General features: G+C 35.5%; 43 protein-coding genes, 1 pseudogene and 1 riboswitch (2 of these 45 only partly in view). Of the genes and pseudogenes, 18 read left to right on the forward strand and 26 right to left on the reverse strand.

Going from position 1 to position 49,337, the window contains the following annotated elements:
• Nucleotides 1–237, forward strand: partial view of a peptide MFS transporter gene (locus EKL99_RS08750; RefSeq protein WP_126452919.1) — the final stretch only. Its footprint begins 1,569 nt before the window's first position; only the last 237 of its 1,806 coding nucleotides appear in the window; its start codon lies off the left edge, out of view; the stop codon is at nucleotides 235–237.
• A gap of 46 nt (nucleotides 238–283) precedes the next feature.
• Nucleotides 284–742: a thioredoxin family protein gene (locus EKL99_RS08755; RefSeq protein WP_126576790.1), complete on the forward strand. Its 459-nt coding sequence runs from the start codon at nucleotides 284–286 to the stop codon at nucleotides 740–742.
• A gap of 4 nt (nucleotides 743–746) precedes the next feature.
• Here EKL99_RS08755 and EKL99_RS08760 read toward each other — a convergent pair whose 3' ends face one another.
• From EKL99_RS08760 to surE, 5 genes are all read right to left on the reverse strand, one after another.
• Nucleotides 747–2,783: a ComEC/Rec2 family competence protein gene (locus EKL99_RS08760; RefSeq protein ID WP_126576791.1), complete on the reverse strand. Its 2,037-nt coding sequence runs from the start codon at nucleotides 2,781–2,783 to the stop codon at nucleotides 747–749.
• 95 nt (nucleotides 2,784–2,878) lie between these two features.
• Nucleotides 2,879–3,397 (reverse strand): C40 family peptidase, encoded by a 519-nt coding sequence (locus tag EKL99_RS08765; protein WP_126457469.1) that lies wholly within the window; start codon nucleotides 3,395–3,397, stop codon nucleotides 2,879–2,881.
• 49 nt (nucleotides 3,398–3,446) lie between these two features.
• Entirely contained in the window at nucleotides 3,447–4,559 is a 1,113-nt protein-coding gene (gene lpxB / locus EKL99_RS08770) for a lipid-A-disaccharide synthase (protein WP_126457468.1), read from the reverse strand.
• A 101-nt stretch (nucleotides 4,560–4,660) separates the two neighbouring features.
• Nucleotides 4,661–4,933, reverse strand: coding sequence for a hypothetical protein (locus EKL99_RS08775; protein ID WP_126453152.1), 273 nt, complete (start codon nucleotides 4,931–4,933; stop codon nucleotides 4,661–4,663).
• Complete coding sequence (gene surE / locus EKL99_RS08780) at nucleotides 4,926–5,705, reverse strand: 5'/3'-nucleotidase SurE (protein ID WP_126457467.1); 780 nt, start codon at nucleotides 5,703–5,705, stop codon at nucleotides 4,926–4,928. Before surE ends, EKL99_RS08775 begins: the two co-directional genes overlap by 8 nt.
• A 206-nt stretch (nucleotides 5,706–5,911) precedes the next feature.
• Here surE and EKL99_RS08785 point away from each other — a divergent pair, with 206 nt between their 5' ends.
• Nucleotides 5,912–8,170, forward strand: coding sequence for a carboxy terminal-processing peptidase (locus tag EKL99_RS08785; RefSeq protein WP_126554939.1), 2,259 nt, complete (start codon nucleotides 5,912–5,914; stop codon nucleotides 8,168–8,170).
• A 356-nt stretch (nucleotides 8,171–8,526) separates the two neighbouring features.
• Here the strand turns inward: EKL99_RS08785 and rodA are convergent, their stop codons facing one another.
• The 6 genes from rodA to purH form a co-directional block, all read right to left on the reverse strand.
• Nucleotides 8,527–9,762, reverse strand: coding sequence for a rod shape-determining protein RodA (gene rodA / locus EKL99_RS08790; protein ID WP_126457465.1), 1,236 nt, complete (start codon nucleotides 9,760–9,762; stop codon nucleotides 8,527–8,529).
• Nucleotides 9,763–9,767: 5 nt separating this feature from the next.
• On the reverse strand, nucleotides 9,768–11,717 hold the full coding sequence (gene mrdA / locus EKL99_RS08795) for a penicillin-binding protein 2 (RefSeq protein WP_126554942.1): 1,950 nt from the start codon (nucleotides 11,715–11,717) through the stop codon (nucleotides 9,768–9,770).
• Complete coding sequence (locus tag EKL99_RS08800) at nucleotides 11,714–12,220, reverse strand: rod shape-determining protein MreD (protein WP_126457463.1); 507 nt, start codon at nucleotides 12,218–12,220, stop codon at nucleotides 11,714–11,716. Before EKL99_RS08800 ends, mrdA begins: the two co-directional genes overlap by 4 nt.
• Nucleotides 12,213–13,037 carry a rod shape-determining protein MreC gene (gene mreC, locus EKL99_RS08805; protein WP_126457462.1) on the reverse strand — a complete coding sequence of 275 codons (825 nt, stop codon included), beginning with the start codon at nucleotides 13,035–13,037 and terminating at the stop codon, nucleotides 12,213–12,215. Before mreC ends, EKL99_RS08800 begins: the two co-directional genes overlap by 8 nt.
• 106 nt (nucleotides 13,038–13,143) lie before the next feature.
• Nucleotides 13,144–14,172 (reverse strand): rod shape-determining protein, encoded by a 1,029-nt coding sequence (locus EKL99_RS08810; RefSeq protein ID WP_126452939.1) that lies wholly within the window; start codon nucleotides 14,170–14,172, stop codon nucleotides 13,144–13,146.
• Nucleotides 14,173–14,225: 53 nt separating this feature from the next.
• On the reverse strand, nucleotides 14,226–15,752 hold the full coding sequence (purH, locus tag EKL99_RS08815; RefSeq protein ID WP_126457461.1) for a bifunctional phosphoribosylaminoimidazolecarboxamide formyltransferase/IMP cyclohydrolase: 1,527 nt from the start codon (nucleotides 15,750–15,752) through the stop codon (nucleotides 14,226–14,228).
• A gap of 197 nt (nucleotides 15,753–15,949) precedes the next feature.
• On the opposite strand from purH, the gene EKL99_RS08820 reads away from it, so the two are divergent.
• A complete protein-coding gene (locus tag EKL99_RS08820; protein WP_126554946.1) occupies nucleotides 15,950–17,200 on the forward strand; it encodes an ABC transporter permease in 1,251 nt (416 codons plus the stop codon).
• 155 nt (nucleotides 17,201–17,355) lie between these two features.
• Here EKL99_RS08820 and accD read toward each other — a convergent pair whose 3' ends face one another.
• From accD to EKL99_RS08835, 3 genes are all read right to left on the reverse strand, one after another.
• The gene (gene accD / locus EKL99_RS08825) at nucleotides 17,356–18,210 is read right to left on the reverse strand and encodes an acetyl-CoA carboxylase, carboxyltransferase subunit beta (protein ID WP_126457459.1); all 855 of its coding nucleotides are present in this window, start codon (nucleotides 18,208–18,210) and stop codon (nucleotides 17,356–17,358) included.
• Nucleotides 18,211–18,317: 107 nt separating this feature from the next.
• Nucleotides 18,318–19,385, reverse strand: coding sequence for a class II fructose-bisphosphate aldolase (gene fbaA, locus EKL99_RS08830; RefSeq protein WP_126562105.1), 1,068 nt, complete (start codon nucleotides 19,383–19,385; stop codon nucleotides 18,318–18,320).
• A 59-nt stretch (nucleotides 19,386–19,444) separates the two neighbouring features.
• The gene (locus tag EKL99_RS08835) at nucleotides 19,445–22,012 is read right to left on the reverse strand and encodes a BamA/TamA family outer membrane protein (RefSeq protein WP_126554950.1); all 2,568 of its coding nucleotides are present in this window, start codon (nucleotides 22,010–22,012) and stop codon (nucleotides 19,445–19,447) included.
• Nucleotides 22,013–22,049: 37 nt separating this feature from the next.
• On the opposite strand from EKL99_RS08835, the gene EKL99_RS08840 reads away from it, so the two are divergent.
• Entirely contained in the window at nucleotides 22,050–22,775 is a 726-nt protein-coding gene (locus EKL99_RS08840; protein ID WP_126576792.1) for an RNA methyltransferase, read from the forward strand.
• Nucleotides 22,776–22,828: 53 nt separating this feature from the next.
• Here the strand turns inward: EKL99_RS08840 and EKL99_RS08845 are convergent, their stop codons facing one another.
• The 4 genes from EKL99_RS08845 to EKL99_RS08865 all read right to left on the reverse strand — a co-directional run bounded on the left by EKL99_RS08845 (nucleotide 22,829) and on the right by EKL99_RS08865 (nucleotide 25,681).
• Nucleotides 22,829–23,533, reverse strand: coding sequence for a porin family protein (locus EKL99_RS08845; RefSeq protein ID WP_126457455.1), 705 nt, complete (start codon nucleotides 23,531–23,533; stop codon nucleotides 22,829–22,831).
• A gap of 1 nt (nucleotide 23,534) precedes the next feature.
• Nucleotides 23,535–24,266, reverse strand: a complete 732-nt coding sequence (ubiE, locus tag EKL99_RS08850) for a bifunctional demethylmenaquinone methyltransferase/2-methoxy-6-polyprenyl-1,4-benzoquinol methylase UbiE (RefSeq protein ID WP_126457454.1) — start codon at nucleotides 24,264–24,266, stop codon at nucleotides 23,535–23,537.
• 597 nt (nucleotides 24,267–24,863) lie between these two features.
• Nucleotides 24,864–25,346 (reverse strand): dihydrofolate reductase, encoded by a 483-nt coding sequence (locus EKL99_RS08860; protein ID WP_126576793.1) that lies wholly within the window; start codon nucleotides 25,344–25,346, stop codon nucleotides 24,864–24,866.
• 2 nt (nucleotides 25,347–25,348) lie between these two features.
• On the reverse strand, nucleotides 25,349–25,681 hold the full coding sequence (locus tag EKL99_RS08865; RefSeq protein WP_126576794.1) for a 2TM domain-containing protein: 333 nt from the start codon (nucleotides 25,679–25,681) through the stop codon (nucleotides 25,349–25,351).
• A gap of 238 nt (nucleotides 25,682–25,919) precedes the next feature.
• On the opposite strand from EKL99_RS08865, the gene EKL99_RS08870 reads away from it, so the two are divergent.
• A complete protein-coding gene (locus EKL99_RS08870) occupies nucleotides 25,920–26,216 on the forward strand; it encodes an isoamylase early set domain-containing protein (RefSeq protein ID WP_126562104.1) in 297 nt (98 codons plus the stop codon).
• 22 nt (nucleotides 26,217–26,238) lie between these two features.
• On the opposite strand, the gene EKL99_RS08875 is transcribed toward EKL99_RS08870, so the two are convergent.
• From EKL99_RS08875 to EKL99_RS08895, 5 genes are all read right to left on the reverse strand, one after another.
• Entirely contained in the window at nucleotides 26,239–27,063 is an 825-nt protein-coding gene (locus EKL99_RS08875; RefSeq protein WP_126576795.1) for a thymidylate synthase, read from the reverse strand.
• A 12-nt stretch (nucleotides 27,064–27,075) separates the two neighbouring features.
• Nucleotides 27,076–28,380: an amidohydrolase family protein gene (locus EKL99_RS08880; RefSeq protein ID WP_126576796.1), complete on the reverse strand. Its 1,305-nt coding sequence runs from the start codon at nucleotides 28,378–28,380 to the stop codon at nucleotides 27,076–27,078.
• A gap of 153 nt (nucleotides 28,381–28,533) precedes the next feature.
• Nucleotides 28,534–29,163 carry a bifunctional nuclease family protein gene (locus tag EKL99_RS08885; RefSeq protein ID WP_126452972.1) on the reverse strand — a complete coding sequence of 210 codons (630 nt, stop codon included), beginning with the start codon at nucleotides 29,161–29,163 and terminating at the stop codon, nucleotides 28,534–28,536.
• A 138-nt stretch (nucleotides 29,164–29,301) separates the two neighbouring features.
• Nucleotides 29,302–30,282, reverse strand: a complete 981-nt coding sequence (locus EKL99_RS08890) for an electron transfer flavoprotein subunit alpha/FixB family protein (protein WP_126576797.1) — start codon at nucleotides 30,280–30,282, stop codon at nucleotides 29,302–29,304.
• Between the two features lie 110 nt (nucleotides 30,283–30,392).
• On the reverse strand, nucleotides 30,393–31,139 hold the full coding sequence (locus EKL99_RS08895; protein WP_126452978.1) for an electron transfer flavoprotein subunit beta/FixA family protein: 747 nt from the start codon (nucleotides 31,137–31,139) through the stop codon (nucleotides 30,393–30,395).
• A gap of 310 nt (nucleotides 31,140–31,449) precedes the next feature.
• On the opposite strand from EKL99_RS08895, the gene EKL99_RS08900 reads away from it, so the two are divergent.
• The 5 genes from EKL99_RS08900 to EKL99_RS08920 all read left to right on the forward strand — a co-directional run bounded on the left by EKL99_RS08900 (nucleotide 31,450) and on the right by EKL99_RS08920 (nucleotide 39,050).
• On the forward strand, nucleotides 31,450–32,430 hold the full coding sequence (locus tag EKL99_RS08900; RefSeq protein WP_091255586.1) for a pyruvate dehydrogenase complex E1 component subunit beta: 981 nt from the start codon (nucleotides 31,450–31,452) through the stop codon (nucleotides 32,428–32,430).
• 221 nt (nucleotides 32,431–32,651) lie between these two features.
• Entirely contained in the window at nucleotides 32,652–35,138 is a 2,487-nt protein-coding gene (locus EKL99_RS08905) for a DUF5686 and carboxypeptidase-like regulatory domain-containing protein (RefSeq protein ID WP_126562102.1), read from the forward strand.
• Nucleotides 35,139–35,237: 99 nt separating this feature from the next.
• A complete protein-coding gene (locus tag EKL99_RS08910; RefSeq protein WP_126568711.1) occupies nucleotides 35,238–35,840 on the forward strand; it encodes a DNA-3-methyladenine glycosylase in 603 nt (200 codons plus the stop codon).
• 107 nt (nucleotides 35,841–35,947) lie between these two features.
• Nucleotides 35,948–36,478: an inorganic diphosphatase gene (locus tag EKL99_RS08915; protein ID WP_126452987.1), complete on the forward strand. Its 531-nt coding sequence runs from the start codon at nucleotides 35,948–35,950 to the stop codon at nucleotides 36,476–36,478.
• A 112-nt stretch (nucleotides 36,479–36,590) separates the two neighbouring features.
• Nucleotides 36,591–39,050 (forward strand): sodium-translocating pyrophosphatase, encoded by a 2,460-nt coding sequence (locus EKL99_RS08920; RefSeq protein WP_126576798.1) that lies wholly within the window; start codon nucleotides 36,591–36,593, stop codon nucleotides 39,048–39,050.
• 113 nt (nucleotides 39,051–39,163) lie between these two features.
• Here the strand turns inward: EKL99_RS08920 and EKL99_RS08925 are convergent, their stop codons facing one another.
• Together EKL99_RS08925 and EKL99_RS08930 are read right to left on the reverse strand one after the other, a co-directional pair.
• On the reverse strand, nucleotides 39,164–39,778 hold the full coding sequence (locus tag EKL99_RS08925) for a deoxynucleoside kinase (RefSeq protein ID WP_126452993.1): 615 nt from the start codon (nucleotides 39,776–39,778) through the stop codon (nucleotides 39,164–39,166).
• Entirely contained in the window at nucleotides 39,778–40,569 is a 792-nt protein-coding gene (locus tag EKL99_RS08930; RefSeq protein WP_126576799.1) for a hypothetical protein, read from the reverse strand. The genes EKL99_RS08925 and EKL99_RS08930 overlap by 1 nt, the downstream gene beginning before the upstream one ends.
• A gap of 114 nt (nucleotides 40,570–40,683) precedes the next feature.
• Here EKL99_RS08930 and EKL99_RS08935 point away from each other — a divergent pair, with 114 nt between their 5' ends.
• A complete protein-coding gene (locus EKL99_RS08935; protein WP_304984214.1) occupies nucleotides 40,684–41,010 on the forward strand; it encodes a hypothetical protein in 327 nt (108 codons plus the stop codon).
• A 217-nt stretch (nucleotides 41,011–41,227) separates the two neighbouring features.
• Here the strand turns inward: EKL99_RS08935 and metK are convergent, their stop codons facing one another.
• Nucleotides 41,228–42,478, reverse strand: coding sequence for a methionine adenosyltransferase (metK, locus tag EKL99_RS08940; RefSeq protein ID WP_126568709.1), 1,251 nt, complete (start codon nucleotides 42,476–42,478; stop codon nucleotides 41,228–41,230).
• A gap of 748 nt (nucleotides 42,479–43,226) precedes the next feature.
• Here metK and EKL99_RS08945 point away from each other — a divergent pair.
• The 6 genes and pseudogenes from EKL99_RS08945 to EKL99_RS08970 all read left to right on the forward strand — a co-directional run.
• Complete coding sequence (locus EKL99_RS08945; protein ID WP_126554980.1) at nucleotides 43,227–43,436, forward strand: hypothetical protein; 210 nt, start codon at nucleotides 43,227–43,229, stop codon at nucleotides 43,434–43,436.
• 232 nt (nucleotides 43,437–43,668) lie between these two features.
• Nucleotides 43,669–43,776: riboswitch (SAM riboswitch) on the forward strand.
• A gap of 78 nt (nucleotides 43,777–43,854) precedes the next feature.
• A complete protein-coding gene (locus EKL99_RS08950) occupies nucleotides 43,855–44,817 on the forward strand; it encodes an alpha/beta fold hydrolase (protein ID WP_231507413.1) in 963 nt (320 codons plus the stop codon).
• Nucleotides 44,818–44,835: 18 nt separating this feature from the next.
• Entirely contained in the window at nucleotides 44,836–47,250 is a 2,415-nt protein-coding gene (gene thrA, locus EKL99_RS08955) for a bifunctional aspartate kinase/homoserine dehydrogenase I (RefSeq protein WP_126554984.1), read from the forward strand.
• Nucleotides 47,251–47,443: 193 nt separating this feature from the next.
• Nucleotides 47,444–47,872, forward strand: coding sequence for an OsmC family protein (locus EKL99_RS08960; protein WP_126457437.1), 429 nt, complete (start codon nucleotides 47,444–47,446; stop codon nucleotides 47,870–47,872).
• A gap of 142 nt (nucleotides 47,873–48,014) precedes the next feature.
• A complete protein-coding gene (locus tag EKL99_RS08965; protein WP_126457436.1) occupies nucleotides 48,015–49,187 on the forward strand; it encodes a PLP-dependent aspartate aminotransferase family protein in 1,173 nt (390 codons plus the stop codon).
• 66 nt (nucleotides 49,188–49,253) lie between these two features.
• Nucleotides 49,254–49,337 (forward strand): annotated as a pseudogene (locus EKL99_RS08970) (PLP-dependent transferase) (its annotated part continues 105 nt past the right edge of the window); the annotation flags it as partial.

Below are 49,337 nucleotides of genomic sequence, written 5' to 3' on the forward strand. Positions count from 1 at the left end.
TATGTAAGTAAATTAGTTCCTGCCCGTATGATTGCCTTTATGTTTGGAGTTTGGTACTTAGCAGTAGCAATTGGTATGAAAGGTGCAGGTATGTTTGGTGAAAATATAGATAAAATCGCCAATGAACACGGATTGAGTTACTTCTTTTGGATGTTGACTATTATCTCTATTGTAGTTGCTTTGTTCTCTGTTTTGATGACTCCAATAATTAAGAAATTAATGCATGGTGTTCGATAAATTTTAGGCATCATTTTTGATTTGTCCACCGTAAAAAAAAATAGATATGAAGAAAGGTATAATAACGTTGTTATTGTTAGTTGGTTCGTTTGCTGCTGAAGCACAAGAATTAGTGTGGGAGACTAATGTCAATAAGGCTCTTGAAGTTTCAGCCTTAACTAAAAAACCATTATTAATGTTTTTTACCGGAAGCGATTGGTGTGGTTGGTGCATCCGGTTACAAAAAGAGGTCTTGAAGACTCCTGAATTTGCAACCTGGGCAAAAGAAAATGTCGTTTTGGTCGAATTAGATTATCCAAGACGAGTACCACAGACTGAAGAGGTAAAAAAGCAGAATAATGAATTACAACAAATTTTTGGCATACAAGGATTTCCAACTATTATACTCGCAAAAGGTACTACAAAAGAAGGGAAAGTCAATTTTGAAGGTATTGGCAGTACGGGGTATGTAGCCGGCGGACCAGCAGCCTGGTTAGCAGTTGCAAATGGTTTTTTGAAAAAATAAAATATTAATTCAATTTATAAAATCCCTTTTCGCCTGTTGCGTGAAAAGGGATTTTCTGTTTCTCGCAACTGGCTTTCCATTGTTTTTGTATGGATTTAAAGTTGGACGCATCAGCCACAACTAATTTTGGCTTCATTATTTGGAGTAGGCGGTCCATATTTATTTTAGAGGATTGTGTCAATACAATAACATCCGGATTGATGTTTTTGGGATACACTCCGGAATGGTCTACAATAAATATTTTTTCTCCTTTAAAATACAGGAAATTTCGGAGTTCTTTTTTCTGTCGTAAAGTGCTCAGGTTTCCAATGCAATAGGATTTTATAAGACTGTTTTCTTGTGCCGTTTTTAAAAGACTGTCATTGGCGTAAACAATGATATTTGCTCCATTTCGTTCAGTGATCAAGGTATTCTTTCGGCTGTTGAAAACAATAAATTCCTGCTCGTTTTGCACGTTCCAATGGGTTGTAAAACAAGAAAATTGCACAACTATAATACAAGTTAAAGCGATTGCTAATTTGTGGAAAGTAGGTTTTTTAAACCAAATGATAAGGCTTATTAGAGCTAAATAACTACTGAGTAACAGGTATAAATTAAGCGGAATATCTTGAATTATAAACTGTTCTATCGAAGCTATTGCGTTGATAATCTTGTTTAAATAGTAAATACTGGTTTCCAGCAGGTGGGAGAGAAAAACCGGAATAAGGTCAAATGCGGCCAAAATCATTACCAAAACGCCTACTATCATTATGAAACTCAGTACTGGAATAATGATTAGATTGGTCACAAAAAATAAACCCGGAAACTGATGAAAATAATAAATACTCAGGGGTAAAGTACCTATTTGCGCCGCCAAGGAAACGGTGAGAATGTTCCAGACGTATTTTGAAGCTTTGTTTTCTGGTTGCCACACAGAGGCCAAAAGTGGTTGCAGCCAAATAATGAAAAACAAAGCAATGTAACTCAACTGAAAACCAACGTCAAATAGAAACGAAGGCTCAAAAAACAAAATCAATAACACAGAAACTAATAAAGTATGGTAAATATTGACGCTTCTGCGCAGATGATTCCCAATAGCCACAAAGGAAAACATAGTCACCGAGCGAACTACTGATGGTGCTAAACCTGCAATTATACCAAAAACAGACAAAGATGCCAGAATAAGGAGTAGTTTAAGGAACGAGCCCTTTTTTGTATTTGGAATCGGCTTTAGAATATAAGTTACAAAAAGCAAAATGAAGCCAATATGCAGTCCTGAAACGGATAAAATATGTACGGCTCCCGCATACTGGTAATCCCGTATGATATCAGGTGAAATATCTTGTTGTTGCCCCATGATCAGAGCAATGGCAACATTCAATTCCGTTTTATTGAAGTTGTTTTTTTCTAAATTCCGAATAATTCGCGTTCTCAATTTTGAAGAATAGTACCAGATATTTTTCGCTGTTTTATTTCCAATTTTTATTTCATCACCAGCAGCAAACAGTTGTGCATAGATTTGTTTGTTTTCAAGGTATTTGCCGTAGTCAAATTGATTCGGATTCATAGGTTGTTTATTCCTTGACAACGTGCCTTTGATTAGCAAAGGGGTTCCTGCTGCAAATACGGGGTTTAAATGATTTTTTTGAACGTTAAGGAGCAATCGGCCAGACTGTTCTTTTTCATTAATATGGTTGACAAGGACTATATAACGGTCGCTAAATAAGGAGCTTTTCAGCTTTTCTCTAACAACAACAGAAATAGAATGAGGCTGCTGAAAAGCATTTGTATTGTGGGTGTAGTTGTCCTTTTGAAAATAATCCGTGTGGGTTACTTGTGTAGTGGTTCCAATGATAAAAGACAAAAAATAAGTGGCAATACCAAAATAAGCGGTACGGGTGTTGCTTTTTTTGGATAAAAAAAACAACACCCCAAAGAGACTCATAGCGGTTAAAAGTATAACAATGACTGCTGCTAATGGAGGATGCAGGTAAAAAGCGAAAAGAAGTCCTGAAACAAACCCAATTGTTATTCTTGCCAAAGGAAATTGTAGTACTTTCATGACTCTAAAGTACATATTTTTAGTACGTAACGAATTTATTTTTTTTGAAAATAGGTTGAAATAGAAACACAGGGATTAGTAATGAAGAACTCGAGCTATAAAACCCTGTTGAGTTGAGCAAATCTGGTTTTGTAATACACTTCTTTTGTGGAGGAAATCATAACGCCTCTTGAGGTCGACGCATGAATGAATTTTATCTCGTCTTCATTGACTTCAATGACTATTCCTACGTGGTTTATTTGTCGGTTTCTATTGGTTTTAAAGAATATCAGATCCCCTTTTTTAGCTTTTTCTTGTTCATGATCTAAAATAATACCGTGTTTTGATTGTTGAATCGAGGTGCGAGGCAGACTTATTTCATTTGAATCAAAGATGTTGACCATCAAGCCGGAACAGTCAAAACCTGATTTTGTTGTCCCGCCATACCTGTATTTCACACCAATATTTTCAGCAGCAGCATCGATTAATTGTTCGACCAGACGTTGTGCTTTCCTTTTTTCGGATTGAATGGATTGCTCTTTTGGGTCTGCTTTTTTCGAGTTGGTTATCGGGGAAGTTGATTTACAAGCCGTAAAAAAGGTAAGAACCAATACAAGAAATAGAAAATGTTTCAAAAGAGTGTAATTTTTTTGTAAAGGGAGCTATTTATAAATAAGAGATAATCTACAGTAAATCAGACACGATGAGTTTTGCTGTTTTTTCACTAGCGCCAATGCCACCTAATTGCTGTTCTAATAACGCATATTTTTCTAAAAGAGTATTGCGGTGGTTGATTTCTAATATTTTTTTGAGTTCTTCTCGAATGCGTTTTGGATTGCATTGCTCTTGAATTAGTTCGGTCACCACCTCCTCATCCATAATCAAGTTGACTAATGAGATGTATTTCAGGGTAATAATTCGTTTAGCAATTTGGTAGGAAGCCCAGCTGCCTTTGTAGCAAACTACTTCCGGCACTTTGAAAAGCGCTGTTTCCAGTGTTGCCGTTCCTGAGGTTACTAATGCAGCTGTTGCATTACGCAGTAAATCATAGGTTTTATTAGAAATGAATTTAATGTTTTCTTGAGTGATGAATTCTTTATAGAAAGAAAATTCCTGACTTGGCGCCCCTGCAATCACGAACTGATAGTCTGGAAAATCATTTGCCACACTGAGCATAACTGATAACATTTTAGTTATTTCCTGTTTTCGGCTACCGGGTAAAATTGCAATTATCGGTTTGTCGTTTAATTGGTTTTCTGTTCTAAAAAGGATTGAATCAACTTCGGGTTGGTTGTGGATGGCATCAATCAGTGGATGCCCGACAAATTCTACCGGAAAATGGTGTTTGTCTTCATAGAATTTTTTTTCGAAAGGCAAAATCACATACATTTTATCAATATCACGCTTGATAGCTGTAATTCTGCTTTCTTTCCAAGCCCAAATTTGTGGAGAAATGTAGTAGTGCGTTTTCATTCCTAACGCTTTTGCCCATTTTGCAATCCGTAAATTAAAACCAGGATAATCAATGAAAATAAGAATGTCCGGCTGAAATTCAAGAATGTCTTTTTTGCAGACTTTGATGTTGCTTAAAATAGTTTTCAAATTAAAAATTACCTCAATAAAGCCCATAAAAGCTAATTCTCGGTAATGTTTTACTAAGGTTCCGCCTGTTGTATTCATTAAATCGCCTCCCCAAAACCGAATGTCAGCTTTAGGATCTTTTTTATAAAGTGCTTTCATTAAATTGGAACCATGCAAATCGCCTGAAGCTTCCCCTGCTATAATGTAGTATTTCATGTTTGTTGGATTAGAAAGGTATAAATTCAGCATTTAAATTTATAAATTCAGGTCTGTTATAAATGGTATGTCAATTTACAAAGGTAAACTAATAAGCCTTCTTAAATAAACAAAGTGAGTACTGTCATTAGTATGATGGCCAATACGACACCACGCGCCATCATTTCTTTATTCATTTTTAGCAGAATGCCAAAGGCTATCAACGTAAGGATGGATCCCAGTGTGATGATTTTTCCTAAATTTCCCTGCGCTTTTATGATCTGAATTCCAATGATAAACTGGAAGTCAGTAAAAAAGGTAATAAAGAGATAGCAGCCAACTAGTGTAGTGAGAAATCCTACCAAAATCCCCCAGACTAAATCGTTCTTATTCATTCCATTTCCAGGTATTAAGTTGCTGTATGGCATGATGTGCTGTCAAGTCAAATTGAACTGGAACAACTGATATGTATCCATTTTCGAGCGCCCATTCGTCTGTGTCTTCGCCTTTGTCCTGATTGACAAATTCTCCTGCCAGCCAATAGTAATCCCTTCCTTGCGGTGTTTTTCTTTTATCAAATTTTTCTACCCAAAGTGCTTTGGCTTGGCGACAAATACGAATTCCTTTGATGTCCTTTTCGTTTAATTTTGGGAAATTAACATTTAAAACGACCCCTTCTGGAAGTCCATTTTCTAAAACTTCTAAAGAGATTTTGCGTATAAAAGTTTTGATCGTTTCAAAATTGGCGTTCCAGTCATAATCTAAAAGAGAGAAGCCTATAGCTGGAATTCCCTCTATTCCTGCCTCGACTGCCGCACTCATGGTTCCGGAGTAAATTACATTTATGGATGAATTTGAACCATGATTGACACCGGAAACACATAAATCTGGTTTTCTTTTTAGGATTTCATTTACAGCCAGTTTCACACAGTCCACTGGAGTTCCGGAGCAGCTGTACTCTAAAAATGGATCACTATCTTTAGAGATTTTATTCAAATACAACATGCTGTTTATGGTAATGGCATGCCCCATGGCACTTTGTGGATTGTCAGGCGCAACCACGACGATTTCGCCTATTTCTGCCATAACGGCAATTAAGGCTCGAAGTCCCGGTGCCGAAATTCCGTCGTCATTCGTTATTAGAATTAAAGGTCTTGTTTTTTTCATTATACCTGTTTGTAAAAAGATTGATTATTTTTGATTTTCGGAGTATATGTAATCCCCCTGAATGAAATCACTAAACAAAATATAAAAATAGGTTATGTTGGTTGATTTAACTTAAAATAATAAAAACAATTTATATCTTTAACAAAAATTTATGGGGCTACTGCTGCGGTTGGCATAGTTTTTACCATAATTTAGATTAAAAATTCATGAATACAATTCTTAGCTTTATGAAAAGAAATTATAAAATCATACTTGTTGTTGTATGCCTTTCGTTAACATTGTTTGCTTTTAAATATAATGCATCAAAAGAGAACGACCCAGAAAAAGATAAATTACTCCTAGAGTTGTTGACTTTTGTAATCCAGAAAGGACATTACAATCCTGCCGATATTAACGATACTTTTTCAAAAGGAATCTATAAAGATTATATTGAGGCTTTAGATCCATCTAAACGTTTTTTCCTGCAATCCGATATCGATGAATTTTCGAAATTTGAGTTGTTGTTAGACGATCAGTTGTTGAATAAAGACTTGTCTTTTTTTAATCTTACCTATGATCGTTTGATGAAAAGAATGGAAGAGAGTAAAAAGATTTATAAGGATGTCTTGAGTGAGCCTTTTGATTATTCTGTCGATGAAAGCTTTAATATAGATTATGAAAAGGCTCCCTATGCTAAGAGTGCAAATGAATTAAAGGATAAATGGCGCAAGCAAATTAAATTATCAACTCTTTCTTCTCTAGTAGATCGTTTGGCTTTACAAGAAAACAAGACTAATGAGGCAAAACTGGATGCTGCAATACTGAAAAAAGAGGAAAAATTAAAAGAAGAACTTTCTAAAGAAACAGCAAAGGACAGCACGGTAACCCCAGATAAACCAAAGACTTTTGAAGAATTAGAAAAAGAAACCAGAAGAAATTCTGGAAAATCATTAGATGAATATTTTGGGTTTATAAAAGATTTGGATAGAAATGATTGGTTTTCTGTGTATATAAATTCTATTACGGCTCGTTTTGATCCGCACACGAATTATTTTGCTGCCGAAGAAAAAGAACGATTTGATGTAAGTATAAGCGGAAAGTTAGAGGGAATTGGTGCCCGTCTCCAAAAGAAAAATGATTTAACTGAGATTTCGGAACTTATTTCCGGTGGTCCCGCATGGAGAGGGAAACAACTGGAAGCAGGAGATTTAATAATGAAAGTAGGGCAGGGCTCCGGAGTTTCAGTTGATGTTGTTGGGATGCGGCTTGATGATGTGGTAAAGAAAATTAAAGGACCAAAAGGTTCGGAAGTCCGACTTACAGTTAAAAAAGTAGACGGAACAATCAAGATTATTTCTATTATCAGAGATATTGTTGAAATTGAGGAAACGTACGCCAAGTCAAGTATCGTGAATAAAAACGGGATGAAATATGGGATAATTTATTTGCCTAAATTCTATATTGATTTTGAAAATAAAGACGGTAGAGATGCCGGTAAAGATGTTGCTATTGAAGTCGAGCGACTGAAACAATCCGGTGTTGATGGAATTGTTCTTGATGTTCGTGATGACGGAGGCGGATCATTATCCACGGTTGTAGATATTGCAGGCTTATTTATTGAGCAGGGTCCCATTGTTCAAATTAAATCAGCAGGAAGAAAAAAAGAAGTGTTGTACGATCGAGATAAAAAAATAGAATGGGATGGCCCTTTAGTAATTATGGTGAATAGTTTTTCTGCCTCAGCTTCTGAGATCTTAGCCGCTGCAATTCAAGATTACAAAAGAGGAATTATAATTGGGAGCAAACAAACGTACGGTAAAGGAACCGTTCAAAATGTGATTGACCTGAACCAGTTTGTGCGCAGTAGCTCCGTTGGGGATTTAGGTGCTATTAAGACCACCACACAAAAATTTTATAGAATCAACGGTGGTTCTACTCAACTAGATGGTGTACGAAGTGATATCGTTATGCCGGATCGTTATGCCTACTTGAAAATGGGAGAGCGCGATATGGATAATGCAATGCCTTGGGACAAAATTGATCGGGCTGACTACAGTGTTTGGACTAATAATGACAACTTTAATCAGGCGATAACAAATAGCAAAAACCGTATTAGTAAAAATGCACAGTTTCAATTAATTGAAGAGAATGCGAAGTGGATTGATAGTAGAAGCGAGGAGAATGTGTATAGTTTGAATATTGATACATTTAAAATCGCACAATCTGAAATTGAAGAAAAAGCTAAAAAATACAAACCAATTGTAGATTACAAAAATCTACTTACGTTTACTTCACTGCCTCATGAAGCAGATGCAATTAATAAAGACGCTTCTTTAAAAGAAAAAAGAGAAAGATGGCATGAAGCTTTAGCAAAAGATATTTATGTTGAGGAAGCACTGAATGTATTAGAAGATTTGCAATCAAAAGCAATTTCTAAAAAAAGCATTCCTGTTAAAATTAAAAAAGATAAATTAGCGAAATCTTAGGTATTTTTTTAACAAGTTTCAGTCAATAATAATAGAAAAACCCTGTACATTCTTAAGAACGTACAGGGTTTTTCTATTTGGGTAATTGTTTTTTCGAGTTTTGTAACTCAGTGAAGGAGACTAGATAAGTAAATCAATGCTGTTTATCTATCAATTTAGTGTGCTAAAATGTTACTGAAAAAGACCGGATTTATTGCAAATTACCATCTGAATTTTGGTATTAACGTATAACTTTAGGATTCAATTCAATGTAACAATAAGATAAATATATTTATTGTTTAGGTCTTTGATTCAAAAACAAAGAGTAATAATCCATAGTGAGGTTCGTGGATTACTTTTGTCTTAAATTTGTCAAATTACCATTCATTTACTTTATTGGCATCCATTTTTATAAATATAAAAAGCAATATTGTAAATCCCCAAAGACCGGAACCTCCGTAGGAAAAGAAAGGCAAGGGTACGCCAATGGTGGGGAAAATACCGGCTACCATGGCTATGTTTACAAAGAAATGAGTAAAAAGTACGCCTGCAACACAGTAACCATATACTCTGCTAAACTTTGTTTTTTGTCTTTCGGCAAGGTATATTATTCGAAGAAGTAAACAGGCAAAAAGGGCGATTACAGCCAGAGAACCCAGAAATCCCCATTCTTCGCCTACAGTTGTGAAGATGTAATCCGTGTGTTGTTCCGGTACAAAACCACCTTTGGTTTGTGTTCCTTCTAGGAATCCCTTTCCAAACCAGCCTCCAGATCCTATGGCTATTTCGGATTGATTGGTGTTGTATCCAATTCCTTTGAGGTCAACAGTTTTTCCTAAAAGAATATTAAAACGATCTCGGTGATGTTGTTTGAACAGGTTGTCAAATACATAATCTACAGATAGCACAAATCCAGAAATCAGGGCAAAGATAATACTGCTCAAAACAATATTTCGGTCTGCCAGTCTTGATTTGAAATGAACCAATATTATAATTGCTAATCCAATAAGTATTACATATTCTGGTTCTAATAATAAGGTAAACACAAATAAAAGAATTGTAATAAATCCAGTCCAAACATACCAAGCCGGAAGTCCTTCACGATACAAAACAATGATGAATATGCTGTATATCAATGCGCTTCCAGGGTCTGGCTGAGGCAAAATGAGTAGCACAGGTAGGAAGATTATGGCAAGAGCCTGTATTTGTCTATTGACTTCTTTTAAATTAATTTGTGTGTCACTCAAATATTTGGCTAATGCTAATGAAGTGGCTGCTTTTGCAAATTCAGAAGGCTGGATCGTGAAGCTTCCAATAGCATACCAGCAACGTTGACCAGCAATTGTTTTGCCAAATAAAAACAGCCCGGCTAATGTGAGTAGTGATACTCCAAAGATGATACTCGCATATTTCTCATAAAATTTCCCGTCAACCGAGAGTATTATGAATATTAATGGAATGGTCAATACGATGAAGATCAGTTGTTTTTCATAGGTGTCTTGCATCGAAGACATAGAGGAGGAATAGATATTTAACCAGCCCAAAATAACTAATACCGCATAGATGATTATGCTTATCCAATCAATATTATTTGTGATACTTTGGTTTTTCATTACATTTAAATAACTTGTTTTTTTACTTTTGAGGTATCTGTTTTAATCCTTACGGCAGGAATTGTTCTTTTATTTAAAAGCGAGTCGCTAATGCGTAATTGCAATTTGACTGCGTCAGAAAGTCCACCTAATTTGGCATATTGACTTTGTAAGCTGGTTGCAAGTATTCTTTTTTCCAGATCTATCCTTGTGATTTTTTGTCTTAGGTATTTTTCAATCATCAAACTGGCAATTGGTCCCGCTATTGTTGATCCAAAGCCCCCATTTTCAACCATGATAGCAATGGCAATTTTCGGATTGTCTTTTGGTGCAAAAGCTACAAATATGGAATGATCTTTAAGTTGAATTCTTTTGCCTCCAATTTTAGCAAAATTTTCAGCTGTACCGGTTTTACCACAAATATCTATTCCTTCGACTTTAAGTGCGCTAGCAGTCCCCATGTTGTACACATCAAACAAACCGCTAATTATGGGTTTGAAGTGTTTTTTGTCGATGGTAGTGGTGTGTTTTGTCGTGAATTTTTTATCAATTTTGTGGCCTTCAATTTTTTTGATGATGTGAGGGGTGTAATAATAACCTTCATTTGCAACAGTTGCCATCATGTTAGCAAGTTGTATGGGTGTCATTAGAACTTCGCCCTGTCCTATTGAATTAGAAACGATCGTGGTACTTCTCCACCCTCCATTTGGATAGATGCGTTTGTATGTTTTAGAATCCGGAATATTTCCTCTTTTACCTGTTGGTAAGTCATATCCCATAAATTGTCCCAGTCCAAAGCTTTTTATGTGGTTGCTCCAAACATCAACAGCTGTGGCCGGTTTTGTATATTTGTTTATTGTCTTCATATACGCTGTGGCAAAATAGGAATTGCAAGATTCATATATACCTCTGTGCAGCTGAAGAGAACCTCCTCTACAATGGCATCTCATAAATCGACCTCTTGCATAACTAAAACCATTATTGCAGGATACGCTTGTGTTTTCATCTATTACACCTTCTTGTAGAGCAACTAAGCCAGTTAAAATTTTAAACGGTGATCCTGGCGGATATTCAGCTAGTAATCCTCTGTCATACAGTGGCTTTGCTATTGAATCATGGTATAGTTGGGTGTAGTTTTTAGAGCGTTGTCTTCCTACCAATATTCCTGGATCATAAGAAGGAGCGGTTACCAGTGCTAGTATTTCGCCAGTGCGAGGTTCTATAGCAACAATTCCGCCTCTTTTATTAATCATCAATTCCTCTCCGTATTTTTGAAGTTCGGCGTCAATAGTAAGATTTATATCTTCTCCTTGCACGGCTATAGTGTCGTATTTCCCTTCTTTATAGGAGCCAATTTCCCTATTGTATTTGTCTTTTTGAATGTATTTAACCCCTTTTACCCCGCGTAAAAGATCTTCATAGCTTTCTTCAACTCCCTGTCTTCCAATTAAATCACCGCTATTGTAATATGGATTTTTGGCTACTAGTTTTTCATTTACCTGAGTGATGCCCCCAAAAACATTGGCTCCAAAATTTACTTCATAATCACGAAGGGAACGTTTTTGAAAATAAAAACCTTCATATTTTCTTATTTTTTCTTGAAAAGCTGCAAATTCACTTTTATTCAATTGTGATAAAAAAACAGAGGGTAACCGCGGACTATATATTCTAGCTTTTTCAATTCTTTTAATGAAATCTTCTTTTGAAATTTTCAACAATTGACAAAGTTCTAAAGTATCTGTGTTTTTTAATTCTCTAGGAATGACCATAATGTCATAAGATGCTTGGTTCGCAACCATTAATACGCCTTTACGGTCATAGATGTAGCCTCTTTCAGGATATTCATATTTTTTTTTAATTGCGTTATTTTCAGATTTTAACTTTAAGGTGTCATCCACTATTTGCAAATAAAAAATACGCAATATTAGTAAAGAAGTAGCAAGAATGATTAGGGAAGGCAATAGTGCTTTTCTCATCTTTTATTAGGCTTAATAAGGTATATTATAATTATGCAAATAAGGAGTGTGAATATGGTACTCAATAAAGTTCGTAATACGACATCTAAAATAAAGCTAAATTGAAAAGCTTCCAGCAAAAACATCGTAAAATGATGAATGGTAACCGATAGTAATAAAAAAGAAAATCTTTCTGGGGTTAATACATCATTCAGTTTTATAGTTTGGTATTCATAACTTAACCCAAAGGAGAACTTAAAAACAGAAGGTCTAAAGTAGGCTAATACTAAGCAAGCGGTCGCATGTGTTCCTCCAGAATTACTGAACATATCCATGATAAGGCCTAGTAAAAAACTAGCAATTAGTAGTCCTGATTTATTTCCATTTACGGGATAAAGTATGATAAATAACACATAAGGAAATGGGCTTATATACCCAAAAAAATTCATGTTATTAAATATGATAATCTGAATTGCTAATAACAAAAGGAATCGGGAAATATTGACTAATAGTGCGCTATTCATCCTTATTTCTTTTTTCTAAATTAATAATTTCTTCACGATCTTTACGCGTTATAATATAAACGTGACCTAGATTTGTCATATCGTTAAATAATTTAACATTTATGGTGTAATAATTAGTCTGATTGTCTATTTCTATTTTGTCAATAGTTCCTATGTTGATGTTTTCTGGAAATATTACAGATTGCCCCCCTGTTACAATGGTATCTCCTTTTCTAATAGCGGCTAATCTAGGAACATCTATCAATTGTACAAAGCCAGTACTTTTTCCGTTCCATATCAAAGATCCAAAATGATTGGATTTTTTGATTTTAGCATTAATTTGAAATTTCTTATTTAAAATGCTGATTACAGTGGCATAATTAGGTGAGGTATTTTCTATGATTCCTATAATTCCTAAGCTGTTTATAACACCCATGTCTGGTTTCACACCTTCTAGTTCTCCTGAATTTAAGGTTAAATAATTTTCGTGAGTACTATAAGAATTGTGTATTACCTTAGATACTAATATATCTCCTGATTCGATCCCTTTTAGACTGTCTAGTTTTTTTATTGCAGTGGTATCTTTTTTGTTAAATATAAGACTCTTTAATTTTGCGTTTTCAAGCGCGAGTGCTTCATTTTCAGTTTTTAAATTCAAATATTCATTAAGGTTGTTTACCTTTTCATAGACACCTCCGCTTAGAAAATTTGCAGAACTAATTATTTTACTTCTGTGAAAGGAGTGGGATTGAATGGTAAGGGATAATGAAATACCCAAAAGCAGCAAAAACAGTAACCGATTACTGTTTTTAAAAATAAAATTAAATATTTGCTGCATTTTCTAACGGTATAATATAAATAGCTGTCTGTTTTATTTTGGAATCTAATAGTTGTTGCTGGATGCTATCTCAGTCCTGTAAATTGACAAGAGTAGCTATAACAAATTACTTGATTAAAATACTTTTAAATTTAGCAATGTTTTTTAGTGCCATTCCTGTCCCTCTTACTACAGCTCTTAACGGATCTTCTGCAATGTAAACTGGTAAATCAGTTTTTTGTGAAATTCGCTTGTCAAGACCTCTTAACATGGAGCCTCCACCGGCAAGGTAGATTCCTGTGTTGTATATATCGGCAGCTAGTTCTGGGGGAGTTTGTGATAACGTTTCCATAACGGCATCTTCAATTCTTTGAATTGATTTGTCTAATGCTTTTGCAATTTCTCGGTACGATACTTCTACCTGTTTTGGTTTACCAGTAAGTAAATCTCTACCTTGAACGGACATGTCTTCAGGAGGTGTTTCTAAATCTTCTATTGCTGCGCCAATTTGAATTTTTATTTTTTCAGCTGTACTTTCTCCAACAAAAAGATTGTGTTGGGTACGCATATAATATACGATATCATTTGTGAATACATCGCCAGCTATTTTTACTGATTTGTCACAAACAATACCACCTAAGGCGATTACGGCAATTTCAGTTGTTCCACCACCTATATCTACAATCATGTTTCCTTTTGGTTGCATAATATCAATACCAATACCTATTGCTGCTGCCATAGGTTCGTGTATTAGGTATACTTCTTTACCGTTTACTCTTTCACAAGACTCTTTTACGGCTCTCATCTCCACTTCGGTAATGCCAGAGGGAATACAAACGACCATTCTTAACGCAGGAGTAAACATTCTTTTCTTTAGCGCGGGTATGCTTTTGATAAACATACTTATCATTTTTTCTGAAGCATCAAAATCAGCAATTACACCATCTTTCAAAGGGCGTATTGTCTTAATGTTTTCATGTGTTTTACCTTGCATCAAGTTGGCTTCTTTGCCCACAGCAATGATTTTACCAGAAACTCTGTCTCTGGCAACAATTGATGGACTGTCTATTACAACTTTATCATTATGTATGATTAAAGTATTAGCGGTACCAAGGTCTATCGCGATATCCTCAGTCATGAAATCAAAAAATCCCATAAATTTTTTGGGGTTAAAATGTTATAAATTTGAAACGCACAAAGTTAAACAAATTAATGTTTAAAATGACGCGTTCCCGTAAATACCATTGCAAGTTTATTTTCATTGCAATAGTCAATGCTCAAATTGTCTTTGATGGATCCGCCTGGCTGAATTACCGCAGTAATACCTGCTTTTTTAGCTATTTCAACACAGTCTGGGAAAGGGAAAAATGCATCACTTGCCATTGAGGCTCCATGTAAGTCAAATCCAAAATTTTTAGCTTTTTCTATCGCCTGTACTAAGGCATCAACTCTGGATGTTTGTCCTGTACCGGATGCAATAAGTGTTCCGTTTTTAGCAAAAACAATCGTGTTTGATTTGGTGTTTTTACAAATTTTGGAAGCGAAAATTAAATCCTGAATTTCCTGTTCAGTAGGAGCTGTTATGGTAACGGTTTTTAAGGCTTCTTTATTGTCAGTTACCGTATTTCTTTCTTGAATTAAAAGTCCGTTCAAGCAGGTTCGTGCCGTTTTTTGGGGTAACGCAACCTCGTTCTGAACTAATAGGATTCGGTTTTTCTTTTCTTGTAAAATAGTCAGGGCCTCAGTATCATATTCGGGGGCAATGACCACCTCACAAAATAATTTGTTTATCTCTGTTGCAGTCGCTGCATCAATTTTAGTATTGGAAATTAAAACACCTCCAAATGCAGATGTCGGGTCACAAGCTAATGCGGCTAAATAGGCCTCAGTAATAGTTGTTCGTGTCGCTAAACCACAAGCGTTGTTGTGTTTTAATATGGCAAATGTAGGGCCGTCATTGTTGAATTCAGCTATCAAATTTACAGCCGCATCTACATCCAACAAATTATTGTATGATAATTCTTTTCCGTGCACTTTGTTGAACATGGCCTCAAAATCTCCAAAGAAAAATCCTTTTTGATGTGGGTTTTCACCGTATCTCAGCACTTGACCGTTAGGAATACTTTCTTTGTAAATGGTTTCGTCAGTATTAAAATAATTGAAAATTGCAGTGTCATAATGCGATGAAACATGAAATGCTTTTGTTGCCAATAATTTTCGGTCTTCCAATGTTGTGGCGCCATTTTGATCGATAATTAAATCTAAAAGCAAGCCGTATTGATCTACCGAAGCCACAATTACGGTATCCTTGAAGTTTTTTGCAGCAGCACGAATTAAAGAAATACCACCAATATCTATTTTTTCAATGATGTCTGCTTCACTTGCTCCTGAAGCAACCGTTTTTTCAAAAGGATATAAGTCAACAATGACTAAGTCAATTTGTGGAATGTTGAATTCTAGCATTTGTTGTGCATCACTCTCATTATCTTGGCGATTTAGTATTCCACCAAAGACTTTTGGGTGTAATGTTTTTACTCTTCCACCCAAAATAGAAGGGTAAGAGGTCACATCTTCAACGGGTATTACGGGAATTCCTAAATTTTTTATAAAATCCTCAGTCCCTCCAGTAGAATAAAGTGTAACATTTTGACTGTTTAGTTGTCTTACTATAGGTTCTAATCCTTCTTTTGAAAAGACGGAGATTAATGCAGATTGAATTGTTTTAGTTGTGCTCATTATGTAGTTATAGTTATAAAATGCAAAAATAGTTTTTTAATGTCAAAATTAAGCCATTTGAAATTGAGATAATTGTAATTTTTACGGCTATTGCAACGGGAAACATAAAAATAGCGCTTTCACAATGTAACGAAACGATTTTTCATTAGGTTTCTGATTAATATTTATAGAATTTTACTTAACACTAAATAGATTGTATGTTAGTTTACCTTCGATTATTAAAAGAGAGTTTTAGCTTTGCGATGAATGCATTGCGCAACAATAAGTTACGAACGCTGCTTTCTTTGTTAGGCGTTACTATTGGAATTTTTTCTATTATAGCGGTACTCGCTGCTGTAGATTCTTTGGACAGAAAAATCACTAAAGATTTGAGTAGTTTAGATAAAAATACGATTTATTTGATGAAATTTTCTTTCGGACCTTCGGAAATTCCACAATGGAAAAGAGAACAGTTTCCTAATGTGAAGTATGATGAATACACCTATATGAAAGGTGCAATGACTAACACGGATCAAATGGCCTATCAAATATTTATTAGAAGAGAATCTATTAAATTTGATTCAAAAACAGTTAGTGATGTCAATATAGTTCCTGTTTCTCAGGAATTTATAGATATTCAGGGCCTTGAGTTTGAAAGCGGACGATTTTACAATGAATCCGAAGCCAATTCCGGAGCTACAGTTGTTGTTTTGGGGAATGAAATTGCAAAATCACTTTTTGATGATGCAGAACCCATTGGAAAAAACGTGCGGTTGTATGGAAATCGTTTTACGGTCATTGGGGTTTTGAAGAAACAAGGAGCGGGTTTATTTGGGGATAGTAATGACACCTCAGCTTATATTCCAGTCAATTTTGTGCGACAACTATACGGGGATAATAATACTGCTTTGACAAATGTTATTATTTTTAAACCTGAAAATGGAGCTGACATGGCAGCTTATAAAGAAGAAATAGCACAAAAATTAAGAAGCTTTAGGGGATTGAAAGCAGGTGAAATAGATAATTTTTTCATTAATGTTTTTTCTGGATTTACTGACCTTATTGATGGTATCCTTGGGCAAATGAATCTTGTAGGATGGGTTATCAGTGGCTTTTCTCTGCTTGTAGGTGGTTTTGGAATTGCTAATATTATGTTTGTTTCTGTAAAAGAGCGTACGAATTTGATTGGGATCCAAAAATCATTGGGAGCCAAAAACAAGTTTATATTGTTTCAGTTTTTATTTGAAGCGATAATATTATCAGTTATTGGTGGTTTGATAGGATTGCTCTTAGTTTGGATTATTACTCTTATTGTAACAAAAGCCTTAGACTTCGAGTTTGTCTTAAGTATGGGTAATATTGTCCTAGGAACAGGATTAGCGGCTATAATTGGTCTAATATCCGGAATTCTACCTGCAATTGCAGCTTCTAAATTAGATCCGGTGGAGGCTATTCGTACCGGGATATAAAAAACTCAGGTTTGTGTAGTCCTCTTTTGTAAACACTTAATTTTAAATATAATGGCATAACAAAAAACAGCTTCCAATATTTTTTTGGAAGCTGTTTTGTTTGGTATAAAGAGAATGTAGCGCAAATATAAAATCCCAATTGCTTGGGATTTTATTTATCGAATATCATTGTTCTGAATCAAATCAATGTACAAGTTGATCTTGTCTTTCAATTCTTTTCTTGGTGTGATAAAGTCTAAGAAGCCATGTTCGAGTAAAAACTCAGCAGTCTGAAAACCTTCTGGTAAATCTTTACCAGTTGTGTCTCGTACTACCCTTGGGCCAGCAAATCCTATTAATGCGCCTGGTTCAGATATGTTGATGTCACCTAGCATCGCGTATGAAGCAGTTGTTCCTCCAGTTGTAGGATCTGTACATAACGAAATATAAGGCAGTTTTGCTTCGGCAAGTTGTGCTAACTTAACAGATGTTTTGGCTAATTGCATTAAAGAATAGGCAGCTTCCATCATTCTGGCTCCACCTGATTTTGAAATCATGACAAAGGGCATGTTGTTTTTGATGGCGTGATCAATTCCTCTCGCAATTTTTTCACCTACAACTGCACCCATAGAACCACCAATGAAGGCAAAATCCATACAGCAAATAACTAAATCTTTACCTTTTGATTTTCCAACTCCCGTGCGTACTGCATCCTTGAGTTTGGTTTTTTCCATTACATCTTTCAAACGATCTGCATATTTCTTGGTATCAACAAAGTGCAAAGGATCTTTAGAAGTCATATTCTTGTCTAATTCAACAAATTCATTGTTGTCAAATAAGATTTGAAAATATTCAGCACTTCCAATTCTGACATGAAAACCATCTTCTGGACTCACAAATAAGTTGCGAGCTAGTTCATCGGCATCAATGATTTTTCCGGTTGGAGATTTGTACCAAAGTCCTTTTGGAATATCCATTTTGTCTTCGGTAGCGGTAGTAATCCCTTTTTCTTTTCTTTTAAACCAAGCCATTTCTTTAGTATTCAGTGTTCAGTAATCAGGTATTCAGTGTTTTGTAATCAGTTTTAGTATTCCATTATCAGCATTTGAGATCTGAACACTAAAAACGGACCACTATTTTATAATGTATTCACATTGTTCAAGTCAGCAAATGCTTGCTCAAGTCTTGTGTTGAAAGTAACTTCACTTTCACGCAACCATTTTCTTGGGTCGTAATGTTTTTTGTTTGGAACATCAGCGCCTTCTGGGTTTCCAATTTGAGTTTTCAAATAGTCAATATTTTTAACCATGTAATCACGAATTCCTTCTGTAAATGCAAATTGCAAATCAGTATCGATATTCATTTTTATTACCCCGTAGCTGATCCCTTCTCTTATTTCTTCTAATGTAGAACCAGAACCACCGTGGAAAACGAAATCTACTGGATTAGATCCTGTATTGAATTTATTTTGAACAAAATCCTGAGAATTTTTCAAGATTTTTGGAGTCAATTTTACATTTCCGGGTTTGTACACTCCATGTACGTTTCCAAAAGCAGCAGCAATTGTAAATCGTGGACTTACTTTTGAAAGTTCTTCGTATGCGTAAGCAACTTCTTCCGGTTGTGTATATAATTTAGAACTATCTACATCAGAGTTGTCTACACCATCTTCTTCACCACCTGTGATTCCAAGTTCGATCTCTAATGTCATTCCCATTTTACTCATTCGTTCTAAATAGCCTTTGCAAATTTCGATGTTTTCTTCGATAGGCTCTTCAGATAAATCAATCATGTGAGACGAAAACAATGGTTTTCCGGTTTTAACAAAATGTGCTTCGGAAGCATCTAATAGGCCGTCTATCCAAGGTAATAATTTTTTCGCACAATGGTCAGTATGTAAAATTACAGTTGCTCCATACGCTTCCGCCATGGTGTGAATGTGTAAAGCTCCTGCAATTCCACCAGCGATAGCTGCTTTTTCACCAACATTCGAAAGTCCTTTACCTGCATTAAATTGTGCTCCTCCATTAGAAAACTGAATGATAACAGGAGCATTAAGTTTTGCTGCAGTTTCAAGGACACCATTGATTGTATTTGATCCAGTAACGTTTACTGCCGGAAGTGCAAATCCTTTTTCTTTTGCGTAATTGAAAATTTCTTGTACTTGATCTCCTGTAGCTACGCCCGGTTTAATAGTATGTGCCATTGTGTTTTTTTTAGTTATTTTTTAGTTTTTAGTTTTGCAAAAATAAGAATTATTTAGCATTAGAACGGGTAATTTATTCCAAAATTTAAAACAGAGTTTCCAAAATTATATTCTTGAAACCATCTTTTACGGGTTTCGTTGGCAGGATTATAGGTTTTAAATCCTAAATCAAAACGAATTACAAAAAAACTCAGGTCATATCGAAGGCCGAATCCCGTGCCTAATGCAATGTCTTTTAAGTCGCTGAAACTGGTAAATGTTGATTTCTCATCCACCACATTATCCAATACGTTCCAAATGTTCCCGGCATCAGCAAAAAGGGCCCCTTTTAAATTGCCTAATATTTTAAATCTAAATTCACCACTAATGGCAATTTTCATGTTGGCTTCATTAAAATCATCTACAGCTCCGCTACTCCCGGGACCTAAGCTGTATGGTTGCCAGGCTCGGTTGTCATTTGAGCCCCCAGAAAAATAACTCCTTGAAAAAGGAATGTAATTTGAATTCCCAAATGGGACTGCAATGCCAAAAAAGGATCGAAAGGCAAAGATCTTTTCTTTAGATAAATCCCAATGTTTGATGTATTCAAATTCTGTTTTTAGGTATTCAGAGTATTCTAAATTAAATATCTCATAATTACCGGTGACATTTTCTTTTTGATTTGTCGTTTTTGCAAAAGCTGACAATAGTGTTCCCGCTGATTCTATTTTTGTTCTAAAGAGATAAAAATCATTGTCTAATAAGTCTTTCTTTGTTGTTTTTGAAAACGTAAAACTTGTAGCGAGTATAAAATCGTTTTCCGTAAGTCGGAGTCTTCTTTCCTCAATGCTTTTTACACTTTCTATATCAGCACTTTCTAATGGTTTTAAGAAACTCGCATTTCCTGATAAGACATCACGGGTAAATCCAGTTGTGCCTCTTTCAATGACTAAATCCCTATCGATATCATTGTTATAGTAGTTAGGGTTGGTGTTGTATTGCTTCCCTATGGCATTCAATGCTCTGTAAGAAGAGTTGTAAACAAAGAAATAATTATTGGGATTTAGATTGCGAACAAACTGGGTGTTAAACAGGTCAAATCGGGCAGTATGGTTTCTTTTTGGAGTCCAATTGTACGATAGTGCTCCCGTGAAATTTTCTTTGTCTAACCCCAGATTTCTTTGTTTTGCAAAACCGACTGTGATTAGTGTGGAGGGAATCATGCTTTTTGGAATGATTTTTTCAGTGCTAAAGGGAATGAAAATTCTAGGAATATTTAATTTTAAATCCAACCCGTACTCGGATACATTAAAAAAATTATTATTTGGATTGGCAAGATCTTGTGAGGAACCTATATTGCCACGGGCTGCAATTTCCAGTGTTTCAGCACCATTAAAAACATTTCTGATTGTTTCTGAAACACTCAATCCGATACCAAAATCCTGAATGTTAGAATGGGTAACATCTAGTGTAGTCCCAAAACTATATTTTTTGCGGGGAGTCAGGTATACTTTAGCGATCAGCGATTGTGCAGTACTGTCTCTTTTGTCAACTTCATATTGTATGGAGGGGTAGTTGAATACTTTGAGGTTGTTCAGGTAGCGTGTGGTCAAGACTGTTTTGTAATCAGCATACAAACCTCCCTTTGTAATGAATATGGCGTTAGTTATCGCGCGAGGTTTGTATTTTAATTTTTGATGGCTGTATAAATTGAAGTTTTTGTAGGTTGTACTATCTGTAATAGTCCGGTTGTTATTCTCTGAGGAATAGTCCGTATAAATATTTACATCACTTATTTTATAAATTTTAAAAGGCACCGTTTTGCTAGAATCCTGATCTTGGTACGAATAATTATTAATGACCAGGTTTATATTTGCTTGATTTACTTTTTTAATCGTGTCAATATCAAAAGTAACGTAGTTGGACTGAAAATAATAGGCTCCGTTATTTCTGAAATGAGTGGTAATTCGGTTTTTTTCATTCTCAAAATCTTCTGTTTTGTATTGATTGCCTGATTTTAGAAAGGTATTGGATTTATTGGTTTGGTATAAAGAGTCTAATGCTGGAGTTAAAATAGTGGTTTTTAAAGTATCTAGGAAAAAGGCATTTCCGGGCGTTATGGCGTATTTTATTTTAGCTTTTTTAAGGCTCAGGGTGTCTATGTTGTAATTTGCATTTACATTAAAATAGCCATTGTTGAAATAGTAATATTTCAATCGCAATACTGATTTGTCAGCTCTTTCTTTGTCGATAATTACAGGAGGCTCTCCTGTTTTTTTTAAAAAATTATGGATGCCATAATATAAAAAAGACTTTCCGAGTCTGTTGACTTGTTTTTCAGACAGCCATTTGGATTGTCTTTTGTATTTTTCGGGATTGTTAGCAAACTTAGCCTGATAGGTTGAATCTGGATTTAGATTGGCAAGATTGTAAAGGTTCAAGCGCAAACGATAGCCCAGCAAGGTACTGTTTGGTTTTTGATACAACTGATTAAAAATAGTTTCCTCCTTAATGGATTTGCCATTGGCCTCGATTTCATTTTTTGTAAGCAGCAATTTCCCGTCAGGAACTCTTTTTACAGCGTCACAAGCGCAAATTAGTATTGCAATTACAATAAATGCAGTTATTTTTGTAGAAATTTTTTTCAAGTGTTCTAAAATATTTAATTCAAAAGTACATTATTTTATGGTTAGTAAAAACCAAATAAAGCTTATAACGAGTTTGCAGCAAAAAAAATATAGGATAGCCAATAAATTATTTTTTGCCGAAGGTGTCAAAGGAATTGAGGAACTATTGGATTCTAATTTTGAATTGGAACATTTGTTTACCACCCAAAATGATTTTGATTCGGTAAGCCAAGAAAAAAAAACCATTATTTCAGAAAATGATTTAAAAAAAGTTACCGCATTGGCTACTCCGAATACATGTTTAGCCGTTTTTAAGATGCCAGTAGAAAAATCAATTACCGAAACCGGTTTGATTCTAGCGCTTGATTCTATTCGGGATCCTGGAAATTTAGGGACTATATTGCGTTTGTGTGACTGGTTTGGGATACAACAAGTCTTGTGTTCAAAGGAAACGGTAGATCTGTATAATCCAAAAGTGGTTCAGGCAACCATGGGCTCCATTGCCCGGGTGAATGTTAATTATGTTGATTTGAATGTTTTTTTAGCGCAGACAAAACTTCCAATTTTTGGGACCTTCATGGATGGAGAAAATATTTATAAAGCAACTCTTCCTCAACAGGGAATTATTATCATGGGGAATGAAGCTAATGGAATTTCTCCGGTTCTTGAAAATGAGGTCCACAACCGACTCACAATTCCTCGTTTTGGGAATCTTCAAAAAACGGAAAGTCTGAATGTAGCTGCAGCAACAGCAATTGTCTTAAGTGAGTTTTGTAGAGGCTGATAGCAACGCGCAGTCATAGTTTACGGGAGAACTTAAAACGGCCAAACTACTTTTTAATGGAAAGTAAAATTAATTAAAATGGCTCTGGTCTTTAAGGCTTCAATGTTTCCTGTCCAAGGACTGCTGGGGTCATTGTCTCTAATTAGTTCGTCATTAAGTCCAAAAACACCTCTTATGGAAGGCGAAAATATAAAATATTCGGAAAAAAGGTCAATTCCAAAGCCTAATTCATAATTAGTAGTCCATGATTTAACTCGAAAGCGTTCCTGCAAATTATCATCCATCAACTTAGAGTTGCTGGATAAGTTTAAAGTAGCTGACAATCCTCCCACTAAATAGGGGCGAATATTGCCCGTTCTTAGGGAGGAAAATTTCAACAATAAAGGAAAATGAATGTACGTGCTGTTCACTTCTCTAAGCGCATCGCCACTGTTTGAAAAATTAGGATAATACAAGTCTCTTTTTGTGTAATACAATCCAGGTTCAAATCGCAAGTTAATGTATTCCTGTAATTTTACATCACCAATAATTCCCACATTGAAACCGGTTGTTTTTTTGACCAGTATATCAGGGCCTTTCATTTTATAATCAATTTTAAAATCATAGGAATTGAATCCTAAGTAAAAGCCATAATAAACTTTCTTTTTTTGAAAATTTTCCAAATTAACAATGGGATCTTTGCTGAAAATAGTTCGAGACTTTTGGGCGTATCCGTTTAGAATAAAAGCAAAAAAGAGTAAGGCAATTATTTTTTTCATGTTATTTTTTAGAAGCTGAGTAAATGGTCGCCACACCAAAGGTTTGCGGTAATGCTACAACATCTATAAACCCAATTTCTCTTAAAATATTGTTTAACGCCTCGCCATAAGGAAAAGCGGCAGCTGATTCAGATAAATAACCGTAGGCAACGTTATCCTTAGAGAATAATTTACCTATCAAAGGCAGGATGTTTTGACTGTAAAAAGTATAGCCTTGTTTGTAAGGCGTTTGGTCTGGCACTGACGTTTCTAAAATTACAAATACACCATTTGGTTTTAAAACTCTTAAAATTTCAGCTAATCCTTTTTCCAGCGTTTCAAAATTTCGAACACCAAAAGCAACGGTAATCGCATCAAAATAATTGTCTTCAAAAGGCATGTTTTCTGAGTCGCCCAAAATCATTTCAATAGTAGCAGTAAGGTTTTTGGCAGCAATTTTTTGGACGCCAACTTCCAGCATTCCGGCAGATATGTCTAAGCCAATGATTTTTTCAGCATTGGTTTGTGCCATTAAAATCGCTAAATCTCCGGTGCCCGTAGCAATATCCAGGATTATTTTTGGATTGGATTTCGCAACCATCTGCAAAACTTTTTTACGCCATTTTATATCAATTCCAAAAGAAATGACACGATTCAATTTATCATAGTTGCCTGAAATGGTGTCAAACATTTGAGCAACCTGTTCTTTTTTACCTAAGGCAGAACCTTTATAAGGAGTTATCTTTTCTGACATTTTTTTTATGCAAATATAATACAAACGGGATGAACTAAAAACGAGTTCTTTAAATTAGAAGCAAGTTTTGTTTTATGTGCCGGAATGATTTTTTGCGAACTAAATAAGACTAAGTCCGTTAAAATAAGAAACATTTTTTTATTTGAAATATCACTAAAAGTGGGTATTGTATCTCCGATTTTTATTGCGCAAATTTGGTATTCAAGAAAGAACCATATTAAATGATTAAAAAAGAGTCAGTGAACCTAATCAAATGGATATTTTTAGCGCTATTTATCTCATTTGTTCTTGTTAGCTGTTTTGAAAATGCTGTTTTACAAGGCAGTATTGTAGTTAAAGCGCATCATACGTTCTTAGGATTAAATTTGTTTTTGGAAATTTTAATTTTTTTCGTCTTTAGTACCTTCGTGGTATTTGGTATTAAAGACTTTTTTGAGATGTATTCTCAAAAAACATCAAACATTATAATCTTCGTTTCTGGAGTGTTACTAGTGTTTGTAATTTTTATATTAGTTTATCAAATACTGTTTCAAGACTAGGTCATTGCTCTTAATCAATGGTTTAAAAAAAACATCCCCAAAAGGATGTTTTTTTATTTTATTTCCTAACGAATGTCTGGTAGGAATAATCGTAAAGATGCTTTTCATCCTTCTCATTAAATTCCGAAACTATTATTTTCCATTCGGACTCATTAATCGCAGGGAATTTGGCATCGCCTTCAAAGGAGTGATGTACCCGTGTGATTTCTATTTTATCAGTAAAAGGAAGTCCCAAAGTATAAATTTCGCCGCCACCAATTATAAAGGTGTCTTGGTCTTTTGGACAAACTTCCAATGCTTTTTCAATACTATCAACAATTATGCATCCTTCAGCGTGATACTCTTTTTGTCGGGTGATTATGATGTGGGTTCTGTTTGGTAATGGTTTGGGAAAACTTTCAAATGTTTTTCTCCCCATTATGATATGATGCCCGGAAGTAAGTGATTTGAATCTTTTAAAATCGTTGGGCAAATGCCAGATTAATTCATTGTTTTTTCCTAGCGTATTATTCTCGGCTACGGCCGCAATCATTACTATCATAATTATTTAGGGTCGTCGTTAGATACTTGCGTCTGTAATTGGTCTATTTTCCTTTGTTGCAAAACTACAAGTCTGTCTATTTGTTCTCTTTCCCAATCTTTATTCATAAATCGATCCGTGATGAAAATTTTTATAAAATGCAAAATAAAAAGGAATAGCCATATTGTAATAACCCAAAGATACCAATACGAGACTACCGTACTATCAAGGAAATTATGAGCAACAAATAGCAATAAACTTCCCAGTACAAAAAGAACAAAATGAAAATACAATCGTTTCTTTTGTTTTATTCTTCGTCTTGCATATTCATATTGTTCGTGTAATTCTTTTTCCATCGTCCTGATTTTAGTTTATAAAGGTAAAATTTATTTTGCAAAGTCACTATTTTGCCTCAGGATTATTTCAACAGAAAACGTATTCTGATTTTTGAATAGTAAATTTACGATCCTTTAAATTATTAAATTTATCAAAAATTAACATAGTTTACGGCATTCCATTAAAACTTCACAGGGGCCATTGAAACTTCAATATATTACATTTACTTTGTTTTATAAACCTATAAATGAATATGTTATGCCGATTAAAAAACAATTTGTAAAAACAAAGCCAGTTTGTAAAGTTACTTTTTCGGTAGCGGCAAAGGCAGCAAGTCATGCTTCTGTTGTGGGTGATTTCAACAATTGGAATGTTGCTGAAGGGGCTTTAAGTAAATTAAAAAATGGAACTTTCAAGGGAGTATTTGATGTGGCCAAAGACGCTGCTTACGAATTCAAATACGTTATCGACGGAGTATTTGTCAATGAACCAGAAGCAGATTCTTTCAAATGGAATGCGTTTGCTGGAAATGAAAACGGTGTTTTAGTAGTATAGCTAAACACCGTTTTTTATTATTTTATACCGCAACACTTCCTTTTATCGTGGCATGAGGTTCATAGCCTTCAAGGGTAAAATCTTCAAAACCAAACGCAAAGATGTCTTTTATATTGGGATTTAAAATCATTTTTGGTAATGGTTTTGGCTCACGGGTCAATTGCAATTCCAGTTGTTCAAAATGGTTGTTATAGATATGTGCATCGCCAAAAGTGTGAATGAATTCACCAGGTTCTAGATCACAAACCTGCGCAATCATCATGGTGAGTAACGCATACGAAGCGATATTAAAAGGAACTCCTAAAAAAATATCAGCGCTTCGCTGGTACAACTGACAAGATAGCTTACCCCCAGAAACATAAAACTGAAAGAACGCATGACAAGGCGGCAAGGCAACTTTATTGTTACTTACATTTTCGTCAAATGATTTTGTCGTGTCAGGCAGAACCGATGGATTCCATGCTGAAACCAGCATTCTGCGGCTGTTAGGATTCGTTTTTAACTCTTTAATTAATTCCGATATTTGATCAATTTCTTCACTATTCCAATTGCGCCATTGGTGGCCGTAAACAGGCCCTAAATTTCCATTGGCATCAGCCCAAGCATCCCAAATTTTAACGCCGTTTTCTTGAAGATACTTAATATTTGTGTCTCCTTTTAAGAACCAAAGCAATTCGTAGATAATGGATTTTAGGTGTAGTTTTTTAGTAGTGACCATCGGGAAACCTTCATTTAAGTCAAAACGCATTTGGTAACCAAAGACACTTTTTGTCCCGGTTCCCGTACGATCTCCTTTTTGACAACCGTTTTTCATTACGTGTTGTACTAAATCTAAATATTGCTTCATTGTCTCTTGATTCTATTGTGCGGTAAGCGGTTGTTCGTTTTTATATACTTTTCCGTCTTTCATTACAAATACGACCTTTTCCAGAGTTTTGATCGCATTCAAAGGATTTTCATCCACTGCAATGATGTCTGCCAAAAAGTTTTCTTTGATTTGACCTGCTTCATTTTCAAGCCCTAATAACATAGCATTCGTAATCGTTGCTGATTGTATCGCGGCTAATGCAGGCATTCCGGCTTCAACCATATACCCAAATTCTTTTGCATTTGTACCATGAGCAAAAACGCCAGCATCAGTTCCAAAAGCAATTTTGACTCCTTTTTTATACGCCTTGGCAAAAGTAGCTTTCAGTTGTGGGCCAACTTCTCTGGCCTTTGGAACTACGATGTCAGGATAAAAACCAGTAATTTCTGCATTTTTTTCTACTTCTTTTCCAGCCGTTAAGGTAGGAACTAAATAAGCATCGTATTTTTTCATTAATTCCATTGTCTCTTCACTCATAAAGGTGCCGTGCTCAATGGTTTTTATACCGCCCAATATGGCTCTTTGCATTCCTTCGTCGCCATGGGCATGGGCAGCGGTGAGCATGTTGTAATCTTTGGCTGTTGTGGTGATGGCTTTAATTTCCTCTAGAGAGAACTGCGGATTTTTACCGCTTTTTGCCACGCTCAAAACACCACCTGTAGCTGTAATTTTAATAACATCAGCTCCTTCTTTATAACGCTCTCTCACTGCTTTTACTCCTTCTTCTGGAGAATTGATTACGCCTTCATGTGGACCTGGATCGCCTACCAGTTTTCGGTTGCTTCCGTTAGTAGGATCTGCATGACCGCCTGTTGTAGCAATTGATTTTCCGGCAGTAAAAATTCGGGGACCTTTTACGATTCCTTTATTGATGGCATTTCTTATGGAGATATTTACTCCGGTTCCACCTAAATCCCTCACCGTAGTGAATCCGGCTAGAAGAGTGATTTCGGCACATCGAACGGCTTGAAATGCAACATCAGCTTCGTTGTCTATATATTTTGACATGTAGCTCTTAGTGTCATGTTCGCCTTCTATGTGAACATGTAAGTCAATAAGACCCGGTAAAACATATTTGTTTTTCAGGTTGATCTCAATGTCTTCAGGCTTGACTTTAGCGATAAAACCCTCTTGTACTTTTGTAATTTTGTTTTTAGAAACAATGATCGTTTGGTTTGTTAATTCTTTACCTGATAGTGTATTTAAAATTTTTCCACAATGCAGATAATAGTCTTGTGATGAGGCAGCTGAACAAATAAATAATGTTGCGAGAAGTAGAAAGTGGTTTTTTTTCATAGCTTATTTTTATCAATTTTATAAAAGAAACATGGTACTAAGTGTTTTTGGTGAATTTAAGTGTATTTATTCAAAAACAAGCGATTCAATCCTTTGAAATTTAGTAACAATCTGATTTTATTTCAATCCTACGGAAAGTAAAAATGGGTACAATTACAGTTCTCTCTTTGAGATTTCATCTCTAATTTTTGCGGCTTTCTCATAATCTTCGTGCGACACGGCTTGATCTAACAATTCATTTAATTCCGGTAGACTGTGTTTAGAATAGGTTTCTCCGGATTGATTGCTTTCTTCTTCACGACCAAAAGTGTCCGGATTAGAAAGTACATCGTCAATTTCCTGCGAGTCTTTATTAGGATCTAAAGGATTTGATTTTAAATAAATTCCGGCTTTGTCCAGAATGTTTTTGTAAGTGAATATAGGTGCGTTAAAACGCAATGCTAACGCAATGGCATCTGAAGTTCGGGCATCAATAATTTCTTCAATTTTATCCCTTTCGCAAATGATACTCGAATAAAAAACACCGTCCACAAGTTTGTGAATAATGACTTGTTTGACTACAATGTCAAATCGTTCTGCGAAGTTTTTGAACAAATCATGGGTCAGAGGACGTGGTGGTTTTATTTCTTTTTCCAATGCTATAGCGATGGATTGGGCTTCAAAAGCACCAATGACAATGGGTAATTTTCGTTCTCCGTCAACCTCATTCAAGATTAATGCGTAGGCTCCGTTTTGAGTTTGACTGTATGAAATTCCTTTTATAGATAGTTTAACTAAGCTCATAATTGATGTAATGGGAAAGTACGAGGTACTTTTTTTAATAAAAATCAAGCAGCAATTATAAAAAAGAAATGCTACTTAAAAGCAAAGATACAAATATCTTATTTTTAAGTAGCATTTAAATTAATGGGATGCTATAATTTATGAATTCTGAGCTTTGAAAGCTTTAAACTTCTCAATCAATTGCGGTATAATTTCAAACGCGTCACCTACAATTCCGTAATCCGCTACTTTGAAAAAAGGCGCTTCGGGATCACTGTTGATGACCACTTTTACTTTAGAAGAGTTGATTCCCGCAATGTGTTGAATCGCTCCTGAAATTCCAATTGCAATATAAAGGTTTGTAGCTACCGGTTTTCCTGTTTGCCCAACGTGTTCTCCGTGAGGTCTCCATCCTAAATCAGAAACTGGTTTTGAACAAGCAGTTGCAGCGCCAAGAACAGTTGCTAACTCCTCTACCATTCCCCAGTTTTCCGGACCTTTCAATCCACGTCCAGCCGATACTACAATATCCGCATCAGCGATTGAAACTTTTCCCGAAACTTTTTCAACTGATTCTACTTTTACACCAAAATCAGCTTCTCCAATATTTGGGTTAAAATCTTCCTCGGTTAATGTTGAAGGTGTTTCAAAAACTCCATACGAGTTTTTGGCAAGCCCAAGTATTTTTACGTCTGTGGCAATTTCAGTGATATTGAACGCTTTGTTTGAAAAAGCATTTCTTTTTACTTGAAAAGGCGACGTTGAAACTGGTAATCCAACCACATTTGACGCGTAGCCGGCTTCTAAAGCTACTGCAACAAGTGAGGAAAGATAAATACTGTCTGTAGTGGATGAAAGTAAAACTAACTTTACGTTTTCTTTTTGGGCGGCTTGTTTGATCACATCAGCGTATGCTTTTGCAGTAAACCCGGATAATTTATCGTTGGTTACTTTTAATACTTTGTCTACTCCGTATTTTGATAATTCAGAAACATCCCCAGCATTTACGGTTACAGCCGTAACAGTGGTTCCTAGACTTTCGGCTACTTTTTTTGCATAGGAAGCCAATTCGAATGCTACTTTTTTAAATTTTCCTCCCGAAGCGTCGGGAGCGTATTCCGCGTATATTAATATTGACATGATTTTTTTATTTTAGTCTTAAAGTTTATAAGTTTAAAAGTCTAAAGTCAAAAAGGGAAATAAGTGTAAACTTCTATTCATTTGACTTTTGGCATTCCGCTTTATGACAGTTAGATTACTTTTGCTTCGTTGTGTAATAAATTGATTAATTCATCTAAATTGTCAGCAGCAATCAATTTTACGGCTGATTTAGGAGCTGGTTTTTCAAATTTTACTGCTTTTGTATTCACAGCAGCGTCAACAGGCTCCAGTATTGTTAATGCTTTTGTTCTTGCAGTCATGATTCCTCTCATGTTTGGAATACGCAAATCTTTTTCTTCCACCAATCCTTTTTGTCCTCCAATGATTAATGGTAAAGTTGTAGCAACGGTTTCTTTTCCACCATCAATTTCACGAACTGCTTTTACATTAGTTCCATCAACAGTAAGACTTGTACAAGAATTAAGGAAGTTGTATCCTAAAATCCCGGCTATCATTCCAGGAACCATTCCGCCATTATAGTCTAAAGACTCTTTTCCGGCAATGATTACATCGTAACTTCCGTTTTTAATTACTTCAGCAAGTTGTTTGGCTACGAAAAATCCGTCAGTAGGAGTAGCGTTGACGCGAATGGCTTCATTGGCACCTATTGCCAGCGCTTTTCTTAAAGTAGGTTCGGTTTCTGGTCCTCCAACATTCACAACCGTAACGGTTGCGCCTTGTTGTTCTTGGAACCAAATAGCGCGTGTCAAACCAAATTCGTCATTTGGATTGATTACATATTGAACTCCATTGGTGTCAAATTCAGAATCGCCGTTGACAAAGTTAATTTTTGAAGTAGTATCAGGAACGTGACTGATGCAAACTAATATTTTCATACTTATATTTTTTATTATTCGTAATTTCTTTTACAAATTTAAAATATTAATTTGAATAATATACTATGCACGCATAATATTTTACTTAACTACTACGTTTTCGTAGCCCGGATAGCAGCGGCATCCTTCTTGTGGCTCCTTTAGCCACAGGAAGATACAGCGGAGAGCCGGAAATAGCTCCTGAAAATTATCGCTATAAATCCTGAATTAATTTAGAGTAATTTATGCTTTTAAATGATATTAAATATTTATTTTTGCTTTTCGAAAATTATCCTTCGACTGCGCTCAGGAGGACAAAATATAAAAAAATATGAGAACGATACAATTTAGAGAGGCCATTTGTGAAGCGATGAGTGAAGAAATGCGTCACGATGAGTCCATATACTTAATGGGTGAAGAAGTTGCAGAATATAATGGTGCCTACAAAGCATCTAAAGGTATGCTAGCTGAATTTGGCGAGAAAAGAGTCATTGATACTCCTATCGCAGAGCTTGGTTTTACTGGTATTGCAGTAGGATCAGCCATGAATGGATGCAGACCGATTGTGGAATACATGACGTTCAATTTTTGTTTAGTAGGTATTGACCAAATCATAAATAATGCTGCCAAAATGCGTCAGATGACGGGTGGACAATTTAATGTGCCAATCGTTTTTCGTGGTCCAACAGCTTCGGCAGGACAATTAGGAGCAACGCACTCACAAGCGTTAGAAAACTGGTTTGCGAATACTCCGGGTCTTAAAGTGGTAGTTCCCTCTACGGTTTATGATGCCAAAGGTTTGTTGAAAGCGGCTATTCGTGATAACGATCCTGTGATTTTCATGGAATCTGAACAAATGTATGGGGATAAAGGTGAAGTTCCAGATGGCGAATATGTAATTCCGTTAGGAGTTGCTGATATCAAGCGTGAAGGTACGGATGTGACAATTGTTTCTTTTGGAAAAATTATCAAAGAGGCGCATATTGCCGCTGACGAATTAGCCAAAGAAGGAATTTCTTGTGAAATTATCGATTTGCGAACTGTACGTCCTATGGACTATGAGACGATTTTAACATCGGTTAAAAAAACAAATAGATTAGTAGTTCTTGAGGAAGCATGGCCTTTTGCAAGTGTGGCTTCTGAAATTACCTATATTGTTCAAGAACGTGCTTTTGATTTCTTGGATGCGCCTATTCAACGTATTACGACTGCAGATACGCCAGCGCCGTACTCTCCGGTTTTATTGAAAGAATGGTTGCCTAATGCTGGTGATGTAGTAAAAGCGGTTAAAAAAGTACTGTATAAAAAATAGTCAGTTGGAATCGTTTGATTTGGAATAAGGGCTAATAACCCGTTTTTTAATAATCAATTAATCCTGCGGTCTTAATTAACTATATTTGAAACTTCATCAATTCTTTAATTTGATGAAGTTTTTTTTTGAATGACTATGAAATCGCCATGACAGAAGCTGTCTCAAACACCAATTAAGATCTGGCGATACCATATTCCTACAAAAACAAATATTATCTACATATGAAAAAGAATCTCTTATTGTTTCTGCTTTTGTTGTTGGTCTCAGCAACTACTAGTTTTGCGCAAACAAAAGTGAGTGGTGTTGTGGTTGATAAATCCAACCTGCCCATTCCATTTGCCAATGTAGTTTTCAAAGGTTCCAGTGAAGGAATTGTGACTAATGAGGACGGTAAGTTTTACCTGGAATCCAAAAAAACATATACTACTTTACTCATATCCTCCGTTGGGTTTTCTGAAAAAGAAATTTACTTAGATAAACCGGTAAATTATAATTTCAAAATTCAGTTGAATGAAGCCGAAAGCTTAAACGAAGTAGTGGTTTTTGCCGGAAAAACATCAAAAAAGGACAATCCTGCGCTCGATATTCTGAGGAAAATCTGGGAAAGAAAACGTAAAAACGGGTTGTATCAGTTTGACCAATACCAGATGGAAAAGTACGAGAAAATAGAATTTGATATGAATTCTATTGACAGTGCTTTTATGAAAAGCAAACTTTTTAAAGGGATGGAATTTATATTCGATCAAATGGATACGTCCCGAGTAACCGGGAAAACCTATTTGCCTATTTTTATAAATGAATCACTCCATGATGTTTATGGAGACAACAAATTAAAGAAGGTAAAAGAAAAAATAAAAGCCAATAAAACGTCCGGATTTGATGGGAATCAACAGATTTTATCTTTTGTAAAAGACTTGTATTCAGATTATAATATCTACAATAATTACTTGACTTTTTTTGACAAAAGCTTTACCAGTCCGCTGTCTAAAACAGGGATTGATGTCTACAATTATGTACTGAAAGACAGTTCGTATATTGATGATAAATGGTGCTATAATATTGTTTTTTATCCAAGACGAAAAAACGAATTGACTTTCAAAGGAGATTTTTGGGTGAATGATTCCACATTTGCCATCAAGAAAATCAATATGGCAGTGACCAAAAGTGCCAATATCAACTGGGTAAAAGATATTTACTTAGAGCAGGAATTTGAAGTAGTCAGTGACTCGGTTTTCTTGTTGACCAAGGATTATTTGATGTCTGACTTTGCTTTGAACAAAAAAGAAAATTCGAAAGGTGTTTATGGAAAAAGAACTAGTTTTTACCGGAACCATCAGTTCAATACAGAATTGCCTGTTGCTTTTTATAAAGCCGAAGTCAATTATATGGATGACGAAGTCTACAATAAATCCGAGGAATATTGGAATGAAAACCGTTTTGAAAACTTAAGCAAGGATGAATTGGGCGTTTATAAAATGCTTGATACCCTGCAAACCGTAAATAAATTCAAACAATTGTACAGCTTAGTATCCATACTAGGAAGTGGTTATGTGGAGTTTAATAACTTTGATTATGGACCTGTTTTTTCTACATTTGGATACAATGAAGTAGAGGGTGTACGGTTGCGAGTAGGAGGAAGAACCTATTTTGGTCCTAACGATCCTTGGCGCATTCAGGCGTATACTGCGTATGGGTTTGATGATGATAAATTTAAATACGGACTTTCCGGAAAATGGATGGTCGACAAGAAAAATAGGATCATTTTATCCGGCGGAAATAGGCGAGACATTGAACAAATAGGAGCCAGTTTAACTACTACAAATGATGTTTTAGGCCGAAGTTTTGCTTCGTCGTCCGTATTCTCATCTGGCAGTAACGGGAAGTTAACCAACATCAATTTGACTAATGTTGCCATAGAAATGGAGCCAGTAAAAAACTTGACTTTTCAGGCTGGGATTTCGTATCGTACGCTGGAGTCTGCATCGCCTACTTTTAGCCTGGATTATTATACCAACATAGCCAATTTAGCTACTAAAAGTGATGTAAAACAATCCGAAGCGAACATTCAGATCGAGTATTCTCCAAAGCGAAAAACGATTGGTTTTGGGGTTGAAAGAAGCAATGTTGACAGTCCTTTTAGTCGTTTTTTTATTAATTACAGCCATGGATTCAAAGGGCTTTTGAACAGTAATTTCAAATATGACAAAGTACAATTATATTACAAACAGCCTATAGTTATTGGTCCATTGGGGCGAACCAATATTATTATGGAAGTAGGAAAAACTTTTGGAACAGTTCCGTTAGGATTGATAAATGTGATTCCGGGAAATCAAACTTTTTTCACGATTGAAAACACCTTCAGTAATCTTAATTTCTATGAATTTGTATCGGATCAATATGCTACTTTACAGTGGAATCACAATTTCAACGGGCGTCTTTTTTCCAGAATACCGTTCATGCGCAAACTCAATTGGAGAGAAATTATATCCGTAAAAGGGGTTTATGGAAGCATCTCTGATGAAAACAGAGCTATTAATGCTTCGGGTTTAATTTACAATGCACCTGAAAAAGGCTATTGGGAATACAGTGCTGGTATTGGAAATATCTTCAAAGTATTCCGTATTGATTTCGCCTGGCGAGGCAATTATGTCAACGTGCCGGAAACGAATCGTTTTACTGTTAAAGGGTCGTTTGGGTTCAGTTTTTAGGAGCTATTCCGGCTGTACACTATATCTTTTTATAAGGCGAATAAAAATCGCCTTATAAAAAGGATGCCGTTTCCATCCGGGCTAAAAAAACATCAGATTATGCAAGAAGCCATCGACTACCTTTTAGAAAAAGATGCTATTTTCAAAGCAATCATTGAACAATACGGAATGCCTGTTATTCCCAAAAGACCGCAAGGTTTTGAGACTCTGGTATTGTTGATTTTAGAGCAACAAGTATCGATAGAATCCGCTAAAGCTACTTTTTTGAAAATAAAAACTACTCTAAAAACGGTAACACCGGAAATTCTTGTTCTCATATCGGATGCTGAGTTTAGGAATCTTGGCGTAAGCCGTCAAAAAACGTCTTATATCAAAGCTTTGGCGACAGCCTTAATAAATAAAGAACTTGATTTAGAAAGTTTGCCAGCCAAAACGGCTCTGCAAGTGCGCGAAGAACTCATCAAAATCAAAGGGATAGGAAACTGGACCATCGATATTTATTTAATGTTTTGTCTGCAAGAGCCTGATTTATTGCCATTAGGCGATATTGCCGTTGTACACACAATCAAGGAATTACTGGATATTCACGACAAAAATGAGATGCAAGTTCATACGTTGAAATGGAGTCCGTATCGCTCTTTTGCAACCTATCTTTTATGGCATCATTATTTAAAGAAAAGAAATAGAACCGTTTTTTACTAAAGTGCTGTTTCTTAAAATTTAATCAACAGATAACATAGATTTTTCATTGTTGAAAGGGATTCTTTACTTATTTTTGCAACCATAAAATATAGAAAAGAAAAACTAAAATGACTGCAGACAAATTAACAACTTTCGATGTTTTAATCGAAATACCAAGAGGAAGTAGAAATAAATACGAATATGATTTCGAAATAAAAAGAATGCGTTTTGACAGAATGTTATTCTCGTCAATGATGTATCCTGCGGATTACGGATTTATTCCGGAAACATTAGCCTTAGACGGCGATCCATTAGATGTATTGGTTTTGGTAAACGAACCTACTTTTCCCGGTTGTGTTATGGAAGTAAAACCCATTGGTGTTTTCCACATGGCGGATGATAAAGGACCGGATGAAAAAGTTATCTGTGTACCGGTTTCAGATCCAATCTGGAATTCATTGAATGATCTGTCAGACATGAATCCACATTTATTAAAAGAAATTGAACACTTTTTTCAAGTGTACAAAGATCTTGAAAACAAGAAAGTAGATGTAGGCGGCTGGGGAGATGTAAATGAAGCCTATGCAATTATCGCAGAGTGTACGGAGCGATTTAATCAAATTGAGAATAAACCAGAGGGATTGTTTAGTATTAAATAATTTTACGTCATAATTTTTACAAAAAAAGCAACATTCTGTTAAGAGTGTTGCTTTTTTTGTTTAAATTCGTTTTGTTACACTATTAATTTTAACCAAAAACCAAACCGAAATTATGAATACAATTATGATTTATTTGCCTATTGCGATGGCATTTATTGGACTGGCATTTATGTTTGCTAAAAGAAAATGGGTATTAAAACAGGATCCGGGTGATGGTAAGATGAAAGAGATTTCGGATTACATTTACGAAGGAGCCTTGGCTTTCTTGAAAGCAGAATATAGGTTGTTGACGTTTTTTGTCATTGGAGCCAGCATAGTTTTAGCCGGAATTTCTTTTTTCGTTCCTACTACACACATATTAATAGTGGTTGCTTTTGTTTTTGGTGCTTTTTTCTCAGCTTTAGCTGGGAACATGGGAATGAAAATTGCAACAAAAACCAATGTTAGAACCACACAAGCCGCCCGTACCAGTTTACCTCAAGCCCTAAAAGTTTCTTTTGGCGGCGGAACCGTAATGGGATTAGGGGTTGCGGGATTGGCTGTTTTAGGATTGACCACTTTCTTTATTTTCTTTTTTCACTTTTTTATGAATGGCGTTTGGACTTCTACTGAAGACATGACCATTGTATTAGAAACATTAGCCGGATTTTCTCTGGGAGCAGAATCAATAGCCTTGTTTGCAAGAGTTGGCGGTGGAATTTACACCAAAGCGGCCGATGTTGGAGCTGATTTGGTAGGGAAAATAGAAGCTGGAATTCCGGAAGATGATCCCCGTAATCCGGCTACAATTGCGGACAATGTAGGGGATAATGTAGGCGATGTTGCCGGAATGGGAGCTGATTTATTTGGTTCTTATGTCGCAACCGTTTTAGCGGCCATGGTTTTAGGAAATTATGTAATCAAAGACATGGGCGGAACTATTCAAGATGCTTTTGGAGGAATAGGACCTATCTTATTGCCAATGGCAATCGCCGGTTTTGGTATTTTATTTTCGATTATCGGAACGATGGTGGTAAAAATTACAGATGATAATGCAAAAGAAGCGCAAGTGCAAAGCGCTTTAAATAGGGGAAACTGGCTTTCAATAGGATTAACCCTTATTGCCTGCTATTTTTTAGTGCAATACATGTTGCCAGAAACCATGAAAATGGATTTTTTTGGAGAAGGAACTAAAGAAATTTCATCCATGCGTGTTTTTTATGCTACAATTGTAGGTCTGGCAGTAGGTGGACTCATTTCGTCAGTAACTGAGTATTATACAGGATTGGGTACAAAACCTGTTATGGCAATTGTTCAAAAATCTTCAACTGGAGCAGGAACAAACGTAATTGCAGGATTGGCAACCGGAATGATTTCTACGTTTCCAACGGTTTTATTATTTGCAGCTGCAATTTGGACTTCCTACGCATTAGCAGGATTTTATGGTGTGGCTTTAGCTGCTTCAGCGATGATGGCAACAACGGCCATGCAATTGGCAATCGATGCTTTTGGACCCATATCGGATAACGCCGGTGGAATTGCTGAAATGAGCGAATTGCCAAAAGAAGTACGTACCAGAACGGATATTTTAGATGCTGTAGGAAATACAACTGCAGCAACCGGAAAAGGCTTTGCTATTGCTTCGGCAGCATTAACTTCACTAGCTCTATTTGCTGCGTATGTAACTTTTACAGGAATTGACGGAATCAATATTTTTAAAGCACCAGTTTTAGCAATGCTATTCGTGGGTGGCATGATACCTGTCGTTTTCTCGGCATTAGCGATGAATTCTGTCGGGAAAGCCGCAATGGACATGGTGTATGAAGTACGTCGTCAGTTCAGGGAGATTCCCGGAATTATGGAAGGAACCGGAAAACCGGAATATGCTAAGTGTGTTGATATTTCGACGAAAGCCGCTTTGCGCGAAATGATGTTGCCGGGAATATTGACAATTGGTTTTCCAATTGCAATTGTTTTGCTTGGCAAATTAGTTTACGGAGACAACAACCAGCTAATCGCCGAAATGTTAGGGGGTTATATGGCCGGAGTTACCGTTTCGGGTGTGCTTTGGGCTGTTTTTCAAAACAATGCCGGTGGTGCTTGGGACAACGCTAAAAAATCTTTTGAAGCGGGAGTTCTTATTAATGGTGAAATGACCTATAAAGGTTCTGATGCGCATAAAGCGGCCATTACTGGCGATACTGTTGGAGATCCGTTCAAAGATACTTCTGGACCATCAATGAATATTTTAATTAAATTGACGTGTTTGATTGGTTTGGTAATTGCACCAATTTTAGGTAGTGGCAATCATACATTGGCTAATAAAGCCGCTTGTTGTGCTGCTTCTGAAATGTGTACTTCAATATCTAAAGAAGAGTGTCTTGCTAAAGGATGTGACAGTAAAACGTGTAGATTTATGAATGCTTCCGCAGCAGTAACTGAAATGGTCTCGAAAAAAGTTACGATAGAAAAAACCAATGTTGATGGAGAAGTAAAAGCGACTATTAAAACTAATATTAACGGAAAAGAAAACATTCAAAGTTTTGAAGGAACTGATGCAGAAGTTCAGGCGAAAATAGATTCCTTGAAATAATAGATTTTGTTGTTAAATAATAATGCCTCGCAATTGTGAGGCATTTTTTGTTTTTATGTATTTTATCACCAGTTTCTACTCCCTCTCCGAAGGAGAGGGTTGGGGAGAGGATTCTAAAACAGCCCGTTCAACTCCGCATCAATTCTATTAAAAATAGTTCCTAAATCTTCGGGATTATCAACAAAATTCATGTTATCCACATCAATAATTAATAATTTTCCTTTGTCATAGGTTTGAATCCAGCCTTCGTAGCGTTCGTTCAAACGACTCAAATACTCAATGGATATTGAGTTTTCATATTCACGGCCGCGTTTGTGTATTTGACCGACTAAATTAGGAATAGAACTCCTTAAATAGATCAATAAATCAGGGGCTTTAACAGTAGATTCCATTAATTCAAAAAGAGACGAATAATTCTGGAAATCACGATTGGTCATCAAACCCATTGCATATAAATTAGGAGCAAAAATATGGGCATCTTCATAAATAGTTCGGTCCTGAATGATTTTTTTGCCACTTTCACGAATTTGCATCACCTGACGGAAGCGACTATTCAAGAAATAAATTTGTAAATTAAACGACCAGCGCTCCATTTGGTGGTAAAAATCATCTAGGTACGGATTGTCTACTACGTCTTCATAATGTGGTTCCCACTTGAAATGTTTCGCTAATAAGCGTGTCAAAGTTGTCTTTCCAGAGCCTATGTTTCCTGCTATTGCTATGTGCATTACGGTAGTATGATTTTATAATTTGTAATTCCTTCAGCTGTAAAAATAGATAAAATTTGGTCTTTGTAATAGAATTTTTTAAAGGATTTTTCTGAAATTTCAATTTCAGTTTTTTGGTTTTTTTCCAAATCCTGCAAAATTAAAATCCCATTTTTAGAATAGATGATCTGATTTTCATTTATAATTTCAATCGAGTCAAAATCAGAAACTTTTTCTTTGTTTGCTATTCTGCCAAAAATATCGCAAGTGTACCAGTTGTTTTTACCGTCCATCCAATAGAAGATGTTGAAATCTGAAGCGTAATTCTTAACACTTTCAGTAAAAGGAACTGAAATAGTTTTGTAATCCTTGTTCAAATAATCATATAATCCCAGTTGCTGATTCATACTGTTGTAAACCCACAACTGATTTAGAGCAGCAATACCAATTGCAGTGGCTACGATTGGAATTGTATTTTCTGAAAAATTGATTTTCTGAGTTTCATTCAATTGATTGTCCAAGATGATAACTGTATTGAAATTTTCGTAAAATAAAACAATTTTCAAAGGGTTATGCAAATCTATTTTTGTGATTCTACCCAAAGAAATATTTTTGTATTCTAAAGTATTCCGTGTTCCAATTTTAGAAAAAACATTGTTATGGATGGTGTAGTAAAAACCAAATGAATCATAACCTAAAAACGCATCTCCATCAAAACGAATAGAATCGATTTTAATGGCTGTTAGTTTTTGGTTCTGACTAAAAATTACTGAAAATGAAGCGATAAACAGCAATAATATTACTTTTTTCATACAGCGAAATTACAATTAAACGGTATATAATTTTGATTGTTTTATTAATATTTTAACAGAATACTTGTAACAAAAATAGTATTTTTCACTCTTATTCATTAAAACCCAATAGTTATGTATAAAGTAATTTACGCAATAATAGTAACAATTGCATCGTTTTTGGGGCTTCGCGCTCAGGAATTTCAAGGAATGGCAGTGTATGAATCAAAAAGCAGTACCTCCGATTTCAAAACACGAATGGAAGGCAATAAGGATATGACTCCTGATGTGCAAAAAATGATTGAGGAAAGAATGAAGAAAATGTTCGAAAAAACATTCATTCTTAATTTTGATAAATCGACATCAATTTATAAAGAAGAAGAAAAGTTAGAGGCTACAGGTCAAGCTGGAGGTGGAATGCGCATAATGAATGCAATGAGTGGCGGCGGCGGAACTTATTAAAAAAGGACGCCAAATTTGAATACAGAATTCAGGCCTACAATTTACTAAATACAAGGTCTAGATTGAACAACTCCTTTAGCGTAAATGGCTTTAATGCGAATGAAACGATTATTTTACCACGATTTGTGACCTTTATTTTAAAGTACAATATATAGCCAAATTAAAAAGGGATTTTGACTGAACAAAATCCCCTTTTTCATTTTAAATCTGTACTGAATTACAATCCAAAAGCAGTTTTAACTTGGTCAACAAAATCTAATTTTTCCCAAGTAAACAATTCAACAGTCACGGTTTTTGTTAATCCTCCTGGAGCAGTAAAAGTTTTAGTAACCGTTTCTGGAGTACGTCCCATGTGCCCGTAAGCAGCAGTTTCGCTGTAGATTGGATTTCTTAATTTCAAACGTTGCTCTATAAAGTACGGGCGCATGTCAAAAATAGCTTCTACTTTTTTAGCAATTTCTCCATCGGTTAAGGTTACTTTTGAAGTCCCATAAGTTTCTATAAAAATCCCCATTGGTTTAGCAACACCAATTGCGTAGGAAACCTGTACTAAAATTTCGTCAGCAACACCTGCTGCAACTAGATTTTTAGCAATGTGACGAGTAGCATAAGCTGCACTTCTGTCTACTTTACTAGGGTCTTTACCAGAGAATGCACCACCACCGTGAGCACCTTTTCCACCGTAAGTGTCTACAATAATTTTTCTACCTGTTAGTCCAGTATCTCCGTGAGGTCCTCCAATTACAAATTTTCCCGTTGGATTGATGTGGTATTTAATTTGATCATTAAATAAATGAGCACTCGTTGGATTTTTTGCAATGATTCTTGGAATCAAAATTTCGATGATGTCTTTTTTGATTTTAGCAAGCATAGTAGCTTCTTCGTCAAAGTCATCGTGCTGTGTCGAAATTACAATAGCTTCAATTCGAGTTGGTTTGTTGTCATCACTGTATTCTAACGTCACTTGAGATTTAGCATCCGGACGCAAATAGGTGATTTCGTTATTTTCACGTCTTAAAACGGCCAATTCTTTTAATAATTTATGAGATAAATCAAGTGCCAAAGGCATGTAATTTTCTGTTTCATTTGTTGCGTAACCAAACATCATTCCTTGATCACCAGCACCTTGTTCTTCAGGATTTGCTCTATCAACACCTTGATTGATGTCAGCAGATTGTTCGTGTATAGCAGAAAGAATACCACAAGAATCCGCTTCAAACATATAGGCGCTTTTTGTGTAACCAATTTTCTTGATTACATCGCGAGCGATTTGTTGCACATCTAAATAGGTATTTGATTTTACTTCACCTGCCAAGATTACTTGACCTGTAGTTACTAAAGTTTCGCAAGCTACTTTTGAGTCAGCATCAAATGCCAAAAAATTATCAATTAATGCGTCTGAAATTTGATCTGCAATTTTGTCTGGATGTCCTTCGCTTACAGATTCTGACGTAAATAAATAGGCCATAATAATTATTATTTTAAATTAAGCGAGAAAAAATAATTGCTAAAAAGGACTAAAGAAGAGTTTCTGCTTTAGCATTTTTTCTACTGAAAAACGTTCAGTATTCATAATGAATTTGTTTCATTATGAAGAGGTTGCAATCAGTTCAAATTTTTCCTCTTGTATTTGGTTGCAAATGTATGAAACCATTTTGAATTGCAAATTAATCTTTTGTTTTTTTTGAGAATAAATATTTTTCGGGTTCTAAATTATTAAGAAAAAATAATATTTAAAATAGTTTCGCTATTATTTTCTTAAACTTATTTGGATATTTAAAAAATAATTTGCAATTTAGAAATTCTAATAAAGTAAAAATGAAATTTAATATTTGTAATATGTTTAAGGTCGCACAGGAAAATTCCTGAGGGTTGCGTATTGAATAATTTAAATCAAATTATATATCAAAAGCTTCCCGGATAACGGGAAGCTTTTTTTTTGAATAGTAATAAACAGAATAGATTTTTTAGTCACAAAAAGCCTCGATGAATAACCTAAAAAGCCAAAAAACAAATAACGCAACAGTCAATAACATGATTTGTGTCAATGCCATTATGTGTATTCGCGGCTGTTGATTCCAAAAGTAAGTGTATAACTTAAAACCCTTTTGGATATGGATCTAAAAGGGTTTTTTGTTTTTCTGATTTTTTCAAATCTCACAACAATTCATACAAGGAGACCAAAAATAAATATTAACACCTAACACCTAAAAATTATGAGCACAACAAAGTATTTTACAAAGACATTTCGGTTATTAAAAAGTATTAATTTCAGAAATAAAAAAGAAAAGGAAAACGATTCTAAGAATGAATTGATTCATCCTAGATTTGAGATCTCAAAGAACGATGTTTTGGCACAAAAAATAGTGACTAATTCATTGCTTTTCCTAATGTATTCCCAAGAGAATGAAGCGCTTTTTATTTAATAAATCCGAATTTATTTTTGGTTTTGAGATTTTCAAAGGATGTTTAAAAGTGTTGTTTTGACGAAGTAAGAAAACGGGATGAGTATTCTCATTACTTCGTCAGAATAACAATTGCGTGTGAATTGTTTTTTGTATTTATGGAGTCCAAAGAAATAAACGAATCCACATAAAAATTTGGTTGTTACAAAAAATAGTGGTTAATTTGCTTCTTTAAGTTCAAAAACGTATTGAAATGTTATAAAGAAAGGCAGAGGGATTAGACCCGATGAAGCCTTAGCAACCCTTCGATTTATCGAAGAAGGTGCTGCATTCTACCACGCTCATCGTGGAAAGATAACACTAAGAATTAGTCTAGATAACGCCTGACTTTCTTTATAATATTTCCAAACACAGATCAAAAATCATAAAAGATTTGCCATTGGAAAATAAACCAACCTCTATTACATTTCAAAATTTCACCACTAAAAGTGGCGCTTTTTATGCTACCTTAAACGTAAGTTTTCAAGTTTTTGGGCCAGAATTGCATACGGCACCAATTGTTTTGGTCAACCATGCTTTAACCGGAAATTCACAAGTTGTGGGCGAAAACGGTTGGTGGAATGATTTAATTGGAGCACACAAAACCATAGATACAACAAAATATACAATACTCGCATTTAATGTTCCCGGAAATGGTTTTGATGGTTTTGAGATCGAAGATTATTTGGATTTTACTGCCAGAGACATTGCCAGGATTTTTATTGAAGGGATTCGGGTTCTGGATATTAAAAAACTATACGCTATTATTGGGGGTTCTGTAGGTGGCGGAATTGCTTGGGAAATGGTCGCTTTAGAGCCAAAAATCACACAGCATTTAATTCCTATCGCAACGGATTGGAAATCGACGGATTGGTTAATTGCCAATTGCTTTTTGCAGGAACAAATTCTCAACAACTCTTCGAAACCTATTGAAGACGCTCGCACTCATGCTATGTTATGCTATAGAACTCCGGAATCATTTGCTGCAAAATTTCAGCGAACCACCAATGAAGAATTGGGGATTTTTAATGTAGAAAGCTGGTTGCTACATCACGGCGAAAAATTGCAGAAACGTTTTCAAATTTCGTCATATAAAATGATGAATCAACTGTTGAAAACAATCGATATCACCAGAAACTGCACATCATTCGAAGAGATAACTTCAAAAATTGAAGCCGAGATTCATATTATTGGAATTAATTCCGACCTGTTTTTTACGGCAAATGAAAATAAAGTAACGTACGAGGAATTAAAAAAATATAAAAAGAGGGTTACCTATCAGGAAATAGTTTCCATCCACGGACACGACGCTTTTTTGATAGAGTACAAACAATTACACAATTTGCTTCAGGATATATTCTAAGCCAAAAAACAGAACACAATGAAAATATTGAAATTTGGAGGAAAATCGTTATCGAATGGCGACGGAATAAATAAGGTGGTTGCAATTATTATTGATAAAGTAAATCAAGGAGAGGAAATTGCTATTGTGGTTTCGGCGCGAGGAAATGCTACGGATGAATTAGAAGAAATTTTAAGTATTGCCGCTAAAAACGGAGTTTATAAACCTCTTTTTGATGATTTCAAAAAATACCAACAAGACGAATATCAAGACGTAGATTTATCCGAAGAGTTCCATGTTCTTGAAAAATTATTCGAAGGCGTCAGCTTAATTGGTGATTACAGCAACAAAATAAAAGACCAAATTTTATCAAAAGGGGAACTACTTTCGGCAAAATTACTGACGGCAATTTTGGTCGAAAATGGGATAAATGCCCGTTTTGCAGATACTCGGGAATTGATAAAAACCGATTCGAAATTTGGTGATGCACAACCTTTGGAACAAATTTCGAAGAAAAATGTCATCAATTATTTCAAACAAAATAACGGAACAACCGTAAATATTGTTACAGGTTTCATTGGTTCAAACACAAATAATGACACGACCACTTTAGGAAGAAACGGTAGCAATTACACCGCTTCGTTGATTGCGAATTATTTGAATGCGGACGAATTACAGAATTATACGCATGTAGACGGAATTTATACCGCTAATCCGGATTTAGTAGTTGATGCAAAGAAAATTGACCATTTGTCGTTTAATGAAGCCAATGAAATAGCCAATTTTGGTGCTACGATTCTTCATGCCAAAACGATCATTCCTTTGTTGGAAAAAAACATTCCGCTTCGTATCTTGAATACGTTCAACCATGAAAATAAAGGAACATTAATCACTTCCAATTCAAACAAGGAAGGGATCAAAACACTTTCGGTGCTTGAAAATGTTTCGTTAGTGAACCTGGAAGGAAGAGGATTACTGGGAAAAACAGGTGTTGATGCCCGTATTTTCAGAGTGATGGGCGATAATGATATTAGCGTAAGTATCATTTCTCAAGGTTCGTCAGAAAGAGGAATTGGTTTAGTTGTTGCCACTGATAAAGCGACAAAAGCAATGATTGAATTAGAGAAAGAATTCGAAAATGATTTCTATTCGAAAGATGTAAATAAAATCACGGTGACGGATGATGTTTCGGTGATTTCTATCATTGGTCAGGATTTAAGTACTTTTCACAAGCCATACACGGCGTTGATAAAAAATAAAATTGTCCCGATTCTTTTCAATAATACCGTTACGGGTAAAAACGTGAGTTTGGTGGTCAAAAAATCGCAATTGAACAAAGCCTTAAACGTAATTCACGGAGAGATTTTTGGAGTAGCTAAGAAAATCAATATCGCTATTTTCGGACATGGATTAGTTGGTGGAACGTTGATTAACCAAATATTGGAATCAGCAGCAACTATCGAGAAAAGAAAAGATATCAAACTGAATGTTTTTGCAATTGCCAATTCAAGTAATGTACTTTTGAATAAAAATGGCGTTACTCCAAATTGGAAAAATGAAATCCAGAACAATGGCTTTTCTTATACTATAGATGATGTAATTGCCTACGCAAATGAGCATCACTTGGAGAATTTGATTGCGATTGATAACACGGCAAGTGCTGAATTTGTTGGGAATTATATAAAATTAGCTGAAAACAGTTTTGATTTGATTTCGTCTAATAAAGTGGCTAATACGTTAAGCTATAGTTTTTATAAAAAATTACGAAAAGTGCTGGCGGATAATCAAAAGAGTTATCTTTATGAAACTAATGTGGGTGCAGGATTGCCATTGATTGATACGATTAAATTATTGCACCTTTCGGGTGAAAATATCACGAAGATTAAAGGTGTTTTCTCTGGAACATTGAGTTATTTGTTCAATAATTTTTCTGCAAAAGAGGCTTCGTTTAGCGAAATATTGAAGGAGGCCATTGACAATGGGTATACCGAGCCGGATCCAAGAGAAGATTTGTGCGGGAACGACGTAGGTAGAAAATTATTGATTTTGGCAAGAGAATTAGACTTGCAAAATGAGTTTGAAGAAATTGATATTCAAAATTTAATTCCAGAACATTTGCGTGAAGGCGATGTTTCGGATTTCTTGAATAAATTGACCGAGTTTGATCCAATTTATGCTAAAATAAAAGCCGACCAAAAGCCCAATCACGTCCTGCGATACATAGGCGAATTGTCAGGCGATTTGCAAAATGACAAAGGTAATCTAGAAGTAAAATTAGTTTCCGTACCTTCGGATACTGCTTTGGGAGGCTTAAAAGGTTCTGATTCTTTCTTCGAAATTTACACTGAATCGTATGGCGACAGACCAATCGTAATTCAAGGTGCAGGTGCAGGATCTGCGGTAACGGCGAGAGGTGTTTTTGGTGATATTTTGAGATTGTCGGATAAAGGGTAGCCCCCATACCCCTGAAGGGGGAATAAAAAGATTGCAGATTGCTTCGCCAGTTCGAGCAAGCTCTCGGGTGACGATTTTTGATTTAACATATATAAAAGTAAAATCTGCGTCCAAATAAATATAAATAATAAAAAAGGGACTGCCTCCAGTCTTGGCTCCCTTCCCTTCGGGGAGGGTTGGGGAGGGGAATAATATGAAAATAACATTAAACAGAGTAAACGACAACTTCCACTTTGAATTAAAAAACGAGCGTGGTCACTTAGTAAATGTGGATAGCCGACCAGAATTTGGCGGAGACGATAAAGGCGCAAGTCCAATGGAATTAGTATTGATGGGTGTTGCGGGTTGCAGTGCGATTGATATGATTTCGATTTTAAAAAAACAGCGTCAGGAAATCACTTCTTTCAAAGCTGAGGTCGAAGGAGAACGGGTACAAGTAGGAGAAGCAAAACCATTCAAGGATATTACTGTAGTATTCTTTTTGGAAGGACCTATTAATGAAGAAAAAGCAGCGAGAGCCGCACAACTTTCTTTCGAAAAATACTGTTCGGTTTCTAAAACATTAGAGCCAACAGCAACCATACACTATAAAGTAGTTTTGAACGGAGTTGAATTGGCGTAAAGCTAAAATAGTCAACTTCTAAAACTTTAATTTTAAACAATAAAGAGCTTTTTTTTATAGAAAAATTATGCGGAAAAACTTTGTGAATCTCTGTGATTCCTTTGCGAATCTTTGTGAAACAACTCTTTGAAATCTAATAATAATGAACGATCAAGAATTTGGTTTTGAAACCTCAGCCATCCGTACCCAATTAGAAAGAACACAATATTTAGAGCACTCGGTTCCTTTGTACTTAACTTCTAGTTTTGTATTTGAGGATGCCGAAGATATGCGTGCTTCTTTTGCCGAAGAGAAAGACAGAAATATATATAGCCGTTACAGCAACCCAAACACGAACGAATTTGTTGATAAAGTGTGTATAATGGAAGGTGCGGCAGCTGGTTTTGCCTTTGCTTCAGGAATGGCAGCAGTGTATTCAACCTTGGCAGCTTTATTGAAATCTGGAGATCATATTGTTTCTTCGAGTAGTGTTTTTGGAGCGACACATTCTTTATTTATCAATTATTTTCCAAAATGGAATATTGAAACCTCCTATTTTGATATTAATAAGCCGGAAACAATTGAAAGTTTCATCACACCAAATACAAAGATTCTTTTTGCGGAATCACCTACCAATCCTGCTGTTGATATTATCGATTTAGAACTTTTAGGAACGATTGCTAAAAAACATAATTTGATTTTGGTAATTGATAACTGTTTTGCAACACCTTATCTGCAACAACCAATAAAATGGGGTGCGCATTTAGTGGTGCATTCCGCTACAAAGTTAATGGACGGTCAAGGTAGAGTGTTGGGAGGAATAACAGTTGGTGATGCTGAATTGATTCAAAAAATCTATTTGTTTTCTCGACTTACCGGTCCTTCTTTATCGCCTTTTAATGCTTGGGTATTATCAAAAAGTTTAGAAACTTTGGCGATTCGTTTAGACAGGCATTGTGAAAATGCGATGAAAGTAGCGGAGTTTTTAGAGCAGCATCCGAATGTGAATCGCGTGAAATATCCGTTTTTGAAATCGCATCCACAATACGAAATTGCTCAAAAGCAAATGAAGTTGGGCGGAAATATTGTTGCTTTTGAAATAAAAGGGGGGCTTGAAGCCGGAAGAAACTTTTTGGATAAAATAAAATTATGTTCTTTATCACCAAATTTAGGAGATACCAGAACAATCGTTACGCATCCAGCATCGACAACACATAGCAAATTATCTGTTGAAGAACGTTTAGCAGTGAGTATTACCGATGGTTTAGTTCGTGTTTCAGTAGGATTGGAAACCGTAAAAGATGTGATTGCTGATTTGGAGCAGGCGCTTTCGTAAAGTTCATGACGATTGAAGCCATACAATAGTCCAGGGTTTAAACCGTGGTCAATGTGGTTTATTTAAGAACGTTTAGCAGTGAGTATTACCGATGGTTTAGTTCGTGTTTCAGTAGGATTGGAAACCGTAAAAGATGTGATTGCTGATTTA

This window comes from Flavobacterium sp. ZB4P23 (genome assembly GCF_003970375.1).
Classification (GTDB): domain Bacteria; phylum Bacteroidota; class Bacteroidia; order Flavobacteriales; family Flavobacteriaceae; genus Flavobacterium.

What these genes read in the sequence shown, in the direction of transcription:
- EKL99_RS08755 (WP_126576790.1), top strand. Translation starts at nt 284, where the DNA reads ATGAAGAAAGGTATAATAACGTTGTTATTGTTAGTTGGTTCGTTTGCT.
- EKL99_RS08760 (WP_126576791.1), bottom strand. Translation starts at nt 2,783, where the DNA reads ATGAAAGTACTACAATTTCCTTTGGCAAGAATAACAATTGGGTTTGTT.
- lpxB (WP_126457468.1), bottom strand. Translation starts at nt 4,559, where the DNA reads ATGAAATACTACATTATAGCAGGGGAAGCTTCAGGCGATTTGCATGGT.
- EKL99_RS08775 (WP_126453152.1), bottom strand. Translation starts at nt 4,933, where the DNA reads ATGAATAAGAACGATTTAGTCTGGGGGATTTTGGTAGGATTTCTCACT.
- surE (WP_126457467.1), bottom strand. Translation starts at nt 5,705, where the DNA reads ATGAAAAAAACAAGACCTTTAATTCTAATAACGAATGACGACGGAATT.
- EKL99_RS08785 (WP_126554939.1), top strand. Translation starts at nt 5,912, where the DNA reads ATGAATACAATTCTTAGCTTTATGAAAAGAAATTATAAAATCATACTT.
- rodA (WP_126457465.1), bottom strand. Translation starts at nt 9,762, where the DNA reads ATGAAAAACCAAAGTATCACAAATAATATTGATTGGATAAGCATAATC.
- mrdA (WP_126554942.1), bottom strand. Translation starts at nt 11,717, where the DNA reads ATGAGAAAAGCACTATTGCCTTCCCTAATCATTCTTGCTACTTCTTTA.
- EKL99_RS08800 (WP_126457463.1), bottom strand. Translation starts at nt 12,220, where the DNA reads ATGAATAGCGCACTATTAGTCAATATTTCCCGATTCCTTTTGTTATTA.
- mreC (WP_126457462.1), bottom strand. Translation starts at nt 13,037, where the DNA reads ATGCAGCAAATATTTAATTTTATTTTTAAAAACAGTAATCGGTTACTG.
- EKL99_RS08810 (WP_126452939.1), bottom strand. Translation starts at nt 14,172, where the DNA reads ATGGGATTTTTTGATTTCATGACTGAGGATATCGCGATAGACCTTGGT.
- purH (WP_126457461.1), bottom strand. Translation starts at nt 15,752, where the DNA reads ATGAGCACAACTAAAACAATTCAATCTGCATTAATCTCCGTCTTTTCA.
- EKL99_RS08820 (WP_126554946.1), top strand. Translation starts at nt 15,950, where the DNA reads ATGTTAGTTTACCTTCGATTATTAAAAGAGAGTTTTAGCTTTGCGATG.
- accD (WP_126457459.1), bottom strand. Translation starts at nt 18,210, where the DNA reads ATGGCTTGGTTTAAAAGAAAAGAAAAAGGGATTACTACCGCTACCGAA.
- fbaA (WP_126562105.1), bottom strand. Translation starts at nt 19,385, where the DNA reads ATGGCACATACTATTAAACCGGGCGTAGCTACAGGAGATCAAGTACAA.
- EKL99_RS08840 (WP_126576792.1), top strand. Translation starts at nt 22,050, where the DNA reads ATGGTTAGTAAAAACCAAATAAAGCTTATAACGAGTTTGCAGCAAAAA.
- EKL99_RS08845 (WP_126457455.1), bottom strand. Translation starts at nt 23,533, where the DNA reads ATGAAAAAAATAATTGCCTTACTCTTTTTTGCTTTTATTCTAAACGGA.
- ubiE (WP_126457454.1), bottom strand. Translation starts at nt 24,266, where the DNA reads ATGTCAGAAAAGATAACTCCTTATAAAGGTTCTGCCTTAGGTAAAAAA.
- EKL99_RS08860 (WP_126576793.1), bottom strand. Translation starts at nt 25,346, where the DNA reads ATGATAGTAATGATTGCGGCCGTAGCCGAGAATAATACGCTAGGAAAA.
- EKL99_RS08865 (WP_126576794.1), bottom strand. Translation starts at nt 25,681, where the DNA reads ATGGAAAAAGAATTACACGAACAATATGAATATGCAAGACGAAGAATA.
- EKL99_RS08870 (WP_126562104.1), top strand. Translation starts at nt 25,920, where the DNA reads ATGCCGATTAAAAAACAATTTGTAAAAACAAAGCCAGTTTGTAAAGTT.
- EKL99_RS08875 (WP_126576795.1), bottom strand. Translation starts at nt 27,063, where the DNA reads ATGAAGCAATATTTAGATTTAGTACAACACGTAATGAAAAACGGTTGT.
- EKL99_RS08880 (WP_126576796.1), bottom strand. Translation starts at nt 28,380, where the DNA reads ATGAAAAAAAACCACTTTCTACTTCTCGCAACATTATTTATTTGTTCA.
- EKL99_RS08885 (WP_126452972.1), bottom strand. Translation starts at nt 29,163, where the DNA reads ATGAGCTTAGTTAAACTATCTATAAAAGGAATTTCATACAGTCAAACT.
- EKL99_RS08890 (WP_126576797.1), bottom strand. Translation starts at nt 30,282, where the DNA reads ATGTCAATATTAATATACGCGGAATACGCTCCCGACGCTTCGGGAGGA.
- EKL99_RS08895 (WP_126452978.1), bottom strand. Translation starts at nt 31,139, where the DNA reads ATGAAAATATTAGTTTGCATCAGTCACGTTCCTGATACTACTTCAAAA.
- EKL99_RS08900 (WP_091255586.1), top strand. Translation starts at nt 31,450, where the DNA reads ATGAGAACGATACAATTTAGAGAGGCCATTTGTGAAGCGATGAGTGAA.
- EKL99_RS08905 (WP_126562102.1), top strand. Translation starts at nt 32,652, where the DNA reads ATGAAAAAGAATCTCTTATTGTTTCTGCTTTTGTTGTTGGTCTCAGCA.
- EKL99_RS08910 (WP_126568711.1), top strand. Translation starts at nt 35,238, where the DNA reads ATGCAAGAAGCCATCGACTACCTTTTAGAAAAAGATGCTATTTTCAAA.
- EKL99_RS08915 (WP_126452987.1), top strand. Translation starts at nt 35,948, where the DNA reads ATGACTGCAGACAAATTAACAACTTTCGATGTTTTAATCGAAATACCA.
- EKL99_RS08920 (WP_126576798.1), top strand. Translation starts at nt 36,591, where the DNA reads ATGAATACAATTATGATTTATTTGCCTATTGCGATGGCATTTATTGGA.
- EKL99_RS08925 (WP_126452993.1), bottom strand. Translation starts at nt 39,778, where the DNA reads ATGCACATAGCAATAGCAGGAAACATAGGCTCTGGAAAGACAACTTTG.
- EKL99_RS08930 (WP_126576799.1), bottom strand. Translation starts at nt 40,569, where the DNA reads ATGAAAAAAGTAATATTATTGCTGTTTATCGCTTCATTTTCAGTAATT.
- EKL99_RS08935 (WP_304984214.1), top strand. Translation starts at nt 40,684, where the DNA reads ATGTATAAAGTAATTTACGCAATAATAGTAACAATTGCATCGTTTTTG.
- metK (WP_126568709.1), bottom strand. Translation starts at nt 42,478, where the DNA reads ATGGCCTATTTATTTACGTCAGAATCTGTAAGCGAAGGACATCCAGAC.
- EKL99_RS08945 (WP_126554980.1), top strand. Translation starts at nt 43,227, where the DNA reads ATGAGCACAACAAAGTATTTTACAAAGACATTTCGGTTATTAAAAAGT.
- thrA (WP_126554984.1), top strand. Translation starts at nt 44,836, where the DNA reads ATGAAAATATTGAAATTTGGAGGAAAATCGTTATCGAATGGCGACGGA.
- EKL99_RS08960 (WP_126457437.1), top strand. Translation starts at nt 47,444, where the DNA reads ATGAAAATAACATTAAACAGAGTAAACGACAACTTCCACTTTGAATTA.
- EKL99_RS08965 (WP_126457436.1), top strand. Translation starts at nt 48,015, where the DNA reads ATGAACGATCAAGAATTTGGTTTTGAAACCTCAGCCATCCGTACCCAA.